This is a genomic window from Nocardioides furvisabuli, from assembly GCF_021083185.1.
Lineage (GTDB): Bacteria > Actinomycetota > Actinomycetes > Propionibacteriales > Nocardioidaceae > Nocardioides > Nocardioides furvisabuli.
This window is the reverse complement of record NZ_JAIGQB010000007.1, coordinates 1-56,613: the sequence shown is the minus strand read 5'-3', so window position 1 is coordinate 56,613 and position 56,613 is coordinate 1. Positions and strand designations below refer to the sequence as shown.

Annotated in this window: 53 protein-coding genes and 1 tRNA gene (1 of these 54 only partly in view); 11 read left to right on the top strand and 43 right to left on the bottom strand. The window is 71.6% G+C overall.

The genetic code is table 11. The annotated features are described in order from the left end of the window. On the bottom strand, window positions 1–222 hold the start of the coding sequence (locus K4G59_RS14225) for a DNA-3-methyladenine glycosylase family protein (RefSeq protein WP_231251727.1). The gene continues 714 nt to the left of window position 1, outside the view; the window shows 222 of its 936 coding nt (coding positions 1–222); it begins with the start codon at window positions 220–222; its stop codon lies beyond the left edge, outside the window. Between the two features lie 53 nt (window positions 223–275). Here K4G59_RS14225 and kynA point away from each other — a divergent pair, with 53 nt between their 5' ends. Together kynA and pepN are read left to right on the top strand one after the other, a co-directional pair. Continuing rightward, window positions 276–1,130, top strand: a complete 855-nt coding sequence (kynA, locus tag K4G59_RS14220) for a tryptophan 2,3-dioxygenase (protein ID WP_231251726.1) — start codon at window positions 276–278, stop codon at window positions 1,128–1,130. 93 nt (window positions 1,131–1,223) lie between these two features. After that, window positions 1,224–3,656, top strand: a complete 2,433-nt coding sequence (pepN, locus tag K4G59_RS14215) for an aminopeptidase N (protein ID WP_231251725.1) — start codon at window positions 1,224–1,226, stop codon at window positions 3,654–3,656. 10 nt (window positions 3,657–3,666) lie between these two features. On the opposite strand, the gene K4G59_RS14210 is transcribed toward pepN, so the two are convergent. Together K4G59_RS14210 and K4G59_RS14205 are read right to left on the bottom strand one after the other, a co-directional pair. Beyond that, entirely contained in the window at window positions 3,667–4,509 is an 843-nt protein-coding gene (locus K4G59_RS14210; protein WP_231251724.1) for an SDR family NAD(P)-dependent oxidoreductase, read from the bottom strand. Between the two features lie 38 nt (window positions 4,510–4,547). Next, a tRNA-Gly gene (locus K4G59_RS14205) sits at window positions 4,548–4,621 on the bottom strand. A gap of 87 nt (window positions 4,622–4,708) precedes the next feature. Here K4G59_RS14205 and K4G59_RS14200 point away from each other — a divergent pair. After that, window positions 4,709–5,179 (top strand): tRNA (cytidine(34)-2'-O)-methyltransferase, encoded by a 471-nt coding sequence (locus tag K4G59_RS14200; protein ID WP_231251723.1) that lies wholly within the window; start codon window positions 4,709–4,711, stop codon window positions 5,177–5,179. 10 nt (window positions 5,180–5,189) lie between these two features. On the opposite strand, the gene K4G59_RS20535 is transcribed toward K4G59_RS14200, so the two are convergent. Continuing rightward, window positions 5,190–5,996 carry a resuscitation-promoting factor gene (locus K4G59_RS20535; RefSeq protein WP_231251722.1) on the bottom strand — a complete coding sequence of 269 codons (807 nt, stop codon included), beginning with the start codon at window positions 5,994–5,996 and terminating at the stop codon, window positions 5,190–5,192. A gap of 276 nt (window positions 5,997–6,272) precedes the next feature. On the opposite strand from K4G59_RS20535, the gene K4G59_RS14190 reads away from it, so the two are divergent. Beyond that, a complete protein-coding gene (locus K4G59_RS14190) occupies window positions 6,273–6,842 on the top strand; it encodes a hypothetical protein (protein ID WP_231251721.1) in 570 nt (189 codons plus the stop codon). A gap of 28 nt (window positions 6,843–6,870) precedes the next feature. Here the strand turns inward: K4G59_RS14190 and K4G59_RS14185 are convergent, their stop codons facing one another. The 5 genes from K4G59_RS14185 to malQ all read right to left on the bottom strand — a co-directional run bounded on the left by K4G59_RS14185 (window position 6,871) and on the right by malQ (window position 14,447). Beyond that, the gene (locus K4G59_RS14185) at window positions 6,871–8,247 is read right to left on the bottom strand and encodes an NAD-dependent succinate-semialdehyde dehydrogenase (protein WP_231251720.1); all 1,377 of its coding nucleotides are present in this window, start codon (window positions 8,245–8,247) and stop codon (window positions 6,871–6,873) included. A gap of 131 nt (window positions 8,248–8,378) precedes the next feature. Beyond that, complete coding sequence (locus K4G59_RS14180) at window positions 8,379–9,407, bottom strand: aldo/keto reductase (RefSeq protein ID WP_231251719.1); 1,029 nt, start codon at window positions 9,405–9,407, stop codon at window positions 8,379–8,381. A 47-nt stretch (window positions 9,408–9,454) separates the two neighbouring features. Continuing rightward, window positions 9,455–11,140, bottom strand: a complete 1,686-nt coding sequence (locus K4G59_RS14175) for a CHAP domain-containing protein (protein ID WP_231251718.1) — start codon at window positions 11,138–11,140, stop codon at window positions 9,455–9,457. Between the two features lie 548 nt (window positions 11,141–11,688). After that, window positions 11,689–13,095, bottom strand: a complete 1,407-nt coding sequence (locus K4G59_RS14170) for an amidase family protein (RefSeq protein WP_231251717.1) — start codon at window positions 13,093–13,095, stop codon at window positions 11,689–11,691. Further along, window positions 13,092–14,447, bottom strand: a complete 1,356-nt coding sequence (gene malQ / locus K4G59_RS14165; protein ID WP_231251716.1) for a 4-alpha-glucanotransferase — start codon at window positions 14,445–14,447, stop codon at window positions 13,092–13,094. Before malQ ends, K4G59_RS14170 begins: the two co-directional genes overlap by 4 nt. Window positions 14,448–14,571: 124 nt before the next feature. On the opposite strand from malQ, the gene K4G59_RS14160 reads away from it, so the two are divergent. Continuing rightward, window positions 14,572–15,318, top strand: a complete 747-nt coding sequence (locus tag K4G59_RS14160; RefSeq protein ID WP_231251715.1) for an HpcH/HpaI aldolase family protein — start codon at window positions 14,572–14,574, stop codon at window positions 15,316–15,318. Window positions 15,319–15,361: 43 nt separating this feature from the next. Here the strand turns inward: K4G59_RS14160 and K4G59_RS14155 are convergent, their stop codons facing one another. Beyond that, complete coding sequence (locus K4G59_RS14155) at window positions 15,362–15,979, bottom strand: hypothetical protein (protein WP_231251714.1); 618 nt, start codon at window positions 15,977–15,979, stop codon at window positions 15,362–15,364. Then, complete coding sequence (locus K4G59_RS14150; protein WP_231251713.1) at window positions 15,976–16,590, bottom strand: FMN-binding negative transcriptional regulator; 615 nt, start codon at window positions 16,588–16,590, stop codon at window positions 15,976–15,978. Before K4G59_RS14150 ends, K4G59_RS14155 begins: the two co-directional genes overlap by 4 nt. Before the next feature lie 65 nt (window positions 16,591–16,655). Between K4G59_RS14150 and K4G59_RS14145 the strand changes: the two genes are divergently transcribed. Together K4G59_RS14145 and K4G59_RS14140 are read left to right on the top strand one after the other, a co-directional pair. After that, the gene (locus K4G59_RS14145) at window positions 16,656–18,182 is read left to right on the top strand and encodes an ATP-dependent DNA ligase (protein WP_231251712.1); all 1,527 of its coding nucleotides are present in this window, start codon (window positions 16,656–16,658) and stop codon (window positions 18,180–18,182) included. A 41-nt stretch (window positions 18,183–18,223) separates the two neighbouring features. Next, window positions 18,224–18,922, top strand: a complete 699-nt coding sequence (locus K4G59_RS14140; protein WP_231251711.1) for a TetR/AcrR family transcriptional regulator — start codon at window positions 18,224–18,226, stop codon at window positions 18,920–18,922. A 15-nt stretch (window positions 18,923–18,937) separates the two neighbouring features. Here the strand turns inward: K4G59_RS14140 and K4G59_RS14135 are convergent, their stop codons facing one another. From K4G59_RS14135 to efp, 3 genes are all read right to left on the bottom strand, one after another. Continuing rightward, the gene (locus K4G59_RS14135; RefSeq protein ID WP_231251710.1) at window positions 18,938–19,756 is read right to left on the bottom strand and encodes a DUF1206 domain-containing protein; all 819 of its coding nucleotides are present in this window, start codon (window positions 19,754–19,756) and stop codon (window positions 18,938–18,940) included. 88 nt (window positions 19,757–19,844) lie between these two features. Next, window positions 19,845–20,255, bottom strand: coding sequence for a transcription antitermination factor NusB (gene nusB / locus K4G59_RS14130; RefSeq protein WP_231251709.1), 411 nt, complete (start codon window positions 20,253–20,255; stop codon window positions 19,845–19,847). Window positions 20,256–20,264: 9 nt separating this feature from the next. Next, window positions 20,265–20,828 (bottom strand): elongation factor P, encoded by a 564-nt coding sequence (gene efp, locus K4G59_RS14125; RefSeq protein ID WP_207081710.1) that lies wholly within the window; start codon window positions 20,826–20,828, stop codon window positions 20,265–20,267. A 211-nt stretch (window positions 20,829–21,039) separates the two neighbouring features. On the opposite strand from efp, the gene K4G59_RS14120 reads away from it, so the two are divergent. Both K4G59_RS14120 and K4G59_RS14115 read left to right on the top strand, forming a co-directional pair. Beyond that, on the top strand, window positions 21,040–21,690 hold the full coding sequence (locus tag K4G59_RS14120; RefSeq protein ID WP_231251708.1) for an NAD(P)H-binding protein: 651 nt from the start codon (window positions 21,040–21,042) through the stop codon (window positions 21,688–21,690). Next, entirely contained in the window at window positions 21,687–22,712 is a 1,026-nt protein-coding gene (locus K4G59_RS14115; protein WP_231251707.1) for an NAD(P)H-binding protein, read from the top strand. Before K4G59_RS14120 ends, K4G59_RS14115 begins: the two co-directional genes overlap by 4 nt. Window positions 22,713–22,719: 7 nt before the next feature. Here the strand turns inward: K4G59_RS14115 and K4G59_RS14110 are convergent, their stop codons facing one another. The 23 genes from K4G59_RS14110 to K4G59_RS14000 form a co-directional block, all read right to left on the bottom strand. Then, window positions 22,720–23,163, bottom strand: a complete 444-nt coding sequence (locus tag K4G59_RS14110; RefSeq protein ID WP_231251706.1) for a CBS domain-containing protein — start codon at window positions 23,161–23,163, stop codon at window positions 22,720–22,722. 83 nt (window positions 23,164–23,246) lie between these two features. Beyond that, complete coding sequence (locus K4G59_RS14105; protein WP_231251866.1) at window positions 23,247–24,140, bottom strand: PhzF family phenazine biosynthesis protein; 894 nt, start codon at window positions 24,138–24,140, stop codon at window positions 23,247–23,249. 96 nt (window positions 24,141–24,236) lie between these two features. Continuing rightward, a complete protein-coding gene (locus K4G59_RS14100; protein ID WP_231251705.1) occupies window positions 24,237–24,680 on the bottom strand; it encodes a type II 3-dehydroquinate dehydratase in 444 nt (147 codons plus the stop codon). Further along, on the bottom strand, window positions 24,677–25,774 hold the full coding sequence (gene aroB, locus K4G59_RS14095; RefSeq protein ID WP_231251704.1) for a 3-dehydroquinate synthase: 1,098 nt from the start codon (window positions 25,772–25,774) through the stop codon (window positions 24,677–24,679). Before aroB ends, K4G59_RS14100 begins: the two co-directional genes overlap by 4 nt. Continuing rightward, on the bottom strand, window positions 25,771–26,271 hold the full coding sequence (locus K4G59_RS14090; RefSeq protein ID WP_231251703.1) for a shikimate kinase: 501 nt from the start codon (window positions 26,269–26,271) through the stop codon (window positions 25,771–25,773). The genes aroB and K4G59_RS14090 overlap by 4 nt, the downstream gene beginning before the upstream one ends. 13 nt (window positions 26,272–26,284) lie before the next feature. Further along, a complete protein-coding gene (gene aroC / locus K4G59_RS14085; RefSeq protein WP_231251702.1) occupies window positions 26,285–27,463 on the bottom strand; it encodes a chorismate synthase in 1,179 nt (392 codons plus the stop codon). 12 nt (window positions 27,464–27,475) lie between these two features. Next, window positions 27,476–28,207 carry a prepilin peptidase gene (locus K4G59_RS20530; protein WP_231251701.1) on the bottom strand — a complete coding sequence of 244 codons (732 nt, stop codon included), beginning with the start codon at window positions 28,205–28,207 and terminating at the stop codon, window positions 27,476–27,478. Continuing rightward, window positions 28,204–29,034: a shikimate dehydrogenase gene (locus tag K4G59_RS14075; protein ID WP_231251700.1), complete on the bottom strand. Its 831-nt coding sequence runs from the start codon at window positions 29,032–29,034 to the stop codon at window positions 28,204–28,206. Before K4G59_RS14075 ends, K4G59_RS20530 begins: the two co-directional genes overlap by 4 nt. After that, complete coding sequence (gene mltG / locus K4G59_RS14070) at window positions 29,034–30,197, bottom strand: endolytic transglycosylase MltG (RefSeq protein WP_231251699.1); 1,164 nt, start codon at window positions 30,195–30,197, stop codon at window positions 29,034–29,036. The genes K4G59_RS14075 and mltG overlap by 1 nt, the downstream gene beginning before the upstream one ends. Then, entirely contained in the window at window positions 30,190–30,639 is a 450-nt protein-coding gene (ruvX, locus tag K4G59_RS14065) for a Holliday junction resolvase RuvX (RefSeq protein WP_231251865.1), read from the bottom strand. The genes mltG and ruvX overlap by 8 nt, the downstream gene beginning before the upstream one ends. A gap of 14 nt (window positions 30,640–30,653) precedes the next feature. Continuing rightward, a complete protein-coding gene (alaS, locus tag K4G59_RS14060; protein WP_231251698.1) occupies window positions 30,654–33,353 on the bottom strand; it encodes an alanine--tRNA ligase in 2,700 nt (899 codons plus the stop codon). After that, window positions 33,353–33,649, bottom strand: coding sequence for a DUF6167 family protein (locus K4G59_RS14055; protein WP_231251697.1), 297 nt, complete (start codon window positions 33,647–33,649; stop codon window positions 33,353–33,355). The genes alaS and K4G59_RS14055 overlap by 1 nt, the downstream gene beginning before the upstream one ends. Further along, window positions 33,649–34,158 (bottom strand): hypothetical protein, encoded by a 510-nt coding sequence (locus K4G59_RS14050; protein ID WP_231251696.1) that lies wholly within the window; start codon window positions 34,156–34,158, stop codon window positions 33,649–33,651. The genes K4G59_RS14055 and K4G59_RS14050 overlap by 1 nt, the downstream gene beginning before the upstream one ends. A 28-nt stretch (window positions 34,159–34,186) precedes the next feature. Beyond that, window positions 34,187–35,962: an ABC transporter substrate-binding protein gene (locus K4G59_RS14045; RefSeq protein WP_231251695.1), complete on the bottom strand. Its 1,776-nt coding sequence runs from the start codon at window positions 35,960–35,962 to the stop codon at window positions 34,187–34,189. A 16-nt stretch (window positions 35,963–35,978) separates the two neighbouring features. Continuing rightward, window positions 35,979–37,310, bottom strand: coding sequence for a replication-associated recombination protein A (locus K4G59_RS14040; protein ID WP_231251864.1), 1,332 nt, complete (start codon window positions 37,308–37,310; stop codon window positions 35,979–35,981). A 95-nt stretch (window positions 37,311–37,405) separates the two neighbouring features. Continuing rightward, window positions 37,406–38,734, bottom strand: coding sequence for an ABC transporter ATP-binding protein (locus K4G59_RS14035; protein WP_231251694.1), 1,329 nt, complete (start codon window positions 38,732–38,734; stop codon window positions 37,406–37,408). Beyond that, entirely contained in the window at window positions 38,731–39,819 is a 1,089-nt protein-coding gene (locus K4G59_RS14030; protein WP_231251863.1) for an ABC transporter ATP-binding protein, read from the bottom strand. Before K4G59_RS14030 ends, K4G59_RS14035 begins: the two co-directional genes overlap by 4 nt. Window positions 39,820–39,830: 11 nt before the next feature. Then, window positions 39,831–40,838 (bottom strand): ABC transporter permease, encoded by a 1,008-nt coding sequence (locus K4G59_RS14025; RefSeq protein WP_231251693.1) that lies wholly within the window; start codon window positions 40,836–40,838, stop codon window positions 39,831–39,833. A 183-nt stretch (window positions 40,839–41,021) separates the two neighbouring features. Next, window positions 41,022–42,800, bottom strand: a complete 1,779-nt coding sequence (locus K4G59_RS14020; protein WP_231251692.1) for an ABC transporter substrate-binding protein — start codon at window positions 42,798–42,800, stop codon at window positions 41,022–41,024. Window positions 42,801–42,877: 77 nt separating this feature from the next. Then, window positions 42,878–43,912, bottom strand: coding sequence for an ABC transporter permease (locus tag K4G59_RS14015; protein ID WP_231251691.1), 1,035 nt, complete (start codon window positions 43,910–43,912; stop codon window positions 42,878–42,880). A 313-nt stretch (window positions 43,913–44,225) separates the two neighbouring features. Next, complete coding sequence (aspS, locus tag K4G59_RS14010; protein ID WP_231251690.1) at window positions 44,226–46,019, bottom strand: aspartate--tRNA ligase; 1,794 nt, start codon at window positions 46,017–46,019, stop codon at window positions 44,226–44,228. Next, window positions 46,016–47,371, bottom strand: coding sequence for a histidine--tRNA ligase (gene hisS / locus K4G59_RS14005; protein ID WP_231251689.1), 1,356 nt, complete (start codon window positions 47,369–47,371; stop codon window positions 46,016–46,018). Before hisS ends, aspS begins: the two co-directional genes overlap by 4 nt. A 64-nt stretch (window positions 47,372–47,435) precedes the next feature. Continuing rightward, window positions 47,436–48,107, bottom strand: a complete 672-nt coding sequence (locus tag K4G59_RS14000) for an MBL fold metallo-hydrolase (protein ID WP_231251688.1) — start codon at window positions 48,105–48,107, stop codon at window positions 47,436–47,438. Between the two features lie 113 nt (window positions 48,108–48,220). Here K4G59_RS14000 and K4G59_RS13995 point away from each other — a divergent pair, with 113 nt between their 5' ends. Further along, window positions 48,221–49,498 (top strand): DUF349 domain-containing protein, encoded by a 1,278-nt coding sequence (locus tag K4G59_RS13995; RefSeq protein WP_231251687.1) that lies wholly within the window; start codon window positions 48,221–48,223, stop codon window positions 49,496–49,498. Between the two features lie 113 nt (window positions 49,499–49,611). Here the strand turns inward: K4G59_RS13995 and K4G59_RS13990 are convergent, their stop codons facing one another. The 6 genes from K4G59_RS13990 to ruvC all read right to left on the bottom strand — a co-directional run bounded on the left by K4G59_RS13990 (window position 49,612) and on the right by ruvC (window position 55,094). After that, window positions 49,612–51,894 carry a RelA/SpoT family protein gene (locus K4G59_RS13990; RefSeq protein ID WP_231251686.1) on the bottom strand — a complete coding sequence of 761 codons (2,283 nt, stop codon included), beginning with the start codon at window positions 51,892–51,894 and terminating at the stop codon, window positions 49,612–49,614. 58 nt (window positions 51,895–51,952) lie between these two features. Next, a complete protein-coding gene (locus tag K4G59_RS13985) occupies window positions 51,953–52,501 on the bottom strand; it encodes an adenine phosphoribosyltransferase (RefSeq protein WP_231251685.1) in 549 nt (182 codons plus the stop codon). Then, complete coding sequence (gene yajC, locus K4G59_RS13980) at window positions 52,494–52,787, bottom strand: preprotein translocase subunit YajC (RefSeq protein WP_231251684.1); 294 nt, start codon at window positions 52,785–52,787, stop codon at window positions 52,494–52,496. Before yajC ends, K4G59_RS13985 begins: the two co-directional genes overlap by 8 nt. 66 nt (window positions 52,788–52,853) lie before the next feature. Beyond that, window positions 52,854–53,954: a Holliday junction branch migration DNA helicase RuvB gene (ruvB, locus tag K4G59_RS13975; RefSeq protein WP_231251683.1), complete on the bottom strand. Its 1,101-nt coding sequence runs from the start codon at window positions 53,952–53,954 to the stop codon at window positions 52,854–52,856. Window positions 53,955–53,967: 13 nt separating this feature from the next. Then, complete coding sequence (gene ruvA, locus K4G59_RS13970; RefSeq protein ID WP_231251682.1) at window positions 53,968–54,567, bottom strand: Holliday junction branch migration protein RuvA; 600 nt, start codon at window positions 54,565–54,567, stop codon at window positions 53,968–53,970. Continuing rightward, complete coding sequence (gene ruvC, locus K4G59_RS13965) at window positions 54,564–55,094, bottom strand: crossover junction endodeoxyribonuclease RuvC (RefSeq protein WP_231251681.1); 531 nt, start codon at window positions 55,092–55,094, stop codon at window positions 54,564–54,566. Before ruvC ends, ruvA begins: the two co-directional genes overlap by 4 nt. Window positions 55,095–55,438: 344 nt before the next feature. On the opposite strand from ruvC, the gene K4G59_RS13960 reads away from it, so the two are divergent. Continuing rightward, window positions 55,439–56,440 (top strand): type IV toxin-antitoxin system AbiEi family antitoxin domain-containing protein, encoded by a 1,002-nt coding sequence (locus K4G59_RS13960; RefSeq protein ID WP_231251680.1) that lies wholly within the window; start codon window positions 55,439–55,441, stop codon window positions 56,438–56,440. Window positions 56,441–56,613: the final 173 nt, after the last annotated feature.

Sequence of the window (56,613 nt, the reverse complement as noted above, 5' to 3'; positions counted from 1 at the left end):
CCCCCACGCCCGCCCGAGGACGTCGCCCGTCGAGGGCCGCGGCAGGATCGCCAGCGTCGCCGGCCCGGTCGGCGTACGCATCGCGCGCCAGATCCGTCCCGACTCCTCGTGGCGCTGCGTCGGGTCGCCCGCTCCGCGACGCTGGGGGCGCAGCGCCTGCGCAGGAGCGCACGGCCAGTGCGGCACCCAGGTGCGGCTGCGCTCGGGCTCGGCGGGGGGCATGGCGTCGACGGTAGACGAGGCCACCGACCGCGACGAGGGATAGGTTGCCGCCCATGGATGGATCACCGAACAGGCGCGAGCTCGAGGACGGCATCGAGAAGGACTTCTCGCGCTCGATGTCCTACGGCGACTACCTGCGACTCGACGTCCTGCTCGCGGCCCAGCAGCCCCGGTCGGACCCCCAGCAGCACGACGAGCTGCTCTTCATCGTGCAGCACCAGACCAGCGAGCTGTGGCTCAAGCTGATGATCCACGAGCTCCGCTCGGCCCGCGCGCTGCTCCGCTCCGACGACCTCTCCCCCGCCCTCAAGCGGATGGCGCGGATCAAGCACATCCAGCACACCCTCACCGACCAGTGGTCGGTGCTCGCGACGTTGACCCCGAGCGAGTACGCCGAGATCCGCCCGTTCCTCGCCACGAGCTCGGGCTTCCAGTCCGCGCAGTACCGCGAGGTGGAGTTCCTCCTCGGCAACAAGAACGCTGACATGGTCGACGTCTTCTCCCACGACGAGGGCGCCCGCGCCGCGCTCGACGAGCTGCTCCACGAGCCGTCGCTCTACGACGAGTTCCTCGCCCACCTCGCCCGCCAGGGGTACGCCGTCCCGCAACGGCTGCTGGAGCGCGACTGGACGCAGCCGCACACCACCGACCCCGACCTGGTCGAGGTCTTCGCCTCCGTCTACGCCGCGCCGGCCGAGCACTGGGGCGTCTACGAGACCTGCGAGGAGCTCGTCGACATCGAGGACGCCTTCCAGCAGTGGCGCTTCCGCCACCTGCAGGTCGTGCAGCGCGTCATCGGGCACAAGGTCGGCACCGGTGGGTCGTCCGGCGTGGACTTCCTCCGCCGCGCGCTCAGTCTGACGTTCTTCCCCGAGCTCTACGAGGTGCGCACGCGCATCGGCGAGTGACCCTCGCCCCGACCGAGGCGCCCGCCCTAGGCTGCACCCGTCGCTCGCCTCGGGCGTCGTACGCACCACCCGACCTCGAGTGAGGACCACCCCGTGCCCGTCCGCAGCCTTCGGCAGGAGGAGGCCGTCGAGCGTGCGGCCCTCCTGTCGGTCACCTCCTACGACATCTCGATCGACCTCACCGGCCTGGTCGACGGCCCCGACTTCCGTGCCGTCAGCACGATCCGCTTCACGGCCGCCGAGGGGGCGTCGACCTTCGTCGACTGCTGCGCCGAGGTCGAGTCGGCCACGCTCGACGGTCAGCTGCTGCCCGCGCCGCAGGAGGGCCGGATCGTCCTCGACGGGCTGGCCGAGAAGAACACGCTCGTGATCGCCACCGTCCAGCGCGACACCCAGCACGGTCGCGGGGTCCACCGCGCCGTCGACCCCGGCGACGACAACGTCTACCTCTGGACCTCGTTCGAGCCCGACGAGGCGCGCTACGCGTGGGCCTGCTTCGACCAGCCCGACCTCAAGGCGCCGCACGCCTTCACCGTCACCGCACCCGCCGCCTGGACGGTCGTCAGCAACTCCGGCGAACCGCTGGTCGAGGACGTCGACGGTGGTCGGCGCTGGACCTTCGAGCCGACACCCCCCCTGTCGACGTACAACCCGGTCGTGGTGGGCGGTCCCTTCGTCGAGGTGCGGCACGAGGCCGGCGGCCACGACCTCGGCCTCTACGCGCGCCAGACCCTCGCCGCTGCGCTGGAGCGCGACGCCGGGCAGCTCTTCACCCTCACCACGCAGGGGCTGGAGTTCTTCGGCGACCGCTTCGGCATGCCCTTCCCGCAGCGGTCCTACGACCAGGTGTTCCTGCCCGAGTTCGGCGGGGCGATGGAGAACTACGGCTGCGTCACGTGGTCCGACGCCATCCTGCGCCGCCACGAGCCGACCACCGCCGAGTGGCAGGTGTTCGCCAACGTGCTGCTGCACGAGATGGCGCACATGTGGTTCGGCAACATCGTCACGATGCGCTGGTGGGACGACCTCTGGCTCAACGAGGCCTTCGCCGAGTTCGCCTGCATGTGGGCCGCCGAGCGCGCCACCGCCTACGGCGACACCGCGGCCAACAACCTCGTCGGCGACAAGCTCAACGCCTACCTCGCCGACCAGGGCCCGGCCTCGCACCCGATCCGACAGCCCGTGCCCACCGTGGCCGACGCGGAGTCGATCTTCGACTCGATCACCTATCCCAAGGGTGCGGCGGTGCTCAAGCAGCTCATGCACTTCGTCGGCGAGGACACCTTCTGCGTCGGCATGAGCGCCTACTTCGCCGAGCACGCGTGGGGCAACACCACGCTCGACGACCTCGTCGGTGCGCTCGAGCAGGCCAGCGGGCGCGACCTCCAGCCGTGGCGCACGGCCTGGCTGGAGACCGCCGGTGTCGACCGGCTCGGCATCGAGCAGGCTGACGACGGTCTCGTGCTCACCGCAGCCGGCGCCCACGGCGCCCCGCACCCGCAGGTGGTGGGCGTGGGTGCCTACCGTCGCGCCGGCGACGCGCTCGAGGAGGTCGGCTCGGTCCGGGTCGAGGTGGCCGGCGAGCGCACCCCGGTCGAGGGCCTCCCCGACGCCGACCTCTACCTCGTCAACCACGACGACACGACCTTCGCCACCACCCGACCCGACGCCGCCGGGCGCCAGGTGCTGGTCAGCCACCCCTCGGGCCTGCCCACGACCCTGACCCGTGCCGTGGCGATGGCCACCGTGTGGGACATGCTCTCCCACGGCGACGCCACGACGGCCGAGGCCGTGGGCGCGCTCACCGACGTGCTGCGCGTGGAGACCGTGGAGACGGTTGCCGAGCCCTGCCTCGAGCTCGCCCTCCAGGCCGCCCGGCGGTGGGCACCGGAGTCCGAGCGCGCCAGCCTCGAGGCACAGGTCGCCGCTGCCGCGCGCCAGATGGTCGACACCGGGGTGTCCCGGCAGGCTGCCCTGCGTGCGTTGGCCGGCACCGCGACCGGCGAGGACGACCTCGCCACCGTGCGCGAGCTGGCCGGCGACGACCTCGACCTGCAGTGGTACGTCCTCGAGCGCCGGGCCGAGCTCGGCGAGGTCGACACCGACGCGGTGCAGGCGCTTCAGGAGCGCGACCCCGACCCCGACGCGTGGGTCCGCGCCCTCGCCGTACGTGCCAGCTCACCCTCGGCCGAGGCCAAGGACGAGGCCTGGACAGCCGTGGTGGGGCGCACCGTCCCGATCCAGGCCGCCCGCACCGTGGCGGCCGCCTTCTGGCGCCCCGGCCAGGACCCCGTGCTGGCCCCCTACCCCGCGCGCTACCTCGAGGCGCTGCCCACCTTGCACGAGGGCGGGATGATCCCGGGCCTCGCCCTCACCGCCAGCCTCTTCCCGCTGTACGCCGTCGACGAGGCGTGGGTCGCGCGGGCCCGCGAGGTGGCGGCCGCCGAGGCGGCGCCGGTCGTCGTCGGCTCGCTCACCGAGCGCTCCGAGCTGGTGCTGCGGATGCTGCGCGCCCGCGCGCTCTGAGGCGGGCCGCTCAGGCGATCCCGGTGAGCGCTGCGGACCGCTCCCACAGCCCGTCGATGATCGCGCGGTCGCTTGCCTGCCTGTTCTCGCGACCGTCGGGGGTGAAACGGCTGAAGTAGCGGCCGTCGAGCTCCTGGTCGGGCCCCCGCTCGGCGAGGGCGACGAGGGGCGCCGCGCCCTCGGGGACGCTGATCGTGGCGAAGCGCTTCAGGGGCGTGCGGTAGAGCAGCCCCACGAGCCACGAGTCACGTCCGAAGGAGCTCCCCACCGGGCCGGGGTGGACGGCGACCGAGACGATGCCGTCGCCGGACCAGCGGTCGGAGGCGCCGCGGGTGAAGACGATGTTCATCAGCTTGCCCGTGCCGTAGGCCGCGAACTCGCGCGCCTTGCGGTGCTCGTGGTCGAGGTCGTCCAGCACGACCTTGCCCATCAGGTTGGCGATGCTGGACGTGTTCACCACGAGCGAGCGACCAGCGGCGGCGAGCTTCGGGTGCAGGAGGTTCGTGAGCAGGAAGGGCGCGAGGTGGTTGACCTGGAAGTTGGGCTCGTGGCCGTCGGCGGTCGTCCGGGACGGGGAGAAGGTGCCGCCGGCGTTGTTCATCAGCACGTCCAGCGTGCCGACGCGCTCGGCGACCTGCTCGGCCAGGCGGCGTACGTCGTCGAGGCGGGAGAAGTCGGCGACGAGGGGCTCGGTGCCGACGGCCTCCGCGACCGGCCGCAGCTTGTCGAGGGAGCGCCCGGTGACGTGCACCGTCGCGCCCCGCTCCGCCAGCACGCGCGCCGCCTCGGCGCCGATCCCGTCGCTCGCCCCGGTCACCAGGACCGTACGGCCCGCCATCGTCTGCTCAGTCATGCCCCGAGCCTAGGTCGCGGCTGCTGAGGAGGAAGAAGTGGAGCGGACGCGAGGATTTGAACCTCGACCATCTCCCTGGAAGGGAGCCGTGCTGCAACTACACCACGTCCGCAGGACCGGCCCTGGCGAGCCGGCAGGTGACAAGTGTGGACCACGCCCCCGGCCGGCCGGCCACCGGGTCGGCGGCTAGGTTGACGGCGTGTTCCACGTGATGTTCCTCGAGCCCCGGATCCCGCCCAACACGGGCAACGCGATCCGCATGGTGGCCGGGACCGGAGCGACCCTGCACCTCGTCGAGCCGCTGGGCTTCGACCTGTCCGAGCCGCAGCTCAGGCGCGCCGGGCTCGACTACCACGACCTAGCGTCGGTGGTCGTCCATCCCGACCTCGACACCGCGCTGTCGAGCCGGGCCCTGGCGGGCTCGCGGGTCTTCGCGTTCACCGCGCACGCGACCCGCTGGCACACCGACGTCGCCTTCGAGCCCGGCGACGTGCTGCTCTTCGGTCCGGAGCCGACCGGCCTCCCGGACGAGGTGCTGGCGCACCCCCGGGTCACCGACCGGCTCCGGATCCCGATGCTGGCGGGGCGCAGGTCGCTGAACCTGTCGAACTCCGCGGCCGTCGTAACCTACGAGGCGTGGCGCCAGCAGGGGTTCACCGGCGCCCAGTGAGCCGTCGGGCTCAGAGGAGCCGACCGCAGGTGGGCCACGGCGAGCGGCCGCGCTGCTTGTAGAGCAGCTTCGCGCGGAAGGTCTGCTCGCCGGCCGAGGCGGCGGTCGGGAGGCCGGAGCCACCCACGCTGCGCCAGGTGCCGAGGTCGAACTGGTAGAGCCCGTAGTAGCCGGCCGGGTTCACCGCGCGCGGGTTGCCGCCCGACTCGCAGTTGGCGAGCGCCCCCCAGTTGAGGCCGTCGGCACCAGCGACGGCGTACGCCTTGCGCCCGACGAGGACGCGCCGCGGGCGCGGGTCGCGGACCATCTTCTTCTTCACGACGCGGTACTTCACCGGCTCGCCGTTGTGCAGCGTCTTCATCGCGACGACCTTGCGGACACCGGGACGGCCCTTGCTCACGACCTTGCGCACGCCGGGCTTGAGCTTCGTCGTGAAGACCTCGACGGTGCCGCGGCGCACCTTCTTGCGCTTGGTCTTGCGCTCCTTGACCACGTCGGTGACGCGTACGACGTCGCCCTGGCGCAGGCGCTTGCGCTTGCCCGTGACCTCGCGGCCGTCACGCACGACGTCGACCAGGTCGTTGTCGTCGGTGGGGACGCCGTAGGCCTCCAGGAGCTGGCCGGGCCACGCCTGGGGCGTGACGGCGACCGCCACGGGAGCCGCGTCGGCGACCTCGAGGCGTACGTCGACCGGCTCGGCGCTCGACACGGCAGCCGCGCTGCCGGGGACGAGGGTCAGCGCCAGCGCGGACGCGGCGATGGTGGCGGCGACGCCACGGGAGCGGGCGAACGGGGCAGGTGTGGTGGTGGCACGCACGTGCTTCGGACCTCACAAGATCGGGGGTACGCCTCCGGGGCGCTCGGACGCGGCGCCGTCTCGGGCGCCTGGACCACGGCCAGCGCTCGCCTCACGAGGGGAGGCGCCTCGTCGTCGAGGGGGCGGCTGCGGTGACTCCACGAGAACACGGCACGGCACGACTGTCGAATCGGGTGCGCCCGTCCCAGGCGGGACAGAGGCCGAAGAGGTGAGCCGTTTCACTCCGATCTGCCGTTTCCGCCTCCCGCCGCGCGTCGCCCTGCCTACCATCGGCACGTGCGCGCGACGAGGACCCGGACCACCCTCGCGGCCGTCGGGGCAGCAGTGGTCGTCGCGCTCGGCGCCGCTGCGGGTGGGGCTCACTTCTCCTCCGTGCCCGAGCGGCCAGGTCCTGCGGCGGCACCCGCCCCCGCGCGGGACGAAGCCGCCGAAGCGGCTGGCATCGCGTCGGCCGAGGCGACCGTGCGCGCCTTCTTCGCGGTGCGGTCCCGGGCGCGGCAGCCCACCAGCAGGCAGATCGACAAGCAGGCGGTCTACCTCACCTCCCGTGACGTCCACCCGACCGCGGCCTACGAGGCCGGCATGGAGGGTCGGCCGTCGATGGTCACCGACTCGCACGTGAGCGTCGCCCTGTCCAACGCGCGCTGGGTGGGCGACACGATCCGGGTCGACTTCGAGTTCGACCACGCCGGCACGAGCTATCCGATGATCGGCGACGAGCTCCAGATGGAACAGGGGCAACCCGCGGGGGGTTACTGGCACGGGACCGCGACGCTGGTCGACCGGGACGGCGAGTGGCTGATCGACCGGCTGACCGCCGACTCCTACGGCGGCAGCCTCGGCTGATGAACCCCGCGTCCCGGCCGAGCGGCGCTCAGCGGGCCGGCGTGTAGATCAGCTTCTTGTTCACGAACTCGTCGATGCCGTAGGGGCCGAGCTCGCGACCGACGCCCGAGCGCTTCGTGCCGCCGAACGGGAGGTCGGCGGCCGAGCCCTGGGCGCTGTTGATCCACACCATGCCGGTGTCGAGCTGGTCGGCGACCTGCTGCGCCTGCTCGGTGTCGGAGCTCCAGACCACCCCGCCCAGGCCGAAGGACGAGTCGTTGGCCAGCGCGACGGCCTCGGCGGCATCGGCGACGCGGTAGACGACGGCCGCGGGACCGAAGAGCTCCTCGCGGTAGGCAAGCATCTCGGGCGTCACGTCGGTGAGCACGGTCGCCTCGACGAAGGCACCGGGACGGTCGAGCCGCTTGCCGCCGGTGCGGAGCGTCGCGCCCTTCGACACGGCGTCCTCGACCTGCTCGAGCAGGTTCGTCGCGGCCTGCTCCGACGACAGCGGGCCGAATCCGGTGGTGCTGTCGAAGGGGTCGCCGGGCTTCAGCCCGGACATCGCAGCGGTGAACTGCTCGACGAAGTCGTCGTACAGGTCGTCGACGACGATCATCCGCTTGGCGCCGTTGCACGCCTGGCCGGCGTTGCCCATCCGGCCACGCACGGCGGACTTCACCGCGGCGCCGAGGTCGTCGGCATCGAGGAGGATGAAGGGGTCGGAGCCGCCGAGCTCGAGGACGACCTTCTTGAGGTGGCGTCCGGCGACCTCGGCGACGGCGGAGCCGGCCCGCTCGGAGCCGGTGACCGAGACGCCCACCACGCGCGGGTCGGCGATCATGTCGGCCGACTGGTCGTTGGTCGCGAAGACGTTGATGTAGGCGTCGGCCGGCAGCCCGGCGTCGGCGAAGACCTGCACGATCGCGAGCGCCGACTCGGGGCACTGCGGCGCGTGCTTGAGCAGGATCGTGTTGCCGACCATCAGGTTGGGCGCCGCGAAGCGGGCCACCTGGTAGTAGGGGAAGTTCCACGGCATGATCCCGAGGAGCGGGCCGATCGCCTCCTTGCGCACGACCGCGTTGCCGCCCATGGCCGGATCCAGCGGGGTGTCGGCCAGCAGCGCGGCGCCCTGGTCGGCGTAGTAGCGGAAGATCGAGGACACGAGCTTGAGCTCGCCCCTGCCCTCGCGCAGCGGCTTGCCCATCTCGCGGGCGATGATCGCCGCGAGGTCGTCGGCGCGCTCGTCGTAGAGGTCGGCGACCGTGCGCAGGATCGTCGCGCGCTCGTCCAGGGTGGTGGTGCGCCACTCGCCGTACGCCGCGTGGCTGCGCGCGAGCGCGTCCTGCACCTCGGCGTCGGTGGCGGTGGCGAACTCCTTCTCGACCTCACCGGTGGACGGGTTGACGACCTGGTAGTCGCTCATCGTGACTCCTCTCGAACGGGGCGGGGACGGGCGTGCTCCCCTGTCCGAACCTACGGTCGCGCGCCGGCATCACAAGGGCCCGAGGGGGTGAGGAGTCACACCGCCGCGATCGGGAACGGGCCGATCGTGCGTCAGCCGCCGGCGAGCTCGCGGCTGCGCTGCTCGATGCCCAGCTCGCCGTAGGGGTAGTCGGTGGCGGCGAGGTCGCTGGCCTCGTCGAGGCTCGCCTGCTCCTCGGTCGTCAGCTCGAGACCCGCGGCCTCCAGGTTCGCGGCGAGCTGCTCGGTCGTGCGCGCACCGAGGATCGTGGACACCACGGCCGGGCGGTTGGTGACCCACGCGAGCGCGACCTCGGCCATCGAGATCCCACGGTCGGTGGCGACGCGCCCGACCGCGTCGATGATCCGCCAGGTGCGCTCGCTGCCGCGACGGTCGTACGCCTCCATCCCGCGGCCGGGGTCCTCCCCGAGCCGGGTCTCGCCGGTGGGGCGCTGGTCGCGGGTGTACTTCCCCGACAGCCAGCCGCCGCCGAGCGGGCTCCAGGGCAGCAGGCCCATGCCGGCGTCGAGCGCGGCCGGCACGACCTCCCACTCGATCTCGCGCACGATCAGGCTGTACTGCGGCTGCAGCGTCACCGGCTCGCGCAGGCCGAGCGCGCGAGCGGTCAGCACGGCCTTGGTCAGCTGCCACCCGGTGAAGTTGGACAGGCCGTAGTAGCGGATCTTGCCGGCCTGGACGAAGCCGTCGAGCGTGCGGAGCGTCTCCTCCATCGGCGTGTGCGGGTCGAAGGCGTGGACCTGGTAGAGGTCGACGGTGTCCACCCCCAACCGGCCCAGCGACGCGTCGAGGGCGCGGGTCAGGTGCCGCGCGGACAGCCCGTTGCCGTTGGGACGGGCATCGGTGGCGAACCTGCCCTTGGTGGCGAGCACGACGGACTCGGTGACGTCGGCGGGCCGGTCGGCGAGCCAGCGGCCGATGATCTCCTCGGAGGTCCCGGCGGAGTAGACGTCCGCGGTGTCGACGAGCGTGCCGCCGGCCTCGACGAACAGGTCGAGCTGCTCGTGGGAGCCCGCCTCGTCGGTCTCGGCGCCGAACGTCATCGTGCCGAGGCACAGCTCGGAGACGGCGCAGCCACTCTTGCCCAGCAGTCGGTATCGCATGGGTCCAGCCTAGACACGGGCCCGGCGCGCGTCCGGGTCGACGAGGGTCAGCGACGCGCCGGCACCGTCACGGTCGAGCGCTCGACGGCGGCTCGTACGACGTCGGTGCCGGCATAGCGCACGACCACCGGCTTCGTGCCCGGGCGGAGCCCGCGCAGCACGGCACGCCCCTTCCCTGCGACGACCTGTACCTCCACCGTGCGCTTGCCCACGCTGACGGTCATCGTGCCGTCCGGTCGCGGCGCGCCCACGGCTCGCACGCGGACGTCCACGGCGACCCGCTTGCGCGAGGCGTCGGTGCGCACCTTCAGGGTGGGCGTCGTCATGACCATCGGTACAGCAAGGGTCTCGGTGGTGCTGCGGAAGTGGCGACGCGACAGCGTGATCTCGACCGACAGGGTGCGGCCGACGTCGGCCTTGCGGACCGTGTAGGTGGGGCGCGTCGTCCTCGCGATGCGCTTGCCGTCCCGGAGCCATCTGTAGGTGGCCGTGGCGTCGGTGGGCTTCACGCTCCCCGCACGGACCATGAGCTTGTTGCCCACCGTCGGCGTGCCCTTCACACGGGACGGGCGGGTGATCACGACCGGCTTGGCGAGGACCGGGCCGGTCTCGACCGCAGTCACCCTCGACTTCTTGTAGCCACTGGCGCTGGCGATGGCGCGCGCGCTGATCCGCCTGTCGATGTGGTCACGCGTGAGGACCAGCGAGGCTCCTGTCGCACCGTCGAGGGCCACGCCGTCGGCGTACCACTGCGTCTCGACCCTCTTGGGCTGCGGCGCCCACGCCGGGGGCGTGAGGGTCAGCGTCTGGCCGACCTCGGGCACACCCTGGATCGTCGGCTGCGCAGTGGGCTGGAAGACACCCGGCGCGACGGGGGCGGTCGCGAGGCTCGCCCGACCGGCGGTGTAGCCGCTGAGCTCGGCGGTCACCTCTGCGGTGAGGGTCTTGCCCTTCACGTCCGGCGTCGGCACGTAGGACGGGGTGGTGGCGCCCGGGATGGCGGCACCGTCGGCGAGCCACCTGATGGCGACGCTGCTGGGCGTGGGCGTCCACGCGCCGGTCGCCACCTCCAGGGGTGCACCGACCGCCGGGGACCCGACGATGGCAGGAGCCGTCGTGGGTGCGACCACGCGGTCGTTGAAGTGGATGAAGCCCGAGGGCCAGCCGCCGCCGGTCTTGGTGATGCGGCGCCAGTAGAAGTCACCGCCCCAGTAGTCCTCCGAGACGATGATCTCGGTGTCGGAGATGACCTGCTCGACGTAGGCGACGTGTCCGCTGCCGCCTGCCGGCGTCACGTGCGGCTTGTACCAGGCGACGGACCCGACCGTCGGGGTCTGGTCGGTGATGGGCGCCATCGCGACGCCCCAGTTCTCGGCGTTGCCGCTGCCGGACCACGGCCGGACGTTCGGCATGCCGGACTGGATCAGGCGGTAGGCGACGTAGTTGGTGCAGTTGTGACCGGCGTACATCCGCCAGAACATCGTCGACGACGCCTGGCGGTAGCCCGCGTGGCCGTAGCCCGCCGCCTGGCACCCGGCGTAGCCCGAGCAGAGGTACGTCGACGTGACCAGGTTGATCTTGGCGGTGGTCGTCGGGAGGGCCACCACGACGAGCGCCACCAGCGCCGTCAGCAGGCTCGCCGTCCGACCGGCACGGCGTACGACGGCGGCGAGCGCGGCCGGTCCTGCGGGGGCGCTCTGTGACGGCTGTGACACGTGAGGCAGTTGTTGCACCGAGTGATCGTATGGGCCAGAAGTCAAGGGCGCCACGCCGACGAGTGAAGATCAATCATGTAATTCGATCCCGGGTTCGAGGAGCTACCTCTTCACCTGCGACCTGAGGGCGCGCAGCCGTCAGAGGACGAAGATGAGCAGCACGAGCGCCGTGAGGGCCAGTGAGACGAGCAGCGAGCCGGCACAGCCGAGTCGGTTGCTGAAGAAGACGAACATCAGATGCCGCTGCGGCCGACCGGGAGCACCGACGTCGCCGCGTGGAGCACGGCGGCACCGAGCATTCCCAAGACGTGGCCGATCGAGCGGACGTACACCGGGGTCACCGGTCCACCGCGCCCGAGCGGGCGATCGTGTTCAGCGGGGGCGTGTGGATGGTCGACATGCGTGTCTCCGGTGCTTCTCGAACGTGCCGGCCCATGTCCTGAGCCCGGTGGTGCCTCTTGGTACCCCTTCGCGCGCGGCGCATGTCGTGACCAGACGTGGGCTACGTCGCACGCGCGGGGCGACCGCCTCGCGCGCTGGTGAATGACCGTCTCGTGCGGCCCGCGTCAGACGAACGACGGAGAGGTCGGCGCAGCCAGCGGCCCGCTCGACCGGTCCCGCGCCACCTCGTACCCGTGCGCGATCTCGATCAACGACCCCTCGCTGCGCGCGGTGCCCCAGAACGACACGGCCACCGGCAGGCCGGCGGCGAGCTCGCTCGGAACCGTCACCAGGGGGTAACCGGCGATCGCGGCGGGGCTGCTGCAGGCGCCGGCGAGGGTCTCGGCGTTGACGAGATCGATCGGATGCGCAGGCGGGTAGGACGGCGTGACCAGTGCGTCCAGCCCGTGCTGGTGGAGCACCTGGTCGATGCCGCCGCCACGGGTCGCGTCGACGCCCCTCGAGCGCGCGTCGAGGTGCTCGGGGCTCCCGGCCCGCGGGCCGGCCAGGGCCTTCTCGAAGAGGGACTGACCGAAGTGCGCGAGCTCGGTCTCCGCGTGCGCGCGGTTGAAGTCGACGATGTCCTGCAGCGTGCGGGGGACGTCGCCGGTGCGGGTGGCGAGATAGTCCTCGACCCCCGAACGGAACTCGGCCAGCAACACGAGCAGCTCGTCGTCGCCCACCTCGTCCCCGAACGCCGGCAGGTCAGTGTCGTCGACGATCGTGGCGCCCTCGGCGGCGAGCAGCGTCAGCGCCCGCTCGGCTGCGGCGTCCGCGTGCGGGGAGTAGCCCCAGTACGTCGTGCGCGGCACCCCGATCCGTTTGCCCGCCAACCGGCCGCGCACGGCGTGCGCGGCGTAGTCGTGGTCGTTCGCGGCGAGCACCGTCAGCAGCGAGGCTGCGTCACGGACCGTCATGGCCATCGGGCCGGGGGAGTCCTGGGAGGTCGAGATCGGCACGACGCCGCTGGTCGCAACGGTGCCGACCGTGGGCTTGATGCCGACGCACCCGTTGAAGGCCGCCGGACAGGCGATCGAGCCGTCCGTCTCGGTGCCCACCGCGAAGGGCGCAAGACCAGCCGCCACCGCAGCACCGCTGCCAGCACTGGAACCTCCCGCGGACCGGTTGAGCCCGTACGGGTTCCGGGTCAGCCCGCCGTAGGCGCTCCAGCCCGATGTCGACGACTCGTCGCGGATGTTGGCCCACTCGGAGAGATTGGTCTTGCCGAGGATCACCATGCCCGCGTCACGAAGCCGCCGCACGAGCGGCGCGTCCCGGCTGGGTGGTGGCGCATGGGCAAGCGCGAGCGAGCCGGCCGTGGTCGGCAGGTCATGGGTGTCGATGTTGTCCTTGACCAGCACGGCACGTCCGTGGAGCGCGCCCCGAACGCCTCCTGCAGCGGCCTCGCGGTCGAGCCGTTCTGCCTGCTCCAGAGCGTCAGGGTGGAGGGTGCAGATCGAGTTGATCTGCGGCTCGACCACACTGACCCGCTCCAGGAGCCGCTCGACGGCCTCGTGGGCACTCGCGGTCAAGAGAGCCGTCCCGTCGCGGTCACGACCTCGCGGACCCGGCGGGCGAGACCGTCGTCGAAGGCCCCGGCACGCGCCTGCCAGGCCCAGTTGTCGCCGGCGGTGCCGGGCGTGTTCATCCGCGCCTCGTTGCCGAGCCCGAGGATGTCCTGGGCAGGTACGACGCTGAGGCGGGCACGCGACTGCATCGCCAGCCGGATCAGCGCCCATGGCATGGGCTCCTCCGGGTCGACGAGACTCGAGCGCACCTGCTCGCGGTCCGTCTCGTCGAGCTGGTCCCACCACCCGAGCGTCGTGTCGTTGTCATGGGTGCCGGTGTAGACGACGCTCTGCTCCTCGTGCCGGCTGGGCAGGTGGAGGTTGCCGCGGTCGCCGTCGAAGGCGAACTGCAGCACCTTCATGCCCGGCAGGCCGAACTGGAGGCGCAGCTCGTCGACCTCCTCGGTGATGACGCCCAGATCCTCGGCCACCAGAGTCCCGGGACCAGCAGCATCCACGAGGACGGACAGGAGGTCCGCCCCTGGTCCGGGGACCCACTCGCCCTCACGGGCCGTGGGCGCGTCGGCAGGCACGTGCCACGCCGCGTCGAGCCCCCGGAAGTGATCGATGCGGACCAGGTCGAAGAGCTCGCGCTGGCGCGTGATCCGACGTCGCCACCAGCCGAACCCGTCCTCGGCCATCGCAGCCCAGTCGTAGTGGGGGTTGTCCCAACGCTGCCCGTCGGCCGCGAAGTAGTCGGGCGGGCATCCCGAGACGGTGATCGGTCGGCTTTCCTCGTCCAGGTGGAAGAGGTCGCGCGACGCCCACACGTCTGCGCTGTCGAGGGACACGAAGATCGGCAGGTCGCCGAACATCAGCACGCCCCTCGACGCGGCGTAGTCCCGCAGCCGGTCCCACTGCACCGCGAAGACCCACTGCTCGAAGCGCAGCAGCTGCACCCGGTCGGCCAGTGGTGCCAGCGCATCGGCGACGGCCCGCGGATCGCGGTTCCGCAGTGCAGGCGGCCAGGACGGCCAGGGCGCGAGGTCGTGCCGCTCGCGGAGGGCGGCGTACTCGACGTAGGGCTCGAGCCAGTCGGCCTGAGCGGCACACCACGACGAGAAGGCGGCTTGCTGCTGCGCCGTCAGCGTCGCGGGATCGTCGAGGCCGTGGGCGACCCGGTGCTCGCTGCTGATCAGGTCGGTGTTGCCCGCCATCGCCGACAGGGCGTCGTACGGCGACCTCTCCGCCGGATGCGTCGGCGCCAGCGGCAGGAGCTGCCAGACCGAGCAGCCAGCGGCAGCGAGGAAGTCGACGAACCGGTAGGCCTCGTCGCCCAGGTCACCGGACGAGCCGGGACCGGGCAGGGATGTCACGTGCAGGAGCACACCCGCCCGTCGCCGTTCGAGCGGCATCTCTCGGTGCAGCATCCCATTCCCTCCAGCGCGGTGTCGCGACTGTATCGTCCGCGGCACGGCACCACGAGAGGACGGAGGTCGCATGGCGATGAACGAGGCCGACGTACGGAACCGGTGGTCCAGCGGGAGCGCCTGCCACGGGTTGTGGAGCCTGCTGCCCGGTGTCGTGACCGCCGACGTGCTGGCGCGGACCGGGTCCGACTTCGTCGTGGTGGACCTGCAGCACGGCGCCGTGTCGGAGGCGGAGCTCCCGGGGATCACCGCAGCCATCGCGGCAGCGGGCGCAGTACCCCTGGTCCGGACCCGGAGTCCGTTGTTCGCCGACGTCGGCCGACCGCTCGACCTGGGTGCCTGCGGCGTCATCGTGCCGAACGTCCGCGACGCCGAGCACGCACGCGAGGTGGTCGCTGCGACGCGCTACGCCCCTGCTGGCGTGCGATCCATCGGCCGCCTGACCGGCGGGGCCGCCCAGCCGCTGGTGATCGCCATGGTCGAGACGGCCACGGCCCTCGAGGACCTGGACGCGGTGCTGGCCGTCGAGGGGCTGGACGGCGTGTACGTCGGTCCCGGCGACCTGTCGCTGTCGCTGGGGCTCCACGGTGCGGACCGCAGGGCGGAGCTGCGCAGCGTCCTGTCCTCGATCATCGCCCGGGCCACTGCATCCGGGGTGCCGGTCGGTGTCCACGCCTACGACGGCGAGGAAGCCGCGGGATACGCCGCTGAGGGAGCGACCATCGTGACCGTCGCAGTGGACACCGTCTCGCTCGGCGAGGTCATGGCACGGCACCTCGAGGTCGGCCGAAGCCGGGCGGGGGCCGACGGTCGCTGATCGCATGCCCGTGGCTGCACACCCGCGCGACGCGGCGGGCTGACTACCCCGCCCGATCGATCGTCGTCACCACGTCGGTCACCGACGGCCGGGCAGGCGTCGACGAGAACCCGAACCGGCACGGCGGGTCCACCGGAGCGAGCGACCCGAGACCAGCACCCCGCCACTCCCCTGCGATCCGCGTGACGGCCCGCACCGACGTCGCGCCGTACCACTCCCGCCGGCCGCTGCCGGCGGTCCCCCGCGTCCGCACCCCGCGCATCACGACGCGCGCCACCGGGTCGATCACCGTGCACCACGCAGGGGAAGTCGCCACTCGCGAGGGCACGAGATCGAGTGCCGCGCCCAGCGGCGTACGGCCGCCGACCTCCAGACGCAGCGAGAGCGAGGGCGTCGACACCTGCCAGCCGTCGGCAGTGTCCTTCACAGAGACCGGCTCGATGACGTGCTCGTCGAAGGAGTAGGTCGCGGTCACGAAGTCGCGCACGCGCTCGTCCGGGGCCAGCAGCACCCGATGCCCCGAGGCGTCCTCGACCATCACGTCGGCGAAGGCGCCCCAGGGCGAGTCGTCCCAGCGGCCGACGACGACGCGGACGCCGCTGGTGCTGCCCACCCCGGCGATGCGGCCGGTGAAGCGTTCGCGGATCCGGCCGGGCCTCACTGCTCGACCAGCCCGGACGGGTCCCGCCCATCGGCTGCCAGTCCACGGGCGACGCCGACGCGGTCCTCGTCGGAGCGGTTCTGGCTGAGCTTGGCCTTCGCCTCCACCGACGAGACGACGAGCTCGACGCCGACGATGGGACGCAGGTTCTTGGTGACGTAGTCGTCCGGGGCATCGCTGACCGCCCACGGCTCGTCGCGCGGCTGCTCGTGGTGGCCGGTCAGCCGGGTCACCAGGTCGCGCACCCACGCGGGGTCGTCGTGCACGACGACGCTGCCGCGCAGGTGGACCACGGAGTAGTTCCACGTCGGGACGACCTTGCCGTGCTCGGCCTTCGTGGCATACCAGCTCGGCGAGACGTAGGTGTCCGACCCCGTCACGACCGCGAGCGCCGGCGAGCCGTCGACGATGCGCCGCCAGTGGGTGTTCGCGCGGGCCAGGTGGCCGACGAGCCGGTCGCCCTCCCACAGCACCGGGAGGAAGGTCGCGTCCGGCAGGCCGTCGGCGCCGACGGTGACGAGCTGCGCGGTCGCGACCGCCGCGACGAAGGGGCGTACGTCGCCTGCGTCCATCACGTTGAAGCGCGGGACGTAGAGCTCGGGGTCGGTCACCCGCCCATCCTGCACTGCCCGTGGGGAGGCACCGGACTGTCGGTGCCGGGCGGCAGGATGGGTCCATGCTGCTCGCCGAGCTCGTCGCCACGTCCACGTCGGTGGCTGCCACCCGGTCCCGCAAGGCCAAGGTCGCGGCCCTCGCCGAGACGCTCGCGCGCGTCGAGCCCGCCGAGCTCGAGGTGGTCGTGTCCTACCTCGGAGGCGCGCTGCGCCAGCGGCGCACCGGTCTGGGCCACCGCGGCCTGACCGACCTCCCGCCGCCGGCCGACGAGCCGACGCTGTCCGTGCTCGAGGTGCACGAGGCCTTCGACGCGATGTCGGCCATCGCCGGGCCCGGCTCCCAGCTGGCCCGACGCGAGGCGGTGACTGCGCTCTTCGGGCGCGCTACCGCGGCCGAGCAGGCGTGGCTGCGCGCCGTCGTCACCGGCAACGTCCGCCAGGGCGCGCTCGACGCGGTCACCCAGGAGGCGGTCGCACAGGTCGCCGGCGTCCCCCTCGCAGCCGTACGCCGTGCCGCGATGCTCGCCGGCAGCACGGTCGCAGCCGCCGGGGCGGCGTTCGCAGGCGAGGAGGCGCTGGCCGAGATCGGCCTGGAGGTGGGCCGCCCGATCATGCCGATGCTCGCCTCCAGCGCCCCCGACGTCGCCGCCGCGATGGCGGGCCTCTCCCCCGACGGCACGACCGAGGTCGCGATCGACGCCAAGCTCGACGGCATCCGCATCCAGGTGCACCGCGACGGCGACGACGTGGTCGTGGTGACCCGCAGCCTCGACGACATCACCGGGCGACTGCCCGAGGTCGTGGAGGTCGCCCGGTTGCTGCCGGCCGATCGCTTCGTCCTCGACGGCGAGGCGCTCGCGCTGTCCGAGGACGGGCGGCCGATGGCCTTCCAGGACACCGCGAGCCGCACCGCCCAGGACACGGGCGTCGCCGTCACCCCCCACTTCTTCGACCTGCTCCACGTCGACGGCCGCGACCTGCTCGACTCCCCCGGCCACGAGCGGCTCGCCGCCCTCGACGCGCTCGTCCCCGAGCAGCACCGCGTGCGCCGCCTCGTCACCTCCGACCCCGACGAGGCCGACGCCTTCGCCACCGAGACGGTCGCAGCGGGCCATGAGGGCGTCGTGCTCAAGGACCTGTCAGCGCCGTACGCCGCCGGCCGTCGTGGCTCGGCGTGGGTGAAGGTCAAGCCGGTCCACACCCTCGACCTCGTCGTGCTGGCGGTCGAGTGGGGCTCGGGACGGCGCGAGGGCTGGCTCTCCAACATCCACCTCGGCGCCCGCGACGACTCCTCGCCGTCCGGCTTCGTGATGCTGGGCAAGACCTTCAAGGGCATGACCGACGAGATGCTCGCCTGGCAGACCGAGCGCTTCACCGAGCTGGCCACCTCACCGGTCGACCGCAGCTCCTACGTCGTGCACGTGCGCCCCGAACAGGTCGTCGAGATCGCCTTCGACGGCCTTCAGCGCTCGACGCGCTACCCCGGCGGCGTCGCGCTCCGCTTCGCCCGGGTCATCCGCTACCGCGACGACAAGGCAGCAGCCGAGGCGGACACGATCGAGCAGGTCCGCGCCCACATCGCCACCTGACGCGCGCCCGGCCGATCCCCACGCTCCCTAGACTGGCCCCCATGACCTCCGAGCCGTCCGCCCCGACGACCACCGGACGCAGCGGCACCGCTGCGGCGCGGCGCCGGGTGCGCGAGGCTGAGATCATCTCCGCGACCCGCGGCCTCTTCGACGAGCGCGGCGTCCGCGACGCCCAGATCGAGGACATCGCCAAGGCCGTCGGGATCAACCGGGCCATCATCTACCGCCACTTCACCGGCAAGGAGGAGCTCTTCAGCCTCACGCTGGTGGAGTACCTCGATGAGCTGCGGGTGGCGCTCGAGCAAGGGGCCGCCTCGACGGACGAGCCGCGCGCCCAGCTCGAGGCGCTCGTCGAGGCGTTCGTCGACTACGGCCTGGCCCACCCCGCCTTCGTCGACTGCGCCCAGGCGATCATGCGGCGCTCCGGCGGTGACCTCCTCGAGGAGGTCAGCGAGAGCGCGATGTTCCGCCTCGGGCAGGCGATCAACGGCTGCCTGTCGGTGCTGACCCGCACCATCGAGGCCGGGGCCGCCAGCGGCGCTTTCAGCGTCGACGACCCCCGGCTGCTGGCCAACATGCTCTACGCCAGCGGGCTCGGGACGCTCCAGCTCGGCCGCGTGGCCATGCTCGTCTCCGAGGACGCTCCCGGCGTACCTCGCATCAGCCGCGTCACCGCCGAGCAGGTGCGCGACCACATGGTCACCACCGCGCTCGCGGTCGCCTCGGCGCCGCGACGCTGAGAGCAGGGTCCGCCGTCAGCGCGACAGGTGCCTGGCACGCGCGAAGCAGAACAGGCCGTAGGCCGCGAGCCCCAACCCGATGGCGACGACCATCGCCTGCCCGAACGGGTAGCCCAGGACGGTCTGCAGCGCCTGGTCGAGTCCGCCGGACTTCTTGGCCTCGTGGGTGATCGCGGCATACATGAACAGGCCGCCGATCAGCATGATGGCGACGCCCTTCGCGATGTAGCCGACCTTGCCGAGCATGATGTAGGCCGAGCCGTCGTCCCCGGACTTCCCCTTGGCGTCGAGGTGCTCCTTGAAGCCCTCGGTCCATCCCTTGTGGATGAGTCGAGCGCCGTACGCCAGGATGCCCAGGGCGACGAGGCCGACGATGAGCTGACCCCCGGGCAGGTTCATCAGCTTGGCCGTCATGGAGTCGGTGCCACCACCCGAGCCTCCGCCCGAGCTCGTGGCGATCTGGATCCCGGTCACCGCGACGGTGCCGTAGAGGATGGCCTTGCCCAACGACGTCGCCCGCTTGCGCCAGCGCTTCTTCTCGTCGGTCTCGTCCTGGTGGCCGAACGCGGCCTCGATCAGCCGCCACAGGACCATCAGGCACATGCCGATCGCGATCACCCAGATCAGCACCTCACCAAGGGGTTGCTGGGCGAGGGTCCGCAGTGCTCCGGTGCTGGAGGCGTCGGCCGACGATGCCTCTCCGAACGCGAGCTGGATCGCGAGCCACCCGATCAACAGGTGCACGGTCCCGTAGGCGACCAGCCCGGCGCGGGCCACGTGGTCCAGCCATTCGCTGTTCTCTGCGGACCGGCCGGCTGCCTTGGCATCGTTCATGGAGTCAACCTAGGGGGTCGGCGCCGCAGCGGCGAGCGCGGTGCCCCCCGCGGGGTGAGACGGATCGGACCAGCCGTCAGACCGGTTCTCAGACCAGGGTGGAGCGGTCGCGCTGGATGGAGCCGAGCAGACCGTTGACGAAGGCCGGCGAGTCGTCGGTGGAGAGGTCCTGCACGAGGTGCAGCGCCTCGCTCACCGCGACGGTGTCGGGGACGTCGGCGTCGCCCCACAGCAGCTCGTAGACGCCGATGCGGAGCACGTTGCGGTCGACCGCGGGCATCCGCGCGAGGGTCCAGCCCTTGCTGTAGGTGCTCAGCACCTCGTCGATGCGCTCGAGGTGCTCCACCACGCCGCGCACCAGCGTGCCGGTGTAGGGGTTGGTCGGGCCCTCACCGGCCTCGATGGCGCGCTCGAGCGCGACGACGGGGTCCTCGGAGCGGAGCTCGGAGGCGAACAGGATGTCGAGCGCGCGCTTGCGCGCCTTCGAACGGGCAGCCACGTGGTGCGCTCAGCCCTTGACGCGGCCGAGGTAGGACGAGTCGCGGGTGTCGACCTTGACCTTCTCGCCGGAGGTGATGAAGAGCGGCACGGCGATCTGGTGGCCGGTCTCGAGCGTGGCGGGCTTGGTGCCACCGGTGGAGCGGTCGCCCTGCAGGCCCGGCTCGGTCTCGGCGATGAGCAGCTCGACCGAGGCCGGCAGCTCGATGAAGAGCACGCGGCCCTCGTTGGTGGCGACGATCGCCTCCTGGTTCTCCAGCATGAAGTTCTTGGCGTCGCCCACGATCTCGGGCGCGACCTCGAGCTGCTCGTAGGTGCTGGTGTCCATGAAGACGTAGGACGAGCCGTCGTTGTAGAGGTACTGCATGGTCCGCTTGTCGACGTTGGCCGTCTCGACCTTGGTGCCGGCATTGAAGGTCTTGTCGACGTTCTTGCCCGACTCCACGTTGCGGAGCTTGGTGCGCACGAAGGCCGGGCCCTTGCCGGGCTTGACGTGCTGGAACTCGACGACGGCCCAGAGCTGACCCTCGATCTTGAGGACCATGCCGTTCTTGAGGTCGTTGGTGCTTGCCATGCTGTGTTCCGCCTCCGTCGAGTTGTCAAAGATGAGTGGGCGCCGGACTGATGAGCGGTCGGCGCCGACGCGCCAGTCTAGGGGTGGCCCGCGAGAGCCATGAAATGCTCGGCCTGCGCCTCGGTCCTCCCGTGGTCGACGTGGTCGGCGACGGCGAGGCCGTGGGCGGAGGTCTGCACCGGCTCACCGCGTCCGCGGTAGCGTCGCCACCATGCGCATCACGATCTTCGGCGGCCACGGCAAGGTGGCCCTCCTGCTCGCTCCTCTCCTCGTCGAGGCCGGCCACGAGGTCAGCTCCGTCGTCCGCAACCCCGACCACGTCTCCGACGTCGAGGCCACCGGCGCGACCGCGGTGGTGTCCTCGCTCGAGGACGCCGACACCGCTGCCCTGACCGAGCTCCTCTCCGGCCAGGACGGCGTTGTGTGGTCGGCCGGCGCAGGCGGCAGCAGTCCCGAGCGCACCGACGCTGTCGACCGCGACGCCGCGATCCGCTCGATGGACGCCGCGGTCGCGGCGGGCGTGAAGCGCTACGTGATGGTGTCGTTCTCCGGCGCCTCCACCGAGCACCTCGTGCCCGAGGACGACCCGTTCCGTCGCTACCAGGACGCCAAGATCGCCGCCGACGAGCACCTGCGCGGCACCGAGCTCGGCTGGACCGTCCTCGGCCCCGGCGCGCTCACCGACGACCCGGCCGACGCGCGCGTCAACCCGGCCGCGACCTCCCGCGACGGCGACGAGTCGCCGCGTGAGCTGGTGGCACAGGTCGCAGCCGCCGTGGTGGCCGACGACCGCGCCACGCGCAAGACGCTCGTCTTCGGCAAGGGCGACGTACCGATCGACGACTGGCTCTCGTCCCTGTGAGGATCCTCGTCACGGGAGCCACCGGCTATGTCGGTGGCCGCCTGGTCCCCCTGCTCCTCGACCGGGGCCACACGGTCCGCACGACCACCAGCGACCCGGCGAGAGAAGCGCCGTGGTGGGGAGGGCGTGTCGAGACCGTGGTGATGGACGTGCTCGACCCCGAGCAGGTGGCGACCGCCTGCCAGGACGTCGACGCGATCTACTACCTGATCCACGGGATGGGTGGGGACGACTTCGCCGAGACCGACCGCGAGGCGGCCCGCAACGTCGCCGCTGCCGCGCGCGCCGCATCAGTGGAGCGCGTCGTCTACCTCTCCGGCATCGTCCCCGATGTCCCGGACGACCAGCTGTCGGAGCACATCACCTCGCGCCGGGAGGTCGAGCAGATCCTGCAGAGCGCCGCCGACACGGTCGTCGTGCTGCGCGCCGCGGTGCTCATCGGCAGCGGGTCGACGTCGTTCGAGATCATCCGGCAGGTCAGCGAGCGGCTGCCCCTGCACACCGTCCCCCGCTGGATGGACTCGCTCGTGCAACCGGTGGCGGTCGTGGACGCCCTCGAGGCCCTCGTCGGAGCACTCGACCACTCCGGTCCCTCCCGGCACTTCGACGTCGGCGGACCGGACCGCATGCGCTACGGCGCGCTCCTCGAGGGCTACACGGCGCACGCCGGCCTGGACCGCACCCAGGTGACGGTGCCCCTGGTGCCGACAGCACTGGTCGGGACGCTGGTGGGCAGCCTCACCGACGTGCCGCGCCCGACCGTCGAAGCACTGGTGGAGAGCCTGCAGCACGACATGGTCGCAGCCGACGACGACTTCCTGGAGCTGCTGCCCGAGGGGCACGCGCTGGTCGGGATCGACGAGGCGCTGCGCCGCTCCCTCGTGCCCGCGACGACCGGTCCCGAGGAGGCGGACCCGATGGGCCCGATGCCCCAGGACCCGGTCTGGGCCGGGGGCGGGGACGGGCGAGGAGCCCTCGCACGGGTGGCGGACGCGGTCAGGGGCGCGCTGCCCGGCACCTGAGCGCCCGTCAGGCGTCCAGGGGCGCCTGCGTCGTCGCGTCCGTGCGTGCCGCGCGGCGCGACGCCACCCCCGCATCGGTGCAGAACCCCTCGCCGCTCCGCTTCAGGCACAGCAGGCCCAGCAGCCGCCCGTCGGGGTCGATGACCGCGAGACGCCGGTCGCCCGCAGCATGCATCGCCCGGCGCGCGTCCTCCGCCGGTGTGGCGGCACCCACGGTACGGCCCTCGAGGCGGGCGTGGGCGAGCGCGGTGCCCGCCGCCCCGACCCCCGCGGGAGGCAGGTCGCCGCGCACGAGCGTGCCGAGGAGCGGCTCGCCGACGCGGCCCGAGGCGGTGAGCAGGACCATGTGGACGTGCGAGCTGTCGAAGACCCTGCGCACCTCGTCCAAGGACTCGGAGTCCGCCAGCACGATCGGTGAGCGCAGCATCAGCCCGGTGACACCACCTGTCATGTGCCCATGATGGGCGCACTGCCGTGTCACGTCCTCACCCGGGGCGGCGAGAGGAGGCGACGCGGCCCGCACCGCCGAGGCGGCTACCCCAGGTCGACCTCGCCGACCATCCGCGTGACCGCGTCTCCGGACACCCACACCTGGTCGCCGTAGGCCTCGACCCGCACGCGGCCCTCGCGGCCGATCACGGAGCCCTGCCGGGACGTGTAGGCCGACGGCAGGGCGGCGGCACCGATGAGCCACTGACCCAGGCCGGCGTTGGCGCTGCCCGTGACCGGGTCCTCGCCGAAGTCGCGGCCGTCGGCGTAGAACGCCCGCACTTCGACGTCCGCGCCGATCTCCGCTGCTCGCGCTGCGTCCCAGCGTCCGAGGACCGTCACCTTGAGGTCGGTGAAGGCGGCGATGTCGGGCACCACCTCGAGGACGGCCCGCGCGGTCCCGAGATCGACGCCGACCCAGCCGGGCCCGTTGTCGATCCAGGCCATGTCCTGCACATCTGCGTCCGAGATCGCGAGCGCACGCACGACGCGCCCGCGAAGGTCGGCGTCCACCGGCCCCGACCGGCGCAGCGGGGGCGCTGCGAAGCCGAGCCGCGGCGAGCGGCGTACGTCGACGAGGCCGGCGCCGCACTCCTGCACGACCACGTCACCCCGCGGCACTCCCCCGGCCTCGAGCCAGGCGTGGGCGCTGCCGATCGTCGGGTGGCCGGCGAAGGGCAGCTCACCGGTGGGCGTCCAGATCCGCACCCGGTAGTCGGCCCGCTCGTCGGTCGGGGCACACAGGAACGTCGTCTCCGACAGGTTGGTCCAGCGCGCGAAGCGCGCCATCTGCTCGTCGTTCACGCCGTCGGCGTCGTGGACGACCGCGAGCGGGTTGCCGAGCCACGGCTCGGCGCTGAAGACATCGACCTGTCGGAAGGGCAGCACCGGCCGATCCAAGCACAGCGTCAGCCGTGCGCGCTCCACGTCCTCCATCATGCCCACGAGGCAGAGGTTGCTGCACCGTGCAGGCAGTTCGCCCACTGTCGAGCCGGGCCGCAGCGTGGACAGGCTCCCCGCTGAGCCCAACTGCCGTCACGGTGTCGAGCGTCGGCCCCCCGCCAGGTGCTCCAGCGCCTGGCGGTAGCCGTCGATCCCCTGTCCGGCGATCGTGACCTCGGCGTGCGGCTCGACGACCGAGGTGTGCCGGAACTCCTCCGCGCGCTGCTTGGGATCGGAGATGTGCACCTCGACGAGCGGGGCCTCCAGCTGGGCGCAGGCGTCCCAGAGCGCCAGCGAGTAGTGCGTCCACGCGCCCGCGTTGAGCACCACCGGGGTCAGGTCGTCGGCGGCGACGTTGAGCCAGTCGAGCAGCTCGCCCTCGTGGTTGGTCTGGCGCACCTCGACCTCGAGGCCGAGCGAGCGTCCCCACTCGACGCACTGGTGGGCGAGCTCGGCATGGGTCGTCGAGCCGTAGATCTCCGGCTGCCGGCGACCGAGCCGACCGAGGTTGGGGCCGTTGAGCACGAGGACCTTCACGTCGTGCCACCCAGCGCGGCGTACGCTGCCCGCAGGTCGCCCTCGCCCGGTCCCGCGAGGATCCGCGGGGAGGCGAGGTCGTCGAGCACGACGAAGCGCAGCTGCGAGCCACGCGCCTTCTTGTCGACCTTCATGGCGGCATGCAGGTCGTCGAAGGACGCGGCGTCGTACGTCGTGGGCAGCCCCACCCGCGACAGCGCGGCGCGGTGACGCTGGACCAGCGCGGGGTCGAGGGACCCGGCACGGGCGGCGAGCTCGGCGACGAAGACGCAGCCGATCGCGACGGCCTCGCCGTGGCGTACGGAGTAGTCGCTGGTGCGCTCGATGGCGTGGGCGAGGGTGTGGCCGTAGTTGAGCACCTCGCGACCGGGGTGACCGTCGGCGCCGCCCTGCTCGCGCAGGTCGTCGACGACCACGTCCACCTTGACCCGGATGGCCCGCTCCACGAGCTCGCGGAGCTCGGCCGACCCGGCGCTCAGCGCCTCGGGGTCGGTGCGCTCGACGATGTCGAGGATCACGGGGTCGGCGATGAAGCCGCACTTGACGACCTCGCCGAGGCCGGCGACGAGCTCCTCGCGCGGCAGCGAATCGAGCAGCGACAGGTCGCACAGCACGCCGGCGGGCTCGTGGAAGGCGCCGACGAGGTTCTTGCCGGCGCCGGTGTTGATGCCGGTCTTGCCGCCGACGGCGGCGTCGACCATGGCGAGCAGGGTGGTGGGCACGTGCACGACGCGTACGCCGCGCAGCCAGGAGGCGGCCACGAAGCCGCCGAGGTCGGTGGTCGCCCCGCCGCCGACCGTCACCACGGCGTCGCTGCGGGTGAAGCCGGACTCGCCGAGCGCCTCCCAGCAGTCGGAGGCGACGGGCGCGGTCTTGGCGCGCTCCCCCTCCGGGAGCCCCAGCGCGAGGACGTCGTAGTGCTCGACGAGGGCGTCGACGATCGGGTCGACCAGCGCGCCGAGCGTGCCGGCGTAGAGCACGGCCACCCGCTCGACGGAGTCGCCGAGGATCGCGGGCAGCCGCCCGGTGATCCCGTGGCCGACGACGACGTCGTAGGGCGAGGCGCCGCCGACGTGGATGACGGTGTCGCTCATGGAAGGAGCTCCCTGATCTCGTCCGCGACCTCGTCGGGGGTGCGTCCGTCGGTGTCGACGACGTGGGTGGCGACCGACTCGTAGACCGGGGTGCGCTCGTCGAGCAGCACCTTGATCCGCGAGCGGACGTTGCCGAGCAGGAGCGGACGGCCGACGCCGATGCCCACGCGCTTCACTGCGTCGGAGAGCCCGACCCGCAGGAAGACGACGGGCACGTCGGCGAGCAGGTCGCGCGTCTCCGCGCGCAGCACCGCACCGCCGCCGAGGGCCAGAACGCCGTCGTGCTCGGCGACCGCTGCGGCGACCGCAGCCACCTCGAGCTCACGGAAGGCGTCCTCCCCCGACTCCACGAAGATGTCGGAGATCTCGCGACCGGTGGTCGCCTCGATGTCGGCGTCGGTGTCGCGCACCGGCACGCCCCAGGCGTCACCGAGCAGGCCCGCCACCGTCGTCTTGCCGGCGCCCATCGGCCCGACCAGCACCACGCGGGGCGCCATCAGCGAAACCCCGTCATCGGAATCGCAGGGTGTCGAGGTAGGACTCGACGTTGCGCTTCGTCTCGGCCACGGAGTCGCCGCCGAACTTCTCGACGACCGCGTCCGCGAGCACCAGCGCCACCATCGCCTCAGCGACGATGCCGGCAGCCGGGACCGCGCAGACGTCCGAGCGCTGGTGGTGCGCCACTGCTGCCTCGCCGGTCGCCACGTCGACGGTCGCCAGCGCCTTGGGCACGGTGGCGATCGGCTTCATCGCCGCACGCACACGCAGCACCTCGCCGGTCGTCATGCCGCCCTCGGTGCCGCCGGCGCGACCCGTGGTCCGGCGCAGGCCCTCGTCGGTCGGGACGATCTCGTCGTGGGCGAGCGAGCCGGGGGTGTCGGCGAGCTCGAAGCCGTCGCCGACCTCGACGCCCTTGATCGCCTGAATGCCCATCAGGGCACCGGCGAGCCGGGAGTCCAGGCGCCGGTCCCAGTGGACATGGGAGCCGAGGCCCGGCGGGAGGCCGTGGACGACGACCTCGACGACGCCGCCGAGGGTGTCGCCGTCCTTGTGGGCCTGGTCGATGCGGGCCACCATCGCGGCGCTCGCCTCGGGGTCGAGGCAGCGCACCTCGTCGGCGTCGAGCCGCTCGACGTCGTCGGGAGCGGGTACGACGCCCGCGGGCGCCTTCACGCCACCGAGGGACACCACGTGCGACACGATCCGTGCTCCGGTGGCCTGCTCGAGGAAGTTGGAGGCCACCCGGCCGAGGGCGACGCGGGCCGCGGTCTCACGGGCCGACGCCCGCTCGAGGATCGGACGGGCCTCGTCGAAGTCGTACTTCTGCATCCCGGCGAGGTCGGCATGGCCGGGGCGCGGGCGGGTCAGCGGGGCGTTGCGGGCCAGGGCCTCGAGCTCCACCGGGTCGACCGGGTCGGCCGACATGACCTTCTCCCACTTCGGCCACTCGGTGTTGCCCACCTCGATGGCCACCGGGCCGCCCTGGGTCTTGCCGTGCCGGACGCCGCCGAGCACGCGGATCTGGTCCTGCTCGAACTTCATCCGCGCGCCGCGGCCGTAGCCGAGGCGGCGGCGGGCCAGGGAGTCGGCGAGGTCGTCGGTCGTGACGCGGACATGGGCGGGAAGCCCCTCGAGGATCGCCACCAAGGAGGGACCGTGGGACTCGCCTGCTGTGAGCCATCGGAGCATGGCCCCAGTCTCTCAGCCCCAGATGCGTCCAGCGAGCGCAGTCCCCCAGACGAGACCCACCAGCGCTCCTATCACCATGAACGGGCCGAACGGGAACGACTGCTTGAGCATCAGTCGGTCGCGCCGCCAGAGGGCCAGCGCGAGGGCGGGGACGACGAAGGCCACGAAGCTGGTCCACACCCCGATCGCCACCGCTCCCCATCCGACCCAGCCGAGCACCAGCCCGACGGGAGCGGCGAGGCGGACGTCGCCGAAGCCCATGCCGGCCGACCGCACGAACCACAGCACCCAGAAGAACGACCGCACCGCGACCATCGCGACCAGCGCGCGGACCAGGGCCTCGCGCTGGTCGGTGGCGAGCCCGACCGTGGTCACCACGCCGACCGCGGCGAGGGTCGCGGGCACCACGACGACGCGCGGCAGCAGCCGGGTGTGCCAGTCGACGACCGAGAGCGCGACCGCGACGGGGGTCAGCGGCACCAGCCACAGCAGCGGCCAGTCGAGGCCGCACGCGGCGCCCAGCAGGGCGCCCGCGGCTGCGGAGACGGCGGCGCTGCGCCACCCCAGCCCCGGCCGGGCGGCGATGTCGGCGTACGCCGTCTTCGGGGGCTCGGCCTGCGCCGGATCCTCGGGTCCCGGCTTCGGCTCCGGCTCCGGCACTCGGGCGATCAGCGCCGGCACCAGCAGACCGCCCAGCCCGGCGACCAGGCCGGCGAGCAGCGCCGCCAGCACCACGTCACTCACCCGTCGCCCCGCGCCTCGAGGGCGGCGCGACCGGCCTCCCGCATCACGTCCAGCGGGGCCGGGACGCCGGTGAAGAGCTCGTGCTGGAGCGCTGCCTGGTGCACCAGCAGGTCCAGCCCGCTCACCAGCACCCGCCCGGAGGCGAGCGCTGCGGCGGCCAGCGGCGTGGGCCACGGGTCGTAGAGCGCCTCGAAGACCACCGGCACCCCGGCGACGCGGTGCAGCAGCCCGGGCGCCTGCGCCGCCGCGGGGACCGTGGAGACCACGATGTCGGCCGCCAGCACGTCCGACGCACCCAGCAGACCGGTGCGTACGTCGACGTCGGCGGCGTGCGAGCGCAGCACCTCGGCCGTCTCCTCGGCCCGCGCGACGTCACGCACGAGCAGGTCGATCGTCCGCACCCCGAGGTCGACCAGCGCCAGGCCGACCGAGGCGGCCGTGGCTCCCCCGCCCAGGACGACCGCGGAGGTCAGCGGGGCGGACGTGCGCTCCCGGACCGCGGCAGCCGCGCCGGGCAGGTCGGTGTTGTCCCCGACCCGCTCGCCACCGGGCTCGAGCAGGAGGGTGTTGACCGCGCCCGCGAGCCGCGCGCGGTCGGTGAGCCGGTCGACCAGCGGCAACGCCTCCCGCTTGAGCGGCATGGTCAGCGACAGGCCGCGCCAGGTGTCGTCGAGCCCGGCCAGGAAGGACTCCAGCCCGCCCGACGGCACCCGGTGGGCGTCGTAGGACCGGTCCAGGCCGAGCTCGGCGTACGCCGCCCGGTGCAGGAGCGGCGACAGCGAGTGGTCGATCGGGTCGCCCAGCACGCCGCAGCGCCGGCCCGGCATCAGCAGCGGTCCGACGTCTCGCAGTAGGCGCGGTACTCGTCACGACCCCCGAGGAAGTCGTCGTAGTCCTCGTAGAACTTCGTCTCGCCCGTCTCCAGGTTGACCGTGACGTAGTAGTACCAGGGCCCGTCAGCCGGGTTGGCCGCCGCCTCGATGGCGTCGTCCCCGGGCGCCTCGATCGGCGTCGGCGGCAGTCCCGCGCGGCGACGGGTGTCGTAGGGGGTGTCGACCGCGAGCTGCTCGGTGGTCAGCGCCGTGGTGCCCGACAGGCCGAGGCCGTAGGCGTTGGAGGCGTCGATCCCGAGCGTGCCGTTGGTGCCGCCCTTGTCGCCGGGCCCGTCGAGGCGGTTGTAGATGACGCGGGCGATCTTGGGCATGTCGTCGCCGCGGCCCTCGGCCTCGATGAGCGAGGCGATGATCATCAGCTCACCCGGCGTCTTGCCGAGCTCGGCGGCCTTCTCCTCCAGACCGGCCTGGTCGGCGGCCTCGCGCCAGCGGTCGACCATCATCTTCAGGATCCGCACCGGCTTCTGCCCGGGCTTGATCTCGTACGTCGCCGGGAAGAGGTAGCCCTCGGCGTTGCCCTCGGCGTAGTCGGGCAGGCCCAGCTTGCCGGGCTTCCGGAGCGCGCGGTTCCACGCAGCCTCGGGGAACTCGGTGTTCTCGGCGAGGGTCGAGACGATGTCGACGAGCCGCAGTCCCTCGGGGATGGTCACCGTGGGGAAGCTGATCATGTTGTCGGGGTCGATGAGGACCTCGAGCGCGTCGGCGGCCTTCATCTCCTTCTGGAGCTCGTAGTCGCCGACCTGGATGCCGCTCGAGGCCGGCTCGCCCGCGGCGGCGTCGATGAAGGCCTGCACCGACGCGGTGACGCCCTCCTCCTTGAGGTTGCGGCCGATCTCGGCCACCACGTCGCCCTCGTTGACGGTGAACTCGACCGAGCCCGTGCCGGGGCCGGGGTAGTCCTCGGGGCCCTGGAACTGGTCGGCCACCCAGGAGACGCCCTTGGTCAGGCCGAAGTAGAAGCCACCGACGAGCACGGCCAGCGCGACCAGGACCGCGATGCACCCCTTGGCTCCGCGGCCCTTGCGGCGCCGCCCGCCCGGGACGTACTCGTAGTCGTCCTCACGCAGCACGTCCTGCTCGGACTCGTGCTCACTCATCAGTCACCTCGACGATCTCTCCAGGCGCCTGCCCGCCGATGCGCTCGGTGTCGAGCGCCGTCTGCAGGATCAGCACCGCCGCTGCCTGGTCCACCACGGCACGGCGCTTGGCGCCACGACGTCCCTGCTCCCGCAGGATCGACTCGGCCGAGACCGTGGTCAGGCGTTCATCACACAGTCTGACAGGGACGGGTGCAACTCGGCGCGCGACCCGGCGGGCGAGGTCGCGCGCCTTGTCGGCCGCAGGACCCTCCGTGCCGTTGAGCGAGCGGGGCAGGCCTATGACGACCTCGACGGCCTCGAGCTCGGTGACGAGCTGCGCGATCCGGCGTACGTCGCCCTTGCCGGTGCGCACCGTCTCGACGGGGGTCGCCAGGAAGCCGGAGGGGTCGCTGCTCGCCACCCCGATCCGCGCGTCTCCCGGGTCGATGCCGAGCCGCACCCCGAACCGCACGCTCAGGCCTGAGCCGACGCGGCGACCCGGCGCGCGACGAGCTCGAGGGCCTCGTCGATGCGGGAGGCGTCCGTGCCGCCGCCCTGCGCCACGTCGTCCTTGCCGCCGCCCTTGCCGCCGAGCAGCGGGCCGACGGCGCGGACCAGCTCGCCGGCCGACAGCCCACGGGCGCGCGCCTCGTCGTTGGTCGCCGCCACCACGGACACCTTGCCGTCTGCCTGTCCGATGATCACCACGACACCGGGCTCGCCCTGGGGCAGGCGCCCGCGCACGTCCATCGCCAGGTTGCGTACGTCGCCGCCGCCCGCGCCGTCGGCACGGTGGGCCACCAGCCGGACCGGGCCGACCTGCGTCGCACCCGCCGCCAGGTCGGCGCTGGCGCCGAGCAGCTGCGCCAGGCGCGCCTTCTCCAGCTCCTTCTCGGCGTTCCTCAGTCGCTCGGTGAGCCCCTGCACGCGGCTGACCAGGTCGTCGGGCTGCGTCTTCAGCAGGCCGGTGAGCTGGGCGACGACGTCACGCTCGCGGGCGAGGTAGCCGAAGCCCTCGACCCCGGTCAGCGCCTCGATGCGACGGTTGCCCGAGCCGACGCTCGTCTCCCCGGTCACCACGACCGTGCCGATCTGCGAGGAGTGGTCGACGTGCGTGCCGCCGCAGAGCTCGCGCGACCAGGGACCGCCGATCTCGACGACGCGCACCTTGGTGTTGTCGTAGGTCTCGCCGAAGAGCGCGATCGCGCCCCACTCCTTGGCCTGCTCCAGCGTCATGTAGTCCCACGCGACCGCGAGGTCGGCGCGCAGCGCCTGCTGCGAGACCGTCTCGACGTCGCGCACCTGCTCGGGCGTCAGCGCCTGGGTCCACCCGAAGTCGAGGCGGAGGTAGCCGGGCCGGTTGTAGGAGCCGGACTGCAGCGCCGTGGGGCCGAGGACCTCACGCAGGGCGGCGTGCACGACGTGCGTGCCGGAGTGCGCCTGGCGCGCGCCCGTACGCCACTCGGGGTCGACGCGGGCGTGCACCTCGCGGCCGGCCTCGAGCTCGCCCTCGAGCACCCGCACCTGGTGCACGACGAGGCCCTTGATCGGGCGCTGCACGTCGAGGACCTCGAGGCGACCGCCGTCGAAGACGATCGTGCCGGCGTCGGCGGCCTGGCCGCCGGACTCGGCGTAGAACGGGGTGCGGTCGAGCACGAGCTCGCCGACCTCGCCCTCGGCCAGTCGCGGCACCGAGGCACCGCCGCTGAGCAGCGCCAGCGGGCGGGACTCGGTCGTGAGCGTCTCGTAGGCCAGCCACTCGGTGGGGCCGTGCTCGTCGAAGACGCCGCGGTAGACACCCGTGTCGCCGTGGGCGCCCTTCTTGGCGCGCGCGTCGGCCTTGGCCCGCTCGCGCTGCTCGGCCATCAGGCCGCGGAAGCCCTGCTCGTCCACCTGCAGGCCCTGCTCGGCCGCCATCTCCAGCGTGAGGTCGATCGGGAAGCCGTAGGTGTCGTGCAGCGCGAAGGCGCGCTCGCCGGACAGCGTGGAGCCGCCGGTCTGCTTCACCTCGGAGGCGGCGACGTCGAAGATCTGGGTGCCGGCCTGCAGGGTCTTGCGGAAGGCGTCCTCCTCCGCGAACGCGACCTGGGAGATGCGCGGCCAGTCGCTGACGAGGTTGTCGTAGGTCTCCCCCATCCGGTCACGCGAGACCGGCATCAGCTCGGGCAGCACCCGGTCCTCGCAGCCGAGCAGGCGCATCGAGCGCACCGCGCGACGCAGCAGGCGGCGCAGGACGTAGCCGCGGCCGTCGTTGCCGGGCGTGACGCCGTCACCGATGAGCATCATCGAGGAGCGCACGTGGTCGGCGACGACGCGGAACCGTACGTCGTCGTCGCGGTCGGCGCCGTAGCGACGGCCGGTGAGCTGCTCGGCCTTCTCGATCACGGGGTACATCACGTCGATCTCGTACATGTTGTTCTTGCCCTGGAGCAGGAACGCGACACGGTCCAGGCCCATGCCGGTGTCGATGTTCTTCTTCGGCAGCGAGCCGGCGACGTCGAAGTCCTCCTTCGAGCGCACCGCGGAGAGCTCGTCCTGCATGAAGACCAGGTTCCAGATCTCCAGCAGGCGGTCCTCGAGCTCGAAGGGCATGTCCGGGCCGAGGGTCGTGACGTCGAAGTCCGGGCCCCACTCGGGACCGCGGTCGTAGAGGATCTCCGAGCACGGCCCGCCGGGCCCGGGGACGCCCATCGACCAGTAGTTCTCCTTGTTGCCCAGCTGGACGATCCGCTCGCGCGGCAGGCCGGTGGCCTTCATCCAGTGACCGATGGCCTCCTCGTCACCGACCAGGACCGAGGGATAGAGCCGGGACTCGTCGAGCCCGAAGCCGCCGTCGTCGACCGACGTGGTCAGCAGGTCCCACGCGAGCTCGACGGCGCCCTCCTTGAAGTAGTCGCCGAAGGAGAAGTTGCCGCACATCTCGAAGAACGTGCCGTGGCGGGTGGTCTTGCCGACGTCCTCGATGTCGGGGGTGCGCACGCACTTCTGGATGCTGGTGGCGCGCGGCCACGGCGGCGTCTCCTGACCCAGGAAGTAGGGCTTGAAGGGCACCATGCCGGCCGGCACGAACAGCAGGTTGGGGTCGTCGGCGAGCAGCGAGGCGGAGGGCACCACGGCGTGTCCGGCGGCCTCGAAGTGCGCGAGGAAGCGGCGGCGGATCTCGGCGGTGTCCATCAGTTCTCGTTCTCCTTGGGTGCATCGGTGGGTGAGGTGCGAGCCGGGGGGGCCTCGCCACCACGTGTGAGCTCGGGGATGCCATGGGGCCGCAGTCCGAGCTGTTCGCGCAGCTCGGTCTCGCGCTCGGCGCGGCCCTGCTGGACCTCCTCGGCGAAGAGGCGGGCACCCACCTGCCAGCCGCGCAGGCGGTCGCGCAGGCCGTCGGCGGTCAGCGCCTCGGCGGCACGGCGGGCGCGGGCGGCGGCGTACACCCCGACCCCCGCCCCGGCCACGAACCAGAGTGGGCGACCCATCAGGCGACGTCCTCCCCCACGTCGCGGCGAACGTCGCGCCCGAGGCCGGCGCGCTCACGCGCCCGGAACTCGCGCAGCGCCTGCTTGGTCTCGGCGCGGCGCTGCCGGGTCGCGCGTCGCGTCTCCTGGCGCACCTCGAAGCGGATGCGGTTGCGGCTCGCCGGGGACAGGGCGCGGCGCAGGCCGTGGGTCCACGACGCCGCCAACACCACGCTCTCGCGCGCGACGACGTCGGCGAACAGGCGTCCGTCGAGCGGTCGCGCCACGGGCACCTCGGCGACGGGCGCCTCGTCGACGCCCATGCCGGTGATCACGAAGGTTGCCGGGGCGTCGTCGACCGCCGGCTGCGGTGCGGCGCTGACCGGCGACTCCAGCACCGCCACGCGTACGGCGAGGGCCGCGGCCCGCGCCTCGGCACGGCGTGCGCGACCGAGCGCGAGGGCCGACAGGACGAGGGCGACGAGCGCCACAGCGCCTGCCGCGCCCCACCACACCTGCTCCGTCGTCACCGGGACACCCTAATAGAAGGCGCGAGAGTCACTGCACGACGTAGAGGTCCTTGTAGTTCGGGGTGCCCATCGAGCCGTCGCCCGTGGGGTTGCCGATGTCGGCGCCGAACACGAAGAGCTGGTTGACGTAGGCGGTCGGGATGATCGGGAAGTAGTCGGTCATGACCTGCTCGTCCAGCCTGCCCCACGCGTCGGGTTGTTCCGCGAGCGGGAGCGTCGCGAGGCGGTCCATCTCCTCGTCGACCTCGGGCTCGTCGAAACCGGCGGTGTTGAAGACCGCGCCGGCCCCCAGCAGGGCTGGCAGCAGCGCCGCCCCGGACGGCCATGCCGGGCACAGGTTCACACCGCGGACGTTGAGCTGCTGGTTGAGCTCGTCGTCGGGGTCGAGCCACGTGTTGTAGGGCGACTCCTGGACAGGGATCGCCCTGACCTCGAAGCCACCTTCCTCCAGACCGGTGGTGATCTGTTCCTGCGCCGCACCCGCCTGCCGGTCGAGCTCGTAGTAGATCATCGTGATCGGGTAGGGCTCGTCGCCGTGGCCGGCCTCGGCCAGGAGCTCCCGGGACCTCTCGGGGTCGTAGGTGATCTGCGCACCGTCGACCTGGAACTCCCGCCGCCCGTCCATGCCCGGCGGCATGACCGAGCTCGCGTAGTCGCGCGTCACGCCGGGGACCTCGCCGTCCGCGATCCACACGTCCTCGTAGGGGTAGGCGTAGGCCAGCGCCTTGCGGACCTCGATCTCGTCGATCTCGGCGTAGTCGGGCGCCAGGGTGGTGACGCACGGGGAGCTCTGCTGCACCAGGCGCTCGCCGAGCGCCGCGCTCGCCTCGGTGTAGCGCCCCGGTCCGAGGGACGTGGCGAGCGAGGTCCTGCTCTCCGAGGTCCCCGACAGCATCATCTCGTCGACCATCGCCTGGTCCTGGCTGAACCTGAAGACCCAGCGGTGGGGGTACTGGTGGCGCGCCGGGTCGGAGCCGGCGTCCCACGCCTCGTTGCGCACCAGCACCAGCTCCTCGGCGGGTGACCAGCTCTCGACCAGGTAGGGACCGGTGGCCATCGGCTGCTGGCGGTAGGTGGCCGGATCGGCGGCGTCGCCGAGCGGCGCCGGCCCCATCGCCATCACCGCGCCCCAATAGTCCATGTCGGGGAACGGCCGCTCCATCTCGATGGTGACGTCCTGGCCGTCCACCGTGATGGCGTCGTAGTCCTCACAGCCCGGGTCGTCGCCGGAGTAGGGGCCGTCGTAGTCGCTGGCCCCGGCGAAGTAGGTGCGGGAGTACTGGGTCCCCGGTCCGGCGGGGAACGCCTGCGCGTCGAGCGAGCGGCAGATACCGAAGGCGACCTCCTCGGGCGTGACGGGCGAGCCGTCCTGCCAGGTCGCGTCGTCGCGGATCGTGAAGGTCCACTCCGTGTAGTCGTCATTGTGCGAGCCCAGGTCGGTCGCGAGGTCCGGCACCAGGACCGGGCTGCCCTCTTCGTCGCGGGCGTACTGCGTGAGCGAGCGGCTGACGAGCGCCTGCTGGATCGCGTTGCCGACGACGGCCCACCCGGCCGTCGGATCGAGCGAGTCGGGGCCCGGGGCGCCGGGCAGGTGGACGGTGATCGTGCCCCCCGGGGTCGCGCCCTCGACCGGGGCGGCCGGGCCCTCGCGGGTGTGGTCCTTCGAGCCGCCCGCAGCCGGCGCGATGGACCGGACCGTGCCACCGCCAGCCGGTGTCCCCGGACGGACCGGTCCGCCAGCGCAGGCCGCGAGCGTCACCACGGCAGCACCGAGTGCGCACGCGAGCGCCCTGGACCCCCTCATGCCTACCCCTGTTCCCTCACGAGCCGCGAACGATGCGGCGTACGCGCTCCCAGCGCTCCCGGACCGCGGACTCCGCGCCGAGGCTGGTCGGTGAATAGTAGGTCGCGTCGGCCAGCACGTCGGGGAGGTACTGCTGCTCGACGACCCCGAACGGCTCGTCGTGGGGGTAGGCGTAGCCCTTGCCGTGGCCCAGGTCCTTCGCGCCGCCGTAGTGGGCGTCGCGCAGGTGCGGCGGCACCTGCCCGATCTTGCCGGCCTTCACGTCGGAGATCGCGGCGTCGATCGCGGCGATGACGGCGTTGGACTTCGGCGCGATCGCGAGATGGATGGTGGCCTGCGCCAGGTTGATCCGGGCCTCGGGCATCCCGATCAGCTGGACCGCCTGCGCGGCCGCGACCGCCGCCTGGAGCGCGGTCGGGTCGGCGAGCCCGATGTCCTCGCTGGCGTGCACCACCAGCCGGCGAGCGATGAAGCGGGGGTCCTCCCCCGCCTCGATCATCCGGGCCAGGTAGTGCAGCGCCGCGTCGGGGTCGGAGCCGCGGATCGACTTGATGAAGGCCGAGATCACGTCGTAGTGCTGGTCGCCCTGGCGGTCGTAGCGCACCGCGGCCTGGTCGACGGCGGTCTCGGCGGTGGCGAGGTCGATGGCGTCGAGGCCGTTGCTGGTCGCTGCCCCGGCCGCGGCCTCGAGGTAGGTCAGGGCCCGGCGCGCGTCACCACCCGCGAGGCGGACGAGGTGGGCGCGGGCCTCCTCGTCGAGACCGGTCTCGCCGGCCAGGCCGCGCTCGTCGGCGAGCGCCTGGTCGATGACCTCGGCCACGTCGTCGTCGGTCAGCGACTGCAGACGCAGCAGCAGGCTTCGCGAGAGCAGAGGACTGATCACGGAGAAGAACGGGTTCTCGGTGGTCGCCGCTATCAGCGTCACCCAGCGGTTCTCCACCCCCGGCAGGAGCGCGTCCTGCTGGGCCTTGGTGAAGCGGTGCACCTCGTCGACGAAGAGCACGGTCTCCTGACCGCTGCGGACCAGCTCGGCGCGGGCGCCGTCGATGGCGGCGCGGACCTCCTTGACACCGGCCGCGACCGCGGACACCTCGACGAAGCGTCGGCGCGTCTGCTGGCTCACGATGGCCGCGATCGTGGTCTTGCCCGTCCCGGGCGGCCCCCACAGCAGCAGCGACATCGACTGGTCGCCCTCGATGAGGCGCCGCAGCGGAGAACCGGCGGCACGCAGCTGCTGCTGACCGACCAGCTCGTCGATGGTGCGCGGTCGCATCCGCACCGCGAGCGGGGCGGACGCGAACGTGTTGGCACCCAGCGAGCCGGCTCCCGGGTTGCCGGGTCCGGACATGGATCCGGGCGCGGGTTGCCCCGCGCCCGAGATCTCGAACAAGCCGTCCACGTCGGTGAGTATCCCCCGTGCCGCGAGCGGCACGGCGGGCGGGCTCAGACGCCGGTCGTCTGCTTGGTGTGCAGGTCGTACCAGGTCTTCTCGTAGCCCGGGATGGTCAGCTGCGTGTTGCTGGGCGTGGCGCCCGGGACCGGGCTGCCCTGGTCGTCGACACCGAGCAGGTCGGTCGTGACCGGGGCGGCCGGGTGGGCGCCGAGCTCGCCGGCGAAGTGGCAGGCGACCTTGTGGCGCTTGCCGATCTGCAGCAGCGGTGGCTCGACCTTCGCGCAGATCTCCTGGGCGAACTGGCAACGGGTGCGGAACCGGCAGCCGGACGGCGGGTTGATGGGGCTGGGCACGTCGCCCTCGAGCCGGATGCGCTCACGACGACCGCCCACAGCCGCCTGCTTCACGTCGGGCACCGCGGAGAGCAGCGCCTGCGTGTAGGGGTGGTGCGGACGGCTGTAGATCGTCTCTCGGTCACCGATCTCCACGATCTTGCCGAGGTACATCACGGCGATCTCGGGGCAGAAGTGACGCACGATGGCGAGGTCGTGGGCGATGAAGAGGAAGGCCACGTCGAACTCGCGCTGGATGTCCTGGAGCAGGTTGACGACCTGTGCCTGGATCGACACGTCGAGCGCCGAGACCGGCTCGTCCGCGACGAGGACCTTGGGGTTGAGCGTCAGCGCGCGGGCGATGCCGATGCGCTGGCGCTGGCCACCGGAGAACTCGTTGGGGTAGCGGTTGTAGTGCTCGGGGTTGAGGCCCACGACCTCCAGCAGCTCCTGGACGCGCGAGAGCACCTGGTTCTTAGGGACGATCTTGTGCACCTCGAGCGGCGCACCCACGATCGTGCCGACGGTATGACGCGGGTTCAGCGAGGTGTAGGGGTCCTGGAAGATCATCTGCACGTCACGACGCAGTGGCTTCATCTCCTTGTTGGACAGCTTGGCCAGGTCGTTGCCCTCGAACATCATCGAGCCGCCGGTCGGCTTGTAGAGCCGGGTGATCAGGCGACCGGTCGTCGACTTGCCGCAGCCGGACTCCCCGACCAGGCCCAGCGAGCCACCCTTGGGCACCTCGAAGGAGATGCCGTCCACGGCCTGCACGTGCCCGATGGTGCGCCGCACGACGCCCGAGGAGCGGACCGGGAAGTACATCTTGAGGTTGTCGACCGTCAGCACCGCCGGCGCGTCGGGGTCGAGCGTGGAGGCCGCGTGGCCCAGCTCGGAGACCGAGTGATGGCGGCCCGAGCCCGGGACCTCGTGGGAGGAGTAGGCGTCGCTCACCTCGGGGGCGAGCTGACGCTCACCGGACTCGGCGGCGTTGGCGCCGACCTCGGTCGGAGCGACCTGGGCGTCGGCGTTGGGGTCCTGGGTCATCGGGTCTCCTCGACCAGGTCGGGGGCGATCTCCGGCAGCACCTCGGACTGGTAGACCGCACTGGGGTCGGCGAGGTGGCAGCGCCGGAGATGGGCCGCGCCGACGCTCGCCGGCAGCAACGGGGGCAGCTCGGTGCGGCACAGGTCACCGGGGACCTTGTCGGAGTGCACGCAGCGAGGGTGGAACGAGCAGCCCGAAGGCGGCCGAAGCAGGCTCGGCGGGTTGCCGGGGATGGGGATCAGGCGCGCGTCGGTGGACGCGAGCACGTCGGGCACGCTGGAGAGCAGGCCCCACGTGTAGGGCATCTCGGGCGCGGTGAGGATCTGCTTCACCGTGCCGTACTCCACGCAGCGACCGGCGTACATCACGAGCACGTCGTCGGCCATCTCGGCGATGACGCCGAGGTCGTGGGTGATGATGATGACCGCGGAGTTGAACTCGCGCTGGAGGTCCTGGAGCAGGTCGAGGATCTGCGCCTGGACCGTCACGTCGAGCGCCGTCGTGGGCTCGTCGGCGATCAGCAGCGACGGGTCGTTGATGAGGCCCATCGCGATCATCGCGCGCTGGCGCATGCCGCCGGAGAACTGGTGCGGGTAGTCGTCGACGCGACGGTCGGGCTGCGGGATGCCGACCCGGTCGAGCATCTCGATCGCCTTGCGGCGGGCGTCGCGCTTCGACGCGCTCGAGTGGTGGACGAGGTAGGCCTCCTCGAGCTGCTTGCCGATCTTGTAGAACGGGTGCAGCGCGGCGAGCGCGTCCTGGAAGATCATCGCCATCGAGTTGCCGCGCAGGGCGCGCATCTTCGACTCGCCGAGGCCCACGACCTCGGTGCCGCCGACCCGGATGGAACCGGAGATCTGCGCGGACTTCGCGTCGTGCAGGCCCATCACGGCCATGCTCGACACGGACTTGCCGGAGCCGGACTCACCGACGATGCCGAGGGTCTTGCCCCGCTCGACCGAGTAGGACAGGCCGCTGACCGCGGTCACCGGACCGTCCTCGGTCGGGAACGTGACCTTCAGGTCCTCGACCACGAGGAGGGGACCTTCGCTCGCGGAGCCCTCGCTCACGGCGGACTGGGTCATGGGAACGCTGGTCACGAAAGCCTCACCCTCGGGTCGAGCACGCTGTAGACGATGTCCACGAGCAGGTTGGAGATGATCAGGACGACGGCGCTGAAGAGCGCGGTCGCCATGACCACCGGAAGGTCCCTGTTCTGCACGGCCTGCAGGCTCCACCAGCCGATGCCCTGGATCTCGAAGATCCGCTCGGTGAAGATCGTGCCGGCGAGCAGCGTGCCGAAGTCGATGCCGAAGATGGTGACGACCGGCACCAGCGCTGCGCGGAGCCCGTGCTTGTAGACGATGGTGCGCGTCGGCAGGCCCTTGGACTTGGCGGTGCGGATGTAGTCCTCGCTGAGCGCCTCGACCATCGCGCCACGGGTGAAACGGGTGTACTGGGTGCAGCCGAAGATGCCCAGCGCGACCCAGGCCAGGAAGAGGCCGCTGAACCATGCCCACGGACCCTCGGTGATCGGCGAGAAGTAGCCGGTGTTGCTGAAGAACGGGATCTCGAAGGTGATCGTGAGGTAGAGCCAGGTCAGCAGCGCGAAGAGGTAGTAGGGGATCGAGCTGATGAACAGGAAGCTCGAGACCAGGGCCTTGTCGGTCAGCGTCCCGCGGCGTCGCGCTGCGGCCACACCGATGGGGATGCCGAAGAGGAGGTAGAGGAAGGCGCCACCGATGGCCACGGAGAAGGTTGCCGGGATGCGATCGACCAGCGCTTCCTTCACGGGCTGCTTGGTGACGAAGCTCAGGCCGAGGCACGGCGCGGTGCACTCGTACTCGTTGGAGGCGACGGTGATCGTGCGACCGACGAAGACGCCCTTGACGAACTTGCCGTACTCCTCGTAGACGGGGTTGTCGTAACCGAGGGTGCGCTCGTAGATCTCGATGCGGTCGCCGCACCGGTTGCTGGTCTCTCGGTCGCAGACCGTCTGGGCGGGACTCGAAGGCCCGTACCAGAACAACAGGAAGATCGCCATCGAGACCAAGGCCACGACGAGGACTCCCGAGATCAGCCGCTTCACGACATACGCGAACATCGCAGATCACTCTCCGGGGATGGTGGATGAGTCGGACCCCCGAGGCACGACAGCCTACTGGGGTCCGGGCTGGCGAGTGGGGGCTCCCGGGTTCGGGAGCCCCCACCCGTCAGTGGTTGCTACTTGTTGCTGGGTGGCGCTCCGCGCACCGGGTCATCGAGGACCCGGACAGGAGCACCAGGATCACTGCATGACGAACAGGTCCTTGTAGTTCGGCGCACCGATCGAGCCATCGCCCGTCGGGTTGCCGATCTTGGTGCCGAAGACGAACAGGTCGTTGCGGAACGCGGTCGGGATGATCGGGAAGAAGTCCGTCATGATCTTCTCGTCCAGGTCGCCCCAGGCAGCAGCCTGGTCCTCGAGCGGGAGGGTGGCGATGCTGTCCATCTCGTCGTTGATCGCAGCCTCGTCGAAGAAGGCGGTGTTGTAGACAGCGCCACCCTTCAGCAGCGGCGGCAGCATGGTCGAACCGGCAGGCCAGTCCGAGCACCAGTTGACGCCACGGAGGTTGAGCTGCTTGTTGACCTTGTTGTCGGGGTCGAGCCAGATGTTGTACGGCGACTCCTGGACCGGGATGGCCTTGACGGAGAAGCCACCGGCCTCGAAGCCCTTGGTGATCTGGTCCTGGGCGTCCTTGGCCAGCGGGTCGACCTCGTAGTAGACCATGGTGATCTCGTAGGGCTTGTCGCCGTAGCCGGCCTCGGCCAGGAGCTCCTTGGACTTCTCGGGGTCGTACTTGATCTGCTCCCCGTCGACCTGGAAGTCCTTCTTGCCCGCCATGCCGGGGGGCATGATCGAGTTGGCGTAGTCACGGGTCACGCCCGGAACCTCACCGCCCGAGATCCACACGTCCTCGTAGGGGTAGGCGTAGGCGAGGGCCTTGCGGACCTCAATCTCGGTGATCTTGGTGTAGTCAGGCGTCAGCGTGGAGACACACTGCGACGTCTGCTGCACGAGGCGCTCGCCGAGCTGCGAGTTGGCGTCGTTGTAGTTGCCCGAACCGAGCGAGGTGGCGACGGCGGTCTGGCTGTCGGAGTTGTCCGAGAGCATGATCTCGTCGACCTTGGCCTGGTCCTGGTTGAACTTGAAGACCCACTCGTCGGCGTACTGGTGACGGGCCGGGTCGGAGTCGGCCGACCACTGCTCGTTCTTCACCAGGCGCAGCTCCTCGTTGGGCTTGTAGCCACCGGGAGCGATCTTGTAGGGGCCGTTGGACAGCGGCTGGTTGCCGTAGTTCGGCGGCTTGGAGGCGTTGCCGAGCGGGGCCGGGCCCATCGCCATGAAGGAGCCCCAGTAGTCCATGTCCGGGAAGGGCGTCTCCATCGCGATGGTGATGTCCTGACCCTCGACGGTGATGCCGTCGTAGGCCTCGCAGTTGGGGTCCTTGCCGGTGTAGGGACCCTCGTAGTCGGCAGCGCCGGCGAAGTACGTCTTGGAGTACTCGGTGCCGGGACCCGACGGGAACGCCTCGGAGTCGAGCGAGCGGCAGATGCCGAACGCGACCTCTTCGGCGGTGACGGGCTTGCCGTCCTCCCACGTGGCGTCCTCACGGATCGTGAAGGTCCACTCGGTGAAGTCCTCGTTGGCCGTGCCCAGGTCGGTGGCGAGGTCGGGAACCAGGACGGGCTGGCCCTCCTCGTCACGCGAGTACTGGGTCAGCGAACGGCTCGTGAGCGCCTGCTGGATGGAGTTGCCCGTGACGGACCAACCACCGGTGGGGTCGAGCGAGTCGGGGCCCGGGTCGCCGGGGAGGTACACCGTGATGGTGCCACCGGCGGCTGCGCCCTCGACCTCGGGAGCGGGGCCCTGACGGGTCTCGTCCTTGGTCCCTCCCTCCTGTGCGCCGATCTCTCGGTCCGTGCCTCCATCGCCATCACCGTTCTCCGACGACCCGCCGCCACAGGCAGCGAGGGTCAGAAGAGCGGCGCCAGCGACGAGCGCGAGCGGCTTGTTCCGCTTCATGCTGTCCAGCCTTTCCTTTTTGTTCTCACCGAGGACGGCGTCTCCGGCGACGTGCTGCGACCTTGACCGAGGAGTGCTCAGCGTCGGGTCTTGGGGTCGAGGGCGTCGCGGATCGCGTCGCCCAAGAGGTTGAGGGAGAGCACCAGGGCGACGACGCCGATCATCGGCTGCCACAGGTACTGGGGGTAGTCGCGGAAGTAGACCGGGGTCGCCGCGTCGAGGATCATCTGCCCCCACGACACGCCGTCGGTCACGCCGATGCCGAGGAAGGCCAGGCCTGCCTCGAGGGCGACGAACGCAGGGAGCATCAGCGAGACGCTGATGATGATGGGCGCCGCCAGGTTGGGCAGCAGCTCCTTGAAGAGGATGCGCGAGGTCGGCATGCCCATCACACGGGCGGCCTGGACGAACTCACGCTCACGCAGCGAGAGCACCTCGCCGCGGATGAGACGCGCGGTGCCCATCCAGCCGAACACGGACAGCACGACCACGAGGCTGAACTTCTGGATCGTCGCGTAGTTGTCGGCCGTGTTGAACCGCTCGTTGAGGATCGGCGCCAGGGTCAGCGCGGCGAGCAGGAACGGGATCGTGAGGAACATGTCGATGAAGAACGACAGGACCTTGTCCACCTTGCCGCCGAGGAAGCCGCTGAGCAGACCGACGACGACACCCACGATCGAGGCGATGATCGCCGCGGTGGTCGCGATCATGAGCGACACACGGCAGCCGTAGAGCCAGTAGGCCATGTTGTCCTGCCCGGTGCGCGGGGCCACGCCCATCGGGTGGTCCCACGTGAAGGGGCCGTTGGGCGGGCCCATCTCGGGCTTGGGCAGGTTGTTGTTGAGGCCGTCGACCCGCGCGCTGGCCAGCGGGGTGTCGAGGCTGACCCCGAACAGGTTGCTGATCGTGCCCGCGAAGACGGCGCAGACGATGAAGAACAGCACCACCAGGGCACAGACCACGGCGACCTTGTCGCGGGCGAGGCGGCCCAGCGCGATCCGCAGCGGTGACTTGCCGGAGATCTCCTTCGCCTGCTGGCTGTCGGGGTCCTGCGGCGCGGGCTCGTTGCTCAACGAGCCCAGCGTCTCCGGCCCTGCGGTGTCTGCCGACATGCTCTCCCCATCTGGTTCGGGACTTGTCCCGGCGCGCTCCGGGGGTCCCCCGAGGCCAGCGCCGAGACGGGACTCTATGTGACCCGCACCGCAGGGACGATCACCGACGGGTAACGATCCAGTTACGACGCGTTCACCCCCGCCGCGCGGTGAAACCTGCGCCGGTGGAGCGCGTGCACGGAAGTTCCTGTCACGTGCGCCCCCAGCGACGCCCGTCCTTGTGGCACTCGGCCCCGTACGTCGACGGCGCCCGCCCCGACCGCGGTGGCGGTCGGCGCGGGCGCCGGCGACGCAGTGGTACGGGGCGTGGCTGTCAGGCCGGGGTGGCGTCGCCCTTCTCCGGCATGGCGTCCACACCGGCCTCCTTGCGTTGCTCCGGCGTGATCGGCGCGGGTGCGGCGGTGAGCGGGTCGTAGCCGCCGCCGGACTTCGGGAAGGCGATCACGTCGCGGATCGAGTCGGTGCCGGCGAGCAGCGCCACGATGCGGTCCATGCCCACGGCGATGCCGCCGTGCGGCGGGGCGCCGAACTTGAAGGCGTCGAGCAGGAAGCCGAACTTCTCCTGCGCCTCCTCCTCCCCCAGGCCCATCACGGAGAAGACGCGCTTCTGCACGTCGCCGCGATGGATACGGATGGACCCACCGCCGAGCTCGTTGCCGTTGCAGACGATGTCGTAGGCGTAGGCCAGCGCGCTGCCGGGGTCGGTGTCGAACGTGTCGACGAACTCCGGCTTGGGGCTGGTGAAGGCGTGGTGCACGGCCGTCCAGGCGCCCGCACCGACCGCGACGTCGCCGCTGGCGACGGCGTCCGAGCTCGGCTCGAACAGCGGCGCGTCCACGACCCACGTGAAGGCGAAGACCGAGTCGTCGAGCATGCCGCCGCGGCGGCCGATCTCGAGGCGGGCGGCCCCGAGCAGCGCGCGGCTGCTCTTGGCCGGGCCGGCCGCGAAGAAGATGCAATCACCCGGCTGGGCGCCCACGTGGGCGGCGAGGCCGTCGCGCTCGGCGTCGGTGAGGTTCTTGGCCACCGGCCCTCCGAGCTCGCCGTCCTCGGCGACGGTCACGTAGGCCAGGCCCTTGGCGCCGCGCTGCTTGGCCCAGTCCTGCCAGGCGTCGAACTGACGGCGCGGCTGGCTGCCGCCACCGGGCATGACGACGGCGCCGACGTAGGGCGCCTGGAAGACCCGGAAGGTCGTGTCCTGGAAGTAGTCGGTGCACTCGACGAGCTCGAGGCCCATCCGGAGGTCGGGCTTGTCGGAGCCGTACCTCGCCATCGCGTCGGCGTACGTCATCCGCGGCAGCGGCCGCTCGATGGTGTGACCGGCTTGGGCCCACATGGCCTCCAGGACGTCCTCCATCAGCGTGATGACGTCCTCCTGGTCCACGAAGCTCATCTCGATGTCGAGCTGGGTGAACTCGGGCTGGCGGTCGGCGCGGAAGTCCTCGTCGCGGTAGCAGCGCGCGATCTGGTAGTAGCGCTCCATGCCGCCGACCATCAGCAGCTGCTTGAACAGCTGCGGGCTCTGCGGCAAGGCGTACCAGCTGCCGGGCGCCAGGCGCGCGGGCACGAGGAAGTCGCGCGCCCCCTCGGGGGTCGAGCGGGTCAGCGTGGGCGTCTCGACCTCGACGAAGTCGCGAGCGTCGAGCACGTCGCGCGCGGCCTTGTTGATCTTGCTGCGCAGCCGCAGCGCGGCGTTGGGACCGGAGCGGCGCAGGTCGAGGTAGCGGTGCTTGAGGCGCGCCTCCTCGCCGACCTCGCCGCCCTTGTGGCCGGACGCGTCGTCGATGGGGAACGGCAGCGGCTCGGAGGAGGAGAGCACCTCCAGCTCGGTCGCGACGACCTCGATGTCGCCGGTGGCGAGGTTGGGGTTCTGGTTGCCGTCCTTGCGGGCCACGACCTCGCCGGTCACCTTGATGCAGTACTCGCTGCGCAGGCTGTGGGCGACCGCCTCGTCGCGGACCACGACCTGGACGACGCCGCTCGCCTCGCGGAGGTCGAGGAACGCCACGCCGCCGTGGTCGCGCCGGCGCGCCACCCACCCGGCGAGCGTCACGGTCTGGCCGACGTGCTCGACGCGCAGGGCGCCGGCGTCATGGGTGCGGATCACTTGGGGGTCTCCTCGGTGTTGATGGTCGGCCGGAGGTCTGCCTCCGGCGGGGCCCAGGTGGCGGGGTCGGCGTCGACCTGCTCACCGGAGCGGATGTCCTTGACCTGGTGGCTCTGCTGACCGGTTTCGGCGTCGGCCTGGACGAACCAGACGAAGGGGATGCCGCGCCTCTCGGCGAACCGGATCTGCTTGCCGAACTTCGCCGGCTCCGGGGCGACCTCGCAGGCGATGTCGCGGGCACGCAGCGCGGCGGCCACCGCGGTGCTGGCGGCCCGCTCGTCCTCGGTGTTGAGCGCGACGAGCACGGCGCTCGGCACCGGGCGGCTTCCGGACAGCACGCCGTCGGCGAGGAGCGGGACGAGGGTGCGCGAGACGCCGAAGGAGACGCCGACGCCGGGATAGGTCGTACGCCCGTCGCTGGCGAGCGCGTCGTAGCGCCCTCCCCCGCCGACGGACTTCAGGCGCTCGTAGCCCTCCATGAAGATCTCGACGACGGTGCCGGTGTAGTAGTCCAGGCCGCGCGCGATGCGCAGGTTGGCCTCCACCCCGACGCGGTCGCCGGCCACGGCTCGGCAGCCCTCGACCACGGCGGCGAGCTCCTCGAGGCCCTGGTCGAGCAGCTCGTCGCTGACCCCGAGCGCGCGGACCTGTTCGACGAACGAGGTGTCCGGCACGCGGATGGTCGCCAGCTCCAGGCACCGCTGTGCCTGCCCGGGCGTGGTGCCGACGCGCTCGACGAGCAGCCTGGCGACCTCGTCCTCGGGCAGCTTGTCGAGCTTGTCGATGACGCGGATGGCCTCGGTGACGTCGTCGATGCCCAGGCCGCGGTAGAAGCCCTGGATGAGCTTGCGGTTGTTGAACTGGAACGACACGCGCGGGATCGGCAGCCGGCCGAGCGCGTCGACCATCACCGACATCACCTCGACGTCGTGGTGGAAGGGCAGCTCGTCGCGCCCGACGATGTCGACGTCGGCCTGGGTGAACTGCCGGTAGCGACCCTCCTGGGGGCGCTCGCCGCGCCAGGCCGGCTGGACCTGGAAGCGGCGGAACGGGAACTGAAGGTGCCCGGCGTGCTCGAGGACGTAGCGTGCGAAGGGGACGGTGAGGTCGAAGTGCAGGCCGAGGTCGGCCTTCGCGTCGGGCTCGGCCGCGATGCGCTGGAGGACGTAGATCTCCTTGTCGACCTCACCTCCCTTGGCCAGCCGCTCGATCGGCTCGACGACGCGCGTCTCGATGTTGGCGAAGCCGTGCAGCTCGAAGGTGCGCGAGACCGACGCGATGACCTCGCGCTCGACGGCACGCTGCGCAGGCAGCAGCTCGGGAAACCCGCTCAGCGGGCTGATCTTGCTCATGCGGGGTCCCTGCGGCGTTGTTCGGAGGAGCGAAGCGGAGGAGAAGAACGTCGTGGGGTGTTCATCACAGGTCCTGGAGATAGGGGTTGGTGGCGCGCTCGCGACCGATCGAGGTCTGCTCGCCGTGGCCGGGCAGCACCACGATGTCGTCGGCCAGCGGCAGCACCTTGTCGGTGAGGCTGCGCAGCATCGTGGCGTGGTCGCCACCGGGCAGGTCGGTGCGGCCGATGGAGCCGGCGAACAGCAGGTCGCCGGAGAACATCACCTCGGAGACGTCCTGCTGGGCGTACGGCGAGCGGAAGGTCACCGAGCCCTCGGTGTGGCCGGGGGTGTGGTCGACCACGAACCGCATGCCGGCCAGCTCGAGCTCGGCGAGGTCCGCCAGCTCGCGTACGTCGTCGGGCTCGGCCCACGAGTAGTCACCGCCCAGCAGCATCTGCGTGGTCTCGCGGCTCATCCCCGCCATCGGGTCGCTGAGCAGGTGGCGGTCGGCCGGGTGGATCCAGGCGGTGGCGTCGTAGGTGCCGGCGACCGGCGCGACGCACCACATGTGGTCGACGTGGCCGTGCGTGACGAGCACGCTGACGGGCTTGAGCTTGTGCTCGCGCACCACCTGGGCGACGCCCTCGGCGGCGTCCTTGCCGGGGTCGATCACGACGCACTCGGACCCGGGACCCGTCGCCACGACGTAGCAGTTGGTCCCCCAGGGCCCGGCGGGGAAGCCGGCGATGAACACGGGCGTCAGTCCTTGCTTGTCTCGCGTGTCGGTGGTCGGTGGGGCGTGGTCGTGCCCGCCTCGGGTGGGAAGCCTACCGAGGCCTCTGCGGGCCATGACTACGATGGGCGACCATGAGCGCCGACAAGCAGTCCCGAGACGATTCGGCCCCCGCTGAGATGCCTTGGGGTCGGGTGGCCGAGGACGGCACCGTCTATGTCCGCACCGCCGACGGGGAGCGTTCCGTCGGCTCCTACGAGGCCGGCACGCCCGAGGAAGCACTGGAGTTCTTCACCAAGCGCTTCGACGAGCTCGAGGGCAAGGTCCACCTCCTCGAGCAGCGGGTCGCGTCGGGCCGGCTGGCCCCCGAGGAGGCCGCGTCGTCGGTGAAGTCGCTGCGCGAGCAGGTCGTCGACGCCCACGCGGTCGGCGACCTCGTCTCCCTCGCCGCGCGGCTCGACGCGCTCGGCCCGGTCATCGCCGTGCAGCGCGCCGCCCGCAAGGAGGAGCGCGCGCAGAAGGCCGCGGAGTCCAGGGCGGAGAAGGAGAAGCTGGTCGCGGAGGCCGAGAAGCTCGCCGCCGGAACCGACTGGCGCAACGGCGCCAACCGCCTGCGCGACCTGCTCGCGACGTGGAAGGAGCTCCCCCGCCTCGACCGCGCCACCGACGACGCGCTGTGGCGTCGCTTCTCCACCGCCCGCACGACCTACACCCGTCACCGCAAGGCGCACTTCGCCGAGGAGCACGAGCGCCGCGACTCCGCGCGAGTCATCAAGGAGCGGCTGGTCACGGAGGCCGAGGCGCTGTCGGGCTCGACCGAGTGGGGTCCCACGGCCGGCAAGTACCGCGACCTGATGCGCGAGTGGAAGGCCGCCGGCCCCGCCCCCCGCGAGGTCGACGACCAGCTCTGGCAGCGCTTCCGCGGCGCGCAGGACACGTTCTTCGGTGCCCGCGACGCGACCAACGCCGCGCTCGACGAGGAGTTCGCCGCGAACGCCGTGGTCAAGGAGGAGATCCTGGTCGAGGCCGAGAAGCTGGTCCCGCTGCTGCAGTCGGAGGGGGCGGACCTCGAGGCCGCCAAGAAGGCCTTCCGCGACCTCGCCGACCGCTGGGACGCCGCGGGCAAGGTGCCGCGCGACCGGATGAAGGAGCTCGAGGGCCGCATGCGCAAGGTCGAGCAGGCCATCCGCGCGGTCGAGGACGAGCAGTGGAGCCGCAGCGACCCCGAGAAGTCCGCGCGTGCCGACGACATGATCGCCAAGCTCGAGGCGGGCATCGCAGACACGCAGACCAAGCTGGACAAGGCCACCGCTGCCGGTGACACCAAGCGCGCCAAGGACCTCGAGTCCGAGCTCGCCAACAAGCAGGCCTTCCTCGACATGGCACGCAAGGCGGCCGCCGACTTCGGCTGAGCGGGCACTTCCTCGCGCCCAGAGGCCTCGACCGGGCACTTCGTTGCGCTGACAGCGCGAGGAAGTGCCCGGTCGCCGTGTTCCAGCGCGAGGAAGTGCCCGCTCGGCGGTGGTCAGGACGTGACGCGGTAGGCGTCGAACACGCCCGGCACGGCGCGTACGGCACGCAGCACGCCGTCGAGGTGGGCGGCGTCGGCCATTTCGAAGGAGAACCGGCTCTTGGCCACCCGGTCGCGGGTGGTCGAGAGGGTCGCGCTGAGGATGTTCACGTGGGCGTCGGAGAGCGCCATCGTGATGTCGGAGAGCAGGCGCGCCCGGTCCAGGGCCTCGACCTGGATGTTGACCAGGAAGGTCGACTGCGACGTCGGCGCCCACTCGACCTCCAGCACCCGCTCGGGCTGGCCGAGCAGGCTCGAGGCGTTGGTGCAGTCGCGGCGGTGCACCGAGACTCCCCCGCCCTTGGTCACGAAGCCCAGGATGGGGTCGGGCGGCACCGGGGTGCAGCACTTGGCGAGCTTGACCCAGAGGTCGTCGACGCCCGGCACGATGACGCCGGAGTCCGTCGGGGAGCGCTTGGCGCGGGAGCGGCCGGTGATCGTGACGGCCTCGGACATGTCCTCGGCCGCGCCGTCGTCACCCCCGTGCAGGTCGATCACGCGGCGTACGACGGCCTGGGCGCTGAGGTTGCCCTCGCCGACCGCTGCGTAGAGCGCGGACACGTCGGCGTGGTGGAAGTGCTCGGCCACCAGGGCGAGCACGTCATGGGTCATCAGCCGGGTGAGGGGCAGGCCCTCCTTGCGCATGAGCTTGGCGATCTGGTCCTTGCCGCGCTCGATCGCCTCCTCGCGCCGCTCCTTGGTGAACCACTGGCGGATCTTGGAGCGGGCGCGCGGTGACTGCACGAAGTTGAGCCAGTCGCGCGACGGGCCGGCCGTCGGGGCCTTGGAGGTGAAGACCTCCACCACGTCACCGTTGTCGAGCGTCGACTCCAGCGGCACCAGACGCCCGTTGACCCGTGAACCGATCGTGTGGTGGCCGACCTCGGTGTGGACGGCGTACGCGAAGTCGACGGGGGTGGCGCCCACCGGCAGCGGGATGACGTCGCCGCGGGGCGTGAAGACGTAGACCTGCTGCTGGTTCATCTCGAAGCGCAGGGACTCCAGGAACTCGCCCGGGTCCTCGACCTCGCTCTGCCAGTCGAGGAGCTGGCGCAGCCAGGTGAGGTCGTCCTTGTCTCCGAGGCGGTCGGTGTCGACGCCGGCCTTGGAGTTCTCCTTGTACTTCCAGTGCGCCGCGACGCCGTACTCCGCGCGACGGTGCTGGGCGAAGGTGCGGATCTGCACCTCGACCGGCTTGCCCTGCGGACCGATCACCGTCGTGTGGAGGGACTGGTACATGTTGAACTTCGGCATCGCGACGTAGTCCTTGAAGCGCCCCAGCACGGGGTTCCACCGCGAGTGGATCACGCCGAGCGCGCTGTAGCAGTCGCGGTCCTCCTCGACGAGGATGCGGATGCCGACCAGGTCGTAGATGTCGGAGAAGTCGCGGCCGCCGACGATCATCTTCTGGTAGATCGAGTAGTAGTGCTTCGGGCGCCCGGTGACCTTCGCGGTGATGCGCGCGCCCTTGAGGTCCTCCTCGATGTCCTCGACCACCTCGGCGAGGAACTGGTCGCGCGACGGCGCCCGCTCGGCGACCATCCGCACGATCTCGTCGTAGATCTTCGGGTGCAGCGTGGCGAAGGCGAGGTCCTCGAGCTCCCACTTCAGCGTGTTCATGCCGAGGCGGTGCGCGAGGGGGGCGTAGATGTCGAGGGTCTCGCGCGAGGAGCGCTCCTGCGAGGCCGCCGGGACGTAACGGAGCGTGCGCATGTTGTGCAGGCGGTCGGCGAGCTTGATGACCAGCACCCGGATGTCGCGCGACATCGCCACGATCATCTTGCGGATCGTCTCGGCCTGCGCCGAGTCGCCGTACTGCACCTTGTCGAGCTTGGTGACGCCGTCGACCAGCACGGCGACCTCGTCGCCGAAGTCGGCCCGCAGCGCGTCGAGCGTGTAGGGGGTGTCCTCCACCGTGTCGTGCAGCAGCGCTGCGACCAGGGTCGGCTCGGTCATGCCGATGTCGGCGAGGATCGTGGTCACCGCGAGGGGGTGGGTGATGTAGGGGTCACCGCTCTTGCGCATCTGGCCGGTGTGCCACTTGTCGGCGACCGCGTAGGCGCGTTCGAGGAGCGCGAGGTCGGCCTTCGGGTGGTTCGCCCGCACCGCCCGGAAGAGCGGCTCCAGGACCGGGTTGGACGAGGGCGGCTTGGTCCCGACGCGGGCCAGGCGTGCGCGCATGCTGCGCGCTGTCAGGGGCGCCTTCGGCTCCTGCGTGGGCACCTGCTCCTCAGCCATCACCCCAGTCTAGTGACGGCAGTGGCGCAGTCGTGCGCCGACGACCCCGTGACCGCTCTCAGACGGTCAGCAGGGTGGAGATCGGAAGGGCGCCGGTGACTGCGCGCGGGTCGAGGAAGGACAGCTCCATCAGCACCGACGCGCCGGTGGCGACGCCGCCGCAGGCCTCGATGAGCTGGCGGGTGGCCTCCACCGTCCCGCCGGTGGCGAGCACGTCGTCGACCATCAGCACCCGCTCCCCCGCGCCGATGGCGTCTCGGTGGACCTCGAGGATCGCCTCGCCGTACTCCAGTGAGTAGGAGACCGCGTGGGCCTCACGCGGCAGCTTGCCGGCCTTGCGGACCGGGACGAAACCGATGCCGAGCGCGAGCGCGACGGGCGCGGCGAGGATGAAGCCGCGGGCCTCCATGCCCACGACCTTGTCGACCACGACGTTGCCGTGGTCGTCACGACCGGCCGCGGCGAGCGCGGTGATGATCGCGGAGAAGGCGTGGTGGTCGGCCAGGACCGGGGTGATGTCCTTGAAGGTCACGCCCTTCTCGGGCCAGTCCGGCACGTCCACGGTGAGGCGCTCGAGCGCCTCCTGGGCCGTACGCCGATCAGGCATCGCCGGGCTCGCCGGGCTCGACGGCCACGGGCTGGTCGACCTTCGCGATGGCGGCGCGGGCGATCTCGATGACCGTGCCGTGGGTGATCTCGAGGTGGGCGCGGTCGTCGGTGAGGGAGACGACGGTGCCGAAGATGCCGGACGACATCATCACGCGCTGGCCTACCTGGATGCTCTCCTGCAGGCGCACGACCTCCTTCTGCCGGCGCTGCTGCGGGCGGACCACCATGAACCAGAAGAGGGCGAGGATGGCCACCAGGGGGATGAGGGCGGCGATGTCGTTCACGGTCGGGGCTCTCCTGAGGAGTGGGGGACGGAGCGCGTGGAGTCTACGCGGCGCCGGCCCGAGGCCTCACACGTCGTCGAAGAGCGTGGAGTCGACGGTGGGCATCGCGGGAGGCGTGAGCCCGAGGTGGTGCCACGCCGCGGGCGTCGCGACGCGTCCGCGGGGCGTACGCGCGAGCAGTCCGCTGCGGACCAGGAACGGCTCGGCCACCTCCTCGACGGTCTCGCGCTCCTCGCCGACGGCGACGGCGAGCGTCGAGATGCCGACCGGTCCCCCCCCGAAGCGGCGGCACAGGACGTCGAGGACCGCGCGGTCGAGGCGGTCGAGGCCGGACTCGTCGACCTCGAAGAGCTCCAGCGCGGCCTGCGCCACCGGCAGGCTGAGCACGCCGTCGGCGCGGACCTGGGCGTAGTCGCGGACCCGGCGCAGCAGCCGGTTGGCGATGCGCGGGGTGCCGCGCGAGCGCGACGCGATCTCGCTGGAGCCGTCGACGGTGAGGTGCACTCCGAGCAGCCCGGCCGAGCGGTGCACGATCTGGTCGAGCTCGTGAGGCTCGTAGAACTCGAGATGGGCGGTGAAGCCGAAGCGGTCGCGCAGCGGCCCGGGGAGCAGGCCCGCGCGCGTGGTGGCACCGACCAGGGTGAAGGGCGGGATCTCCAGCGGGATGGCGGTCGCGCCGGGGCCCTTGCCGATGATCACGTCCACCCGGAAGTCCTCCATGGCCATGTAGAGCATCTCCTCGGCCGGGCGCGACATCCGGTGGATCTCGTCGACGAAGAGCACGTCGCCCTCGTTGAGCCCGGAGAGGATGGCGGCCAGGTCGCCGGCGTGGGTGATCGCCGGGCCGCTGGTGAGACGCAGCGGGGTGCTCATCTCGGCGGCGATGATCATCGCCAGCGTCGTCTTGCCCAGTCCGGGCGGACCGGAGAGCAGGACGTGGTCGGGCGCCCGGCCACGGCGGCGGGCCGCCTCGAGGACGAGCCCCAGCTGGTCGCGTACGCGGACCTGCCCGACCACCTCGTCCAGGGTCTTCGGGCGCAGTGCGGCCTCGACGGCGCGCTCGTCACCGTCGGCATCGGCGTCGGTGAGCCGCTGGAGGTGGCCGATCTCGGCCTCGCTCAGCTCGACGTCGTCGTAGGTGTCCTCGTCGGTGTCGTCCCAGTTCATCGGGGCCCGGACCTCACGCCTTGCTCAGCGTGCGCAGCGCAGCGCGCAGGAGGGCGCCGACGTCGGGCGCCTCCCCCGCGTCGGGCGCGACGGCCTCGACCGCCTTCTCGGACTCCTTCGCCGACCAGCCGAGGCCGATGAGGCCCTGCTGGACCTGGTCGCGCCACGGAGCGCCGGCCGGCTGCGAGGCCGGCGAGGGGTGGGCGCCGACGGGAGGGCCGATGCGGTCCTTGAGCTCGAGGATGATGCGTTGGGCGCCCTTCTGCCCGATGCCGGGGACACGGGTGAGCGCCTTGACGTCCTCGGTCGTGATGGCACGGCGTACGTCGTCGGGGCTCATCACCGCGACGATCGCCTGGGCGACCTTCGGACCGACACCGGAGGCGGTCTGCACGATCTCGAAGACCTGCTTCTCGTCGTCGTCGAGAAAGCCGAAGACGGTGAGGCTGTCCTCGCGCACCACCATGCTGGTGGGCAGCATGGCCTGTCGACCCACCCGCAGCGTGGCGAGCGTGCCGGGCGTGCACATCAGCTCGAGGCCGACCCCGCCGACCTCGAGCACGGCGCTGTTGAGCGTGACGGCGGCGACCTCGCCGCGGACGAAGGCGATCATCGGGTCCTCACAGGTCGTCGGTTGGCGGCCACCGCCGCGTCGAGGCGGGACTGCGCACCGCCGCGCCACACGTGGGTGATGGCCAGGGCCAGGGCGTCGGCGGCGTCGGCGGGCCTGGGCAGCTCGGTCAGGCGCAGGATGCGCACCACCATCGCGCCGACCTGCGCCTTGTCGGCGCGGCCGTTGCCGGACACGGCCGCCTTGACCTCGCTGGGGGTGTGCAGCGCGATGGGCAGGCCACGCCGCGCCGCGACCACCAGGGCGATGCCGCTGGCCTGGGCGGTGCCCATGATGGTGCTGACGTCGGAGCGGGCGAAGACGCGCTCGACGGCGACCGCGTCGGGGCGGTGCTCCTCGATCCACGCGTCGAGGCCGCGCTCGATGGTGACCAGACGCTGCGCGATCGGGAGGCTGGAGCTGGTGCGGATGACGCCCACGTCGACCATCGTCAGCGGGCGGCCGATGCTGCCGTCGACGACGCCCACGCCGCACCGGGTGAGGCCGGGGTCGATGCCGAGCACCCGCACGTCGTCCCACCTCGTCCCGTCAGATCCGTCCGAACACGTGTTCGTGTGCCCACGCTAACCCGCCCCGGCTGCGGGGCCGGGGACGACACGCGGCGTGGCGGTGGGCGCCGTGCCCTTCCGTCCCTACGCCGGCCCCGCTGCAACGCCGGGTTGGTGCCTGTAGGCACCCCCGCAGAGCATAGGTAGAACAGGCACGAACCCGGCGTTACATCCGCAACCGGCGACGGAGCCGAGCCCCGAGACCGGGCCACCGATCCTCCACAGGCGCCGGGTGCCGGCCTCTTTCCACAGGCGGTCGGCGCCCCGGTCGCGGGACAGGTGCCAGCCCGGTGAGCCTTGGACCCATGTACCTCCCCGCCTTCTCCCTCCTCCGGCGCCAGCACGGCCTGATCACCCACGCGCAGGCACTGGAGCTGGTGCCGCACCGGGGCGACGTACGCCGCCTCGTGCGCGCCGGGCGCCTGGTCCCGGTGCGTCGCGGGGTGCTCGCCGACCGCGAGGTGTGGGACGCCGCAGAGCCCTACCGGGAGAGACCACTCCTGCGCATCCGTGCCGCCACCCTCACCCTGCAGGCGACGTCGTACGTGTTCAGCCACGACTCCTCCTCGATCGTGCTAGAGATGGGCGCCCCGGCGCCGGCTTCGGCGCTGATCCACATCAGCCGGGCCAAGGTGCACGGCGACGCGGTGCGGGCCGGGATCAAGCACCACCGTGCTCCGTACGTCCGCGCCGAGGTGGTCCAGGTCGCCGGACTGCGCCTGCTGGACCCGGCGCGAACCGCCCTTGACATGGCCCGCGAGCACGGGCGGGCCGCCGGCCTCGCGGCCTGCGACGCCGCGCTCCGGCTCGGCGTGACCCGCGACGAGCTGGCGGAGGCCTTCGCACGGATGCACTGCTGGCCGGGGAGCACGGTGATGCGCTGGTGCATCGAGCACGCCGACGCGGGTGCTGAGAGCTACCTCGAGTCCGTGGGTCGCGAGCTCGTGCTCGAGCTGGGCGTCGGGGTTCCGCACGCCCAGTTCGGCATCTCTGACGGGCGCCGCGAGGCCTGGTGCGACCTGCGGGTGGGCAGGCACGTCTTCGAGGTCGACGGTCTGCTGAAGTACCCCGAGGACCCAGCGGCGGCCAGACAGGTGCTGCGCAAGGAGAAGGAGCGCCAGGACTTCCTCGGCGGCTTCAAGCTCGGCGTCTCCCGCATCACCTCGTACGACTGCGGAGCGGGTCGGCAGGCGGCACTGGCGCGGCTGCACCGGGAGCAGTCCGACACGTGCCGCCGGTTCGGGACGTCCATCGACGACCTGGCGCCGTACGTCCTCCCCGCCTCGCAGCGGCGCCGGAGCGGCTGAGCCGCAGGCGGGACAGCCGCATGCCCGTCCAGATGTAACGCCGGGTTAGTTGTGATGCCCAGTCACGTTGTGCGATCGGGCACGGCGAGCCGTAGATAGGTGAAGGCCTCCCGGTGTGGAGTGGAGCTGTCTAGGACTTCACTTCCAGAGGGAGGCCTTCATGGCCCACGTTA

Excerpts from the sequence above, each read along its gene's own strand:
- kynA (WP_231251726.1), top strand. The coding sequence starts at position 276 with ATGGATGGATCACCGAACAGGCGCGAGCTCGAGGACGGCATCGAGAAG.
- K4G59_RS14210 (WP_231251724.1), bottom strand. The coding sequence starts at position 4,509 with ATGACTGAGCAGACGATGGCGGGCCGTACGGTCCTGGTGACCGGGGCG.
- K4G59_RS14185 (WP_231251720.1), bottom strand. The coding sequence starts at position 8,247 with ATGAGCGACTACCAGGTCGTCAACCCGTCCACCGGTGAGGTCGAGAAG.
- K4G59_RS14180 (WP_231251719.1), bottom strand. The coding sequence starts at position 9,407 with ATGCGATACCGACTGCTGGGCAAGAGTGGCTGCGCCGTCTCCGAGCTG.
- K4G59_RS14160 (WP_231251715.1), top strand. The coding sequence starts at position 14,572 with ATGGCGATGAACGAGGCCGACGTACGGAACCGGTGGTCCAGCGGGAGC.
- K4G59_RS14145 (WP_231251712.1), top strand. The coding sequence starts at position 16,656 with ATGCTGCTCGCCGAGCTCGTCGCCACGTCCACGTCGGTGGCTGCCACC.
- K4G59_RS14140 (WP_231251711.1), top strand. The coding sequence starts at position 18,224 with ATGACCTCCGAGCCGTCCGCCCCGACGACCACCGGACGCAGCGGCACC.
- K4G59_RS14135 (WP_231251710.1), bottom strand. The coding sequence starts at position 19,756 with ATGAACGATGCCAAGGCAGCCGGCCGGTCCGCAGAGAACAGCGAATGG.
- efp (WP_207081710.1), bottom strand. The coding sequence starts at position 20,828 with ATGGCAAGCACCAACGACCTCAAGAACGGCATGGTCCTCAAGATCGAG.
- K4G59_RS14120 (WP_231251708.1), top strand. The coding sequence starts at position 21,040 with ATGCGCATCACGATCTTCGGCGGCCACGGCAAGGTGGCCCTCCTGCTC.
- K4G59_RS14110 (WP_231251706.1), bottom strand. The coding sequence starts at position 23,163 with ATGACAGGTGGTGTCACCGGGCTGATGCTGCGCTCACCGATCGTGCTG.
- K4G59_RS14105 (WP_231251866.1), bottom strand. The coding sequence starts at position 24,140 with ATGATGGAGGACGTGGAGCGCGCACGGCTGACGCTGTGCTTGGATCGG.
- aroB (WP_231251704.1), bottom strand. The coding sequence starts at position 25,774 with ATGAGCGACACCGTCATCCACGTCGGCGGCGCCTCGCCCTACGACGTC.
- K4G59_RS14090 (WP_231251703.1), bottom strand. The coding sequence starts at position 26,271 with ATGGCGCCCCGCGTGGTGCTGGTCGGGCCGATGGGCGCCGGCAAGACG.
- aroC (WP_231251702.1), bottom strand. The coding sequence starts at position 27,463 with ATGCTCCGATGGCTCACAGCAGGCGAGTCCCACGGTCCCTCCTTGGTG.
- K4G59_RS14075 (WP_231251700.1), bottom strand. The coding sequence starts at position 29,034 with ATGCCGGGCCGGCGCTGCGGCGTGCTGGGCGACCCGATCGACCACTCG.
- mltG (WP_231251699.1), bottom strand. The coding sequence starts at position 30,197 with ATGAGTGAGCACGAGTCCGAGCAGGACGTGCTGCGTGAGGACGACTAC.
- alaS (WP_231251698.1), bottom strand. The coding sequence starts at position 33,353 with ATGGACACCGCCGAGATCCGCCGCCGCTTCCTCGCGCACTTCGAGGCC.
- K4G59_RS14055 (WP_231251697.1), bottom strand. The coding sequence starts at position 33,649 with ATGGGTCGCCCACTCTGGTTCGTGGCCGGGGCGGGGGTCGGGGTGTAC.
- K4G59_RS14045 (WP_231251695.1), bottom strand. The coding sequence starts at position 35,962 with ATGAGGGGGTCCAGGGCGCTCGCGTGCGCACTCGGTGCTGCCGTGGTG.
- K4G59_RS14040 (WP_231251864.1), bottom strand. The coding sequence starts at position 37,310 with ATGTCCGGACCCGGCAACCCGGGAGCCGGCTCGCTGGGTGCCAACACG.
- K4G59_RS14035 (WP_231251694.1), bottom strand. The coding sequence starts at position 38,734 with ATGACCCAGGACCCCAACGCCGACGCCCAGGTCGCTCCGACCGAGGTC.
- K4G59_RS14030 (WP_231251863.1), bottom strand. The coding sequence starts at position 39,819 with ATGACCCAGTCCGCCGTGAGCGAGGGCTCCGCGAGCGAAGGTCCCCTC.
- K4G59_RS14025 (WP_231251693.1), bottom strand. The coding sequence starts at position 40,838 with ATGTTCGCGTATGTCGTGAAGCGGCTGATCTCGGGAGTCCTCGTCGTG.
- K4G59_RS14020 (WP_231251692.1), bottom strand. The coding sequence starts at position 42,800 with ATGAAGCGGAACAAGCCGCTCGCGCTCGTCGCTGGCGCCGCTCTTCTG.
- K4G59_RS14015 (WP_231251691.1), bottom strand. The coding sequence starts at position 43,912 with ATGTCGGCAGACACCGCAGGGCCGGAGACGCTGGGCTCGTTGAGCAAC.
- hisS (WP_231251689.1), bottom strand. The coding sequence starts at position 47,371 with ATGAGCAAGATCAGCCCGCTGAGCGGGTTTCCCGAGCTGCTGCCTGCG.
- K4G59_RS13995 (WP_231251687.1), top strand. The coding sequence starts at position 48,221 with ATGAGCGCCGACAAGCAGTCCCGAGACGATTCGGCCCCCGCTGAGATG.
- K4G59_RS13990 (WP_231251686.1), bottom strand. The coding sequence starts at position 51,894 with ATGGCTGAGGAGCAGGTGCCCACGCAGGAGCCGAAGGCGCCCCTGACA.
- K4G59_RS13985 (WP_231251685.1), bottom strand. The coding sequence starts at position 52,501 with ATGCCTGATCGGCGTACGGCCCAGGAGGCGCTCGAGCGCCTCACCGTG.
- ruvB (WP_231251683.1), bottom strand. The coding sequence starts at position 53,954 with ATGAACTGGGACGACACCGACGAGGACACCTACGACGACGTCGAGCTG.
- ruvA (WP_231251682.1), bottom strand. The coding sequence starts at position 54,567 with ATGATCGCCTTCGTCCGCGGCGAGGTCGCCGCCGTCACGCTCAACAGC.
- K4G59_RS13960 (WP_231251680.1), top strand. The coding sequence starts at position 55,439 with ATGTACCTCCCCGCCTTCTCCCTCCTCCGGCGCCAGCACGGCCTGATC.